This is a genomic window from Bacillus sp. LR--39 (genome assembly GCF_053613335.1).
The window spans coordinates 568,647-626,317 of the sequence record NZ_JBSIOT010000001.1 but is presented as its reverse complement, the minus strand read 5'-3'; the positions used below and the strand labels follow the sequence as shown (position 1 = coordinate 626,317).

Below are 57,671 nucleotides of genomic sequence, written 5' to 3'. Positions count from 1 at the left end.
CGGGCCGGATATAACCGATATTGCATCTTGATCCGTCAGTGCGGCTAAGCCGTGCGGAGCAGCTTTGATGAATGCCGCTTGACTGAACGGTTCTGATAGTAAGACTTCCAGCGCCTCCATTGCTTCATCGGGTTCAATAGAACCGATCCCTGACGCCTCCATCCGTTTTCTGTAAGACGGGTCTGATACAACGCCCAGACTGCCCCAATATCCCCAATTCATGACTTTCACTTCACAATCAAGCAAGGAAGCGATATGGCGGGCAAAGGCGTCTTGAAATGTACACCCTGCCGCATAGTTGCTTTGCCCGGCATTTTTTGTGAAAGAATTAACGGATGAGAAAAACAGCACAAAATCAAGCGGTTCTCCCTTAAAAGCTTCGATCATTCGGACGCTCGTATTTGCCTTAGCTGAAAAAGCGTTTCTGAAAGAAGCTTCATCCATATTCGCCATACTTTTGTCGGCAAGCGTTATCGCGGAATGGATGACTCCCGTTATATTGCCGTATTGCTCTCTTACGGAACGGACGGCAGCCTTAAGCGCTGCGGCATCTTGAGCATCAGCCTGTATATAATGCGGCGCGGGGCCTGATAGCGCCAGCCTGTCTATTTTGCTCTGAATCTCCTGATCCTTCGGCCGCCTGCCGATCCATATTATCCGTGCCTTGTAACGGGTGATCATGTATTTGCTCCATGCTTCTCCGATGCCGCCCGCTCCGCCGATGACAGCATAAACGCCGCCTTCTCTGTACGACATACGCGGAGCGGAACTTGTCAGCACCCGGACTGTTTTTTGCTTGTGCCAAGCTCCGTTACGGTACGCGGCAGCATTTCCGTCCGGATCTGGAGGGAGGCGCCAGATGTCTTTCATTTCAGACGAATCACTGTCTTCTTCTGCATCAATCAGCCTGATATCCCAGTTCGGATATTCTTTTGCCAATGAACCGATCAAACCGTGTACACCTGCATGCTCAGGCTGCGGCAGATCACCCGGATACACGGACTGTGTCTGCCGGGTGACCGCCGTAAAGCTGATGTTTCGATTTCCATACCCGAGTGACAGCAGCGCTTTGATGAAACGGAAACATTGAATCACCCCATTCTCCTGCTCATCAAGCATTTCCTGACTGACGGATGCGGGTGCGAAACGATCCGGCGCAATCCATAAGAAATGGCGGATATCTTGATACCCGGCTGTCAATTTACGTAATGTTTGCTCGCTTGAATGATCCGGCGTCTCCGCCAGATGGGCGCGGGGCCACATTTTTGCCGCAGCCTTTATGGTATTTCCCGGCTTTCCGATGATCAGCAATTGTTCCTGATCAACCGCTCGATTTTCTTCCAGAGAAAAGAAAGTTTTGTCCCAAACAGGGGCAAGCAGCGCCGTCTGAACTTCCTGCCGTTTGCTTTCGGTTTGGTTTGTCTGCCGGACCGCCCGACAGACAAATCCTGTCAATCTCATACAAACAGCGCCGTTTTCATCACATAAATCAATATCCAGCGTCAGCGCTCCGTTATCTGACCGATCGCTCTGTTTGCGGACAAGCGCCCACATCGTTTTCTGAGTCGGCTGAAATATTTCTGCCTGCCTCAGGGAAAACGGCAGCATCGGAGTGTCTCCGGCAGTATCTGAACCGGCACCCAGTGACGCCTGAAACGCGGCATCTAGAAGACTCGGGTGGATGACAAACTGATCGGCGGTACTGTCTGCCGATTCCGGCAGCGACAGCCGGGCTGCAGCGCCCCTCTCTCCGATCATCAGCTGATCAATTCCTTGATGGCTCGGCCCGTATATCATACCCGCATGCCGGAAAGCCTGATAAACCTCATCAGACGTCATAACCGATTGGCCGCAGCCGGACAGCCAGCCCTCTAAGTGAACTGACGGAACCTCTGCTATCTCTCCTGATACCGCGGTGCCTTTACTGTATAAAATCCGTTCTCCCCCGGGTTCTTCCGATAGGCTGTAAATCGTAAATTCAATGTCTTCATTTTCCTTAAGGATAAGGCTGATATGGACTTCTACATCCGTCCCCTTATGAACGACAGGCCTCATCCATATGAGATCTTTCAAATACAGTCCTTTACGTCCGTCCGGCACAGCGCATGCGGCACGCTCAACGGCCGCCCTGGCCATTTCGATCACGGCGGCTCCCGGGAGCACCTTCTCCCCATTGACTGTGTGATCAGTGAAAAAGAATTCCCGTCCGGTAAAAACGGATGTGAATTTCAGCTCCCACAGATCGGATGTGTTTTCATGAAGCAGCGGATGGATCACCGTTTTGCCGTCATCCCTTTTTGAAACCGCCTCGGCTTCATCTTGAATCCAGCATCTGACCTTTGCAAACGGATAGGCGGGAAGGCTGATTCTCCGGGGTTTTCGTCCCGAATATAACAAGTTCCAGTCCACATCGACTCCCTGCACCCACATGTTCAGCAAATGACCGTACTTTCTCTTTTTCAGCCATTTGACCATGGCTTCCTGCAAATCTTCATCAGATTCAAACACAGCCACTGTCTCATGATTTCGCTTCGCCCGCCCCCTGTAAAGATGCGGTGCATTTTCATTTTCCAAGTACGATCTGAGCTTGTCCTCCAGCTCCTTAAGGGAGTCCGCAATGAGAGCCAGCCGCTCATCCATCGCTTCCCGCCCCGCTTGTAAAGTATATGCGACATCAAATAAGTCCGGCTGATCCGTATGCTTCTTTTGAAGAAAAGCAAGAAGGCGCTCCGCATATTCTGTCAGACGCTCCCCGTTTTTCGCAGACAGCAGAATGACAGCCGGCTCTTGGCTGCTGATTGCTTGTTTGACAGGAGCCTCATATTCTTCAATAATGATATGCGCGTTAGAACCGCCCGCACCAAAGCTGCTGATCCCCGCCCTGAGCGGCTGTTCTTCTCCGTCTGCGGCAATCCGTTTCCAATCTGTTAATTCCCGGCAGACGGAAAACGGCCCTTCGTCAAATTGGATATTCGGATTTAAAACATCCGCATGCAAAGATGGGGCGATTTGTTTGTGCTTCATCTGCAGCAGCACTTTTGTGACAGCGGCGATGCCTGCTGCCGATTCCCCATGTCCGATATTTGATTTGACAGACCCGATGAGACATGTTTCAGGAACATCACCGAATGCATCGGTTAAAGCCCGGATTTCAATCGGATCGCCTAATTTTGTCCCTGTCCCGTGCGCTTCCACATAGCTGATCTGGCCCGGAGATACCCCCGCCTCCTGTAAAGCTTGAGAAATAACTTCGCTCTGCGCCTTGGGGTTCGGTACGGTGTAACCGCTCGCTCTTCCGCCGTGATTAATGGCAGCTCCCTTAATGACGCCGTAAATCCGATCTCCGTCTTGTACGGCGTCTTCTAAACGTTTAAGAAGCAGCACCCCGACCCCTTCTGCCGGAATATAGCCGTCACCCCCGGCGCCGAAACTCCCGCAGTGTCCTTTAGATGAGATGAACTGCCCCTGGCTCAGCATGAAGTACTTGTTAGGATGAACGGTGAGATTCACTCCGCCGGCAAGCGCCGCGCGAATCCGATGATCCCGCAGATCCCGGCACGCCATGTACAATGAAGTCAGAGAACCCGAACACATCGTATCGACCGAAATGCTCGGCCCTTGAAAATCACAAAAATAGGAGACACGGTTAGCAATGGATGAAATCCCGCCGGGGAGCCCGATATGCCGTCCTTTCACTCCCGCTTCAGCCGCGAATAGCGGGTATTCCTGATACATGACACCGGCATACACACCTACCTGACGGCCCAATTCAGGTGATGTCCTCGTATATCCCGCATCCTCCATCGCCATCCACGCATGCATTAAAAACAGCCGTTCCTGAGGATCAAGGTGTTCCGCTTCACGGGGGGAAATCTTAAAGAACTCAGGATCAAAATCGGCGATCCCGTCAATGAATCCGCCCCATTTGCTGTAGATCGCTCCCGGCGCCGTACGGTCCTCGGAAAAGTAATGTTCCCATTTCCAGCGGTCTTTCGGAATTTCGGTAATACAATCCTTTCCTTGTTTGAGATTTTCCCAAAACGCATTGATATCATCGGCCTGCGGATACTTGCCGGAAATTCCGACAATGGCAATATCCAGCGGGTTTCCTTTCGTTTTCTGACGGCTTTGATTCCCGGATGGGGCAAAAGACGCATTTTCAAGCCGATTTGGCTGAAGCACTTCTTTCACAGACGCGTTTTTCAATTCCGCCAGCTGTTCTCCGGTATGGCTGAGGACTGCGGCGTCAAATGAGAGGAACCCGTCTTTTTTATGTTTGATTGTATTCACCACATAGACGGTATCAGACATGACAGGTCCGTAAAGCGTCAGCCTCTCAATCATGAGCGGGACGTGAATCCGCTTTTTCAGCTGCAATTCTTCTTCACCGAGCGACATATAACAAGAATTCAATATAAGCGGGTCAAATGCAAAGTGATGCAGATCGCCTTTTTCTTTTTTTCCTGATAAGTCCAGCTGCAATAAAAAGGAGCTCTCACTCATTTTGTATCCCGCCGTTACCGTTTTCAGCATCGGGCCTATCGTGAAGCCGGCAACCGAATCGTACAGACGGGAAATGACATCCGGCGCCACCTTTTGTGCATGCGACTTCATTTGTTCAACGTCATATGATTTTTTTACGGATGCCTCTGTATATCTGATTATTTCTCCTTCGGCACACGTCTTCCGGCTTTCTTTACCGGAGACAGAGCAGCTTGCGGTAAAGCGTTCGGCACTCTTTTCTGCCGCAAATGAAATGTCAACATGTGCGGCCTCTCCCGGCTCCAGCGTGACGGGCCCGCCCGTAAAACGGATATCTTTCAGCTCGGCGGGATACGTGTCGGAATGAGACGTTCCGGATGCATCAAGCACCAGACACGGATACACTACACCCATCAGTGCCGGTTTGCCGAAAACCAGATGATCCTGAAGGAATGCTTCATGTTCATAGAAAGTAAATGTCTGACTGCCTGATTGCGTTTCAGAGACCGGTGCTGCATTCGCAACAAGGCCGGAAGATTCATCTGTCCCTTTTGTTTTTATGTCTTCAAGCAGCTCGGATATGCTGCTGCATTCAAATAAAAGAGTCGGATTCAGACGCAGATCAAACGCCTCTTCGATGTCTTTAATAATGGCCAGAAGCTGTGACGATTCAAGACCTAATTCAAAAAACACGGTGTGCGCATCATTTCTTGTGACAGGACGGCCTACGTATGTTGAGAAAATGCGGTATAAGGTTTCCTCCATCTGCTGAACGCCTGGTATCAGCTGCCGGTCTGTCCGCACCTTTTTGGCTGTCAGGCCGAGCAGTGAAGCAATATGCGCACCGCTGGGGTTGTAAAAGTCAATATCCATTTTCACCATTTCAGACGGCGTGCCGGACTTTTTCGAAATCACCGCGTAACAGCGCTCCGTAACCGTCTCAGCGGCAATAAACGAATCATAATAAATCGGTAAAAACAAACCGGCGCCTGCAGCTGTCTGCAATACGCCGGAGGCCATGGCGGCACCGTCCATCAGCGCGGGATGAAAGAGAGTGCCGGGGAGATTTTCCTGGCATGAATCAGACTGCCGAATATCAAGGAAACATTCCTCTTCATTTGCATAGATCTCTCCCTCCGGCTTCATCAGCCCGTCATGCGTCAGTCCGCGGCTTCTCGCGTCTTCGTAAACCGTATGCAAAGAGACTGATGGAAGTGCGGCTTGTTGTTTTTTCTCCTCTGCGTCAAGGCGCCTATCTGATGAGAAGACTCCTTCATGCACCTCCGCTGATAAGAAAACCGTCCCGGAATCCGCCCCGCAAATCGAGGCAGTCCAGAACTCCTTTTCTTTACTGAATATGACACTCACATCAAGCCGCTCTGACCGCTTCACTGATAAAGGATGATAAATGGTCACCCGTTTCAGACAGATGGAACGGAATGAAAGATCAAGGCTTTGCTTTGCCAGCTGATACAGCATATCAATATAGGCCAGACCGGGCATGACAGATTCGCCGTGAACAAGATGGTTTTTCATAATGGGATGTTCTGCCGTCAGGCGCAGATTCACTGTTTTTTTCATGGTTAGTCCCCTTTTAAAAACGTCACGTTGTCACCTGCCAAAACGAGTCTGCAGGTGCAGTGCTTGTCTCTGCTTTTTTCTCATATTTCTTTAAAAGATCCGCAATGTCTGTTTTTTCATTACTTGTTTTTTCTGCTTCATTCTCCGTGCTGTTCCAGCCGCCCAAAAGGGGGTAGTGTTTTTTTCTGAATTCCGGCGGCTGAGGCGCCCGGTGATGTTCCCGCTGCCTTTCACCTCTGTATTCTTCAACGAGGATATGAGCATTTGTCCCGCCGTCAGGAAATGAACTCTGAGCTGCGACGCGGGGTTTCTTCTCTGAATGCCAATCAACGGGTTCACGATTAAAATGAATACGCGACGCTTCAAAGTCATAATGTTCAAATGGCTCACGCGCTGATAAGAAAGGCGGAATCCGCTTATGATAGACGCTCAGCACACATCGGATGAAGCCCGCAAGACCTGAAGACAGAAGCAAATGCCCTACATTCGGTTTCACCGATCCGATCCGGCAGGGCAGAAGCGTTTTCCGGTTCAGCTGATAGACATCTGAGAGCGCCTTGATTTCCACCGAATCAACGATTGGGGAACCGCCTCCGTTCACTTCTATATATCCAATGTCTTCGGGCGACTTTTCCGCCATGTCAAGCGCAGTTTGAATGGCGTCTCTCTGCGCTCTTATATTCGGTGAACCGGGACCGAGCGTCCGGCCGTCATTGTTTACCGAGACGGCTTTTATGACGCCGTAAATACGGTCTCCGTCCCGCACCGCATCGCTCAATCGTTTGATAAAAACCGCCCCCGCTCCTTCTCCGAGCACTTCTCCCGCTGATTCACGGTCAAATATATGAAACACGCCGTTCTCATTTAAAATATGGCGTGCTCCGAATAACCGGTGCGCGGACGGAGATAAGAGCAGACTCACCGAACCGACTAAGGCCGCGTCAATCCTTCCGGCCAAAAGGGCGTCTTTTGCAAAGGACAGCCCGATCAGCCCTGAGGAACATGCTGTATCCACGACAAGGCTCGGCCCTGTGACATTCAAAAATCGTGAAATGTTGGCCGCCAAATAGTTTTGCCCCGCCCCCAAAATCGGGTTAGGCGCCTGCAGGATATGTTCCATACCGGCTGAAGGCTGCGCCCTGCCGCCGATGTACACGCCGACTTTCCGGCCCGATAAATCCTTTTGGCCGTACCCGGCATCATAAACGGAATGAACCGCTTCTTCTAATATGATCCGCGCCTGCGGGTCCATAACTGCCGCGTCTTTTTCAGAGATGCCGAAAAAGCCCGCATCAAACATGTCGATATCATCAATCCACCCCGCATAATCCTTTGCATTTGCTGTTGCATGCCAGCGCGATGCGGGGACAGGCCGAATGGCGGTGTTTCCTTTCATCAGCAGCTCCCAAAAAGCATCCGTTCCGCCCGCCCCCGGAAAACGGCAGGACATGCCGACAACGGCAATATCGTCTTCGGTATCCGCTTTCGGCTTCATGAATGTTCTCTCTTCAGAGGCGGCGGTTACATCAGGCTGGACGTCCCCGTCTTGAACGAAACCATTTTCTTTTGTCACAAAATCGGCTTCATGATGCGCTGCGAAATAGTCAACCATTTCTGTAATCGTTTGATATTGAAGCATTAAGGACGGTGTTAACTTTATGCTGATCCGTTTTTGCAATGATTGAACCAATTCCGCAAAGAGTATTGAGTCAATTCCGTATTCATCAAACGGCATATCATCTTTTATCTGCTCATCCGTCATTTTCAGTTCTTCGCTGAAAACGGTGCGCACCCATTGACGAATCATATCCTTCACCTTTTGGTCACCGGCAGTGCTTTTTTTCATGTGAGCTTCAGTTTTCTTCACCTTCAGAAGATCACCAAAATCAGCCTTACTGTCTTCGGGAACACAAGGAATTCCGCAGCTTTGTCCGTTTAAAATGATGTAATCTAAAAACTTCAGTCCGTCTTCGGCAGACAGCCTGGAAAGTCCTGATTTTTGATAAGCAGGTGTTTCCGGCAGGCCTTCAGCCATGCCGGTTTCTTTCCAGACGGGCCATTGAACGGCTTTAACAAACACGTTTCCTTTACCTGCCTGATGATTTGCAAAAGAGTCCATAAATGAATTAGCCATCGCGTAGTCACTTTGCCCCGCAGCAAGCGAAGGGATCAGACCCGAAACGGATGAGAACAAAATAAAAAACGACAGCGGCTCATTCCGAACGGCTTCATAGAGATCGCAAAGCCCAGTTACTTTCGGTGTGCAAACGCTTTCGATCTCAGTTTCGGTTTTGTTATAAAAAGCGGGGTGTTCTCCCATTGCACCCGCGCAATGAAAAACACCGGTAATCGGTCCCATCGTGCCGCGGATGCTGTCCGTCATGTTCCGGAGCCCCTTTTGATCCGTAAGAGAAACGCTGTAATAACGGATCTCCGCACCCCGCTCGGCTAACCTCTGCATCCGCTCGGCTTTTTCCGGGAGAATGCCGTCCTTTTTCATGTCTGCCCACTCCGAGGAATCGGGAAGCGGCTCCCGCCCCATGATGACCAGTTTTCTGCACCCGCGTGAAACGGCATGCTCCGCCGCAATTGCGCCGATCCCGCGCGATCCGCCCGTTATTAACAGCACATCATCAGACGAATAGGAAAGCTCAGGCGCCACAGACACATTCGTACCCGGCTTCAGAAACGGCACATAACGGCGATTCAGCCTGTAGCAGCATTCACTGCCGCTTTTGGCCCGCGGCTGTAAAAATTCAGTCTCAATCTGTCTGCTTAATTCTTCTGTATGCTCAATCTCACAATCGCTATCTATCGTAAAAGAATGAATGTTGGCATACTCAGCGCCCATCATCCGGTACAGCCCCGCCGTTTTCGCCCCTTGCATCAGAGGTTTACTTTCCTTGAAAGGCTGGAGGCGGTGTGTCACTTGGCTGAACACAGCGCCCCTATGACGGAATGATTCAAGAGCCTGCTGTAAAAAGGCAAGCTTTCCGTGTTCTATCTCTTCCCGCCGTTCATATTCCGCGTCATATGCGGTTATGTCGACGACCCCGAGTATCTGTTTGTTTTGAAGAGACTCCCGCACTCTGCCGTAAAGGTTTCGCCCCGATGCGGCGGCGTAATAATCGGCGCCGTCTTTTGCCTGATGGATGAAGCAAATCGTTTCAATATGGCTGTTTCCTTTAAAAAGAGCATCGGCCAATCGGCTTGTCTTATCAGTTGCAAGTATCATTACTGTTCCTGATAATGCTTCAGATTCCGCCGGATCTTGCTGCTTCCAGTCTTTTTGAAGAATAATCTTTTGGTTTTCCGCCGGTTCGTCTGTCTGTTTCCGGATATCCGCGGGCACAGGCACCCAATACCGCTCCTTCGCGAACGGATATACAGGAAGGCTGACCCGTTTCGGCTTCTCTCCTTCGTATAACAGGCTCCAGTCAACGGCGGCTCCTTTTGCCCACTCAGTGAGCAATCTGGAATATTGCTTGTTTTTCAGCAGCCCGGCCATTCCTGCTGATGAAATATCATCTTGAGCACGTCCGCGGAAACATCCTTCAATTTCTGTTTTCCGTTCAAGCACATCCTTCAGTTTCGCTTGCAGGCCGCAAACGGATGTAACGATCAATGCCAGCCGTTCAGGCATCGCTTCTCTGCCTGTTTGAAGCGTGTAGGCCAGGTCTTTAAGGTTGACTTCTTTTTCCCGTAAAAAGCGGTCATACCGTTTGACATATTCTAATAGGCGTTCTTCATTTTTTGCCGAAAGCAGAAACAGAACCGGCTCGTCTTCCCGTATATTTACCGATTTCTTTTCAGCCTGCGGCGGCAGATATTCTTCTATGACAAAATGGGCATTGCTCCCGCTGGCGCCAAAAGAACTTAAACCCGCTCTTCTCGGCAGGTCAGAATGTGACGGCCGTTTCCATTCTTCCAGCCGGTCCGCCACATAAAACGGCGTGTCCGGAAACGGAATATGGGGATTCAGCGTGTCCGTGTGCAATGACGGAAAGATTTCTCCATGCTTCAGCTGCAAAAGCACCTTTGTTAATCCGGCGATTCCGGCCGCTCCTTCTAAATGGCCGATATTTGATTTAGCAGAGCCAATGGCGCAAAACCGCTTCTTGTTTGTCCATTTGCGGAATGCGCGGCTCAGCCCTTCAATTTCAATCGGATCACCCAGAGAGGTGCCTGTTCCGTGGGCTTCAATATAGCTCAGTGTCTCCGGATCAATGCCGGCACTCTGAAAAGAATCTGTAATGACTTCCGCCTGTGATGCCGGATCAGGCACGGTCAAACCGGATGTTTTTCCGACATGGTTTAAAGCGGAGCCTTTTATGACGCCATATATCGGACAGCCCATTCTTTCCGCTTCTTGAACGGTTGTCAGTAACACCGCGCCGACGCCTTCTCCCGGCACATAACCGTCACCGCCGTCGGCGAAGCTTTTGCAGACGCCTTCTGAAGACAGAAATCCGGCATTCGCCAAAAACGCATATTTATGCGGGTGTGTGACCGCATTCACACCCCCGGCAAGGGCGAATTCGCACTCCCCCCTTTTAATGCTTTCACATGCCAAATGTATGGATGTGAGCGAAGAAGAGCACATCGTATCAACAGCCATTGACGGCCCTGTAAAGTTCAGGCAGTGAGACACGATATTCGGAACAGAGGCAGGCGTCACGCCCATAGACAGCGGTGTGCCCCGCTGTGTGATTTCAGCGCCGAACAGCTCATAATGGCTCCAAAACACACCTGCGAATACTCCGACGCGTTTTCTCTTTTGTGAAGATGGCCCGCGCGCCGTTCTGTCCTGATAAAAACCGGCATCTTCACAAGCTTCCCAAGCCGTCTCTAAAAACAGCCGCGCCTGCGGGTCCATCATTTCAGCCTGGCGCGGAGTCAGATTGAAAAACAGCGGATCAAAGCTGTCTATGCGATCTAAAAATCCTCCGTAACGGTAGAACTGATCTGCTTCATATGAGAAAGGATAACCTTTCCATCTGTCCTTCGGCATTGTTGTGATGCAGTCTTTTCCTGAGCGCAGATTTTGGTAAAATTCATCGATGCTTCCCGCCTGCGGGTATCTTCCAGCCAATCCGATTACCGCAATATCGTGCTCTTCTGTGTGTCTCTCTTGTTTTCGGCTCCTTCTCTTGACAGCTGCATGGGATAATGAAGAGCGGTTCTTGTCTGCCACCTGATCCAATCGGCCCATGCTTTCAGTTACAGCCGGCTCCTTCCCGTATAAAATAACAGATTGCAGCTTGCCGAGTCGCAGCATATATTCAAGTGAAGCCATCCCTTCCCCAGTCGGAAGCGGGCTGGTGCCGGTTGCATCATTCATGATCTCTTTCATCAAGCTGTCAACCTGCATGCCGCCATCTTCCCAAAGCGGCCAGTTGATCGTCATAGAAGCCCCGGTCCGTTCGCCTTTTTCCGCTTTGCAATCGCGATATTTCATATATTCATCCATAAAAGCGTTCGCTGCGGCATAATCTGTCTGGCCCGCATTTCCGGCCAACGCCGAGAATGAGGAAAATACGGCGAAAAATTCAAGCGGTTCATGCCGTGAAGCTTCGTCCGCATGAATCAGGCCGCTGATTTTCGGCAGAAACACCTGCTTCAAGTCAGAACTGTCTTTTTGGATGATAAATTGATCTTTTAAAACACCGGCGCAATGAAAAATGCCCGTCAGCCGGCCGAAGGTTTCTGTAATCTGAGCAAATGCCCGCTCTGTTTCGGCTTTATTGCCGATGTCCGCTTGAACGTAAAGAACTTCTGCGCCCAATGCTTTCAGTCTGCTGATCTTCTCAGACTGTTCCGGCGAACGGCCGATGAGTGCGAGCTTCACCTTTTCTTTTTCTGCAAGGTGACGGGCAAGCAGAAATCCAAGACCGCCGAGACCTCCTGTAATGACATATACGCCGTTTTGTTTCCAAGGAGACTGTGTCTGCCCGTCCAGTTTCTCAATACGTTCGAACAATCTGATCTGCCGCATATTGTCTTTATACCGAATGTCTGTGCAGCCTGCATAAGAGCAGTCTGCTTCTGTTCTAATGATTGCGGCCGTCTCACTTGGCAATCTCTCATTCTTGTCACAGAAGGTGATCACCTGAGTGCGAAGAGCCGGATTTTCCAGATGTGCCGTTTTCAGCATAGCCCCGAGAGCGGAAGACAATGCCGCTCCATTCTCAACGGCGCATACAAGCTGAATCAATGTATGTTCTTTCGGATGGTCTGTCAGTTCCCGTTTGAGCATACGAAATATGCGCTCGGCATCTGCTTCAAACTGCTCATCTGCAGCCTCATGCTCCCTTTTCAGTTCTATCACTTCCGCTTCCGGGCAATGTGCGCCGAGTTCACCGGTGAGACGGGGTCCTGCATCGGCAGCGATAATGAGATGACGGGTGTGTTTTTGCCCGTTCTGCACCGCCGTTTCCAGCGGATGATCTTTCCAGGCGGGTTCAAAAAACAGAACCTCATCAGCGATGTCAGCATCTGATGTATGCTGTTCTTCGGCCGAATCTTTCAGCACACAGCCCGCTTCATTGATAAGGTAATCCGCAAGGCGGCGGACTGATGAATATTCAAAAAGCAGTGTCGGATAAAACTGCTGCTGAAAAGTCTGCTCTAATATCTTTACAAGCTTCAGCAAATGCGCCGAGTCAAGCCCCATATCATAAAAGCCTTTCCTCACATCAATATCCTGTGCCGGACGATTGATCAGCCTGGCGATTTCCGACTTTATGTAAGTCACCATGTTTTGTTCCGGCGTTTGCTGTTCAGACACGTCTTCTGCGGCCACAGGACTTTCGGGCTCACCACGGCCGCTTCTATTCTGCTGAGGCGGCTTCTCTTTGTCTATCAGATGGGTAATCATATTCGCTTGTCTGACCCTTTTTACTGTCAGTTTCTCACATTCGGCCAATACGTTCCCTGCCCTGTCGTAAATCGTGAAGTCGGCCGAATAAACATCAGGTTCGCTGTCTGATGCGCCGCTTTCAGTGCGGCTGTTTTTCGCAGAATAAGTGTAAATCGTTTTCGGAAACGGCTGATACATGCAAAAACGATTGATCATAAAAGGAATATAAGGTGTGTCATTTTGCTTTTGGGCCGACAATGCAAAGGAAGAGCCGGCAAGGGTGGACGCATCTAAAAAAGCCGGATGCGCCTTAAATTTCTCCCGGAATCCTTCAGCCAAATCACTCAGAGTGAGCTCCATTAATTCTTCTTTATCCTGAAGCTGATAAACGGCCCCTTCATTTTTCATAAACTCGCCATGTTCAATATGGCTTCTTCTTGCAATTCCGTAAATGTCATGCATGTCCCATTTTCGGCTTGCGTTTTTCATGAATGCTTCAATATTCAGTTCTTTTGCCCGGGGCGTGTCTTTTTGCAAATAAAGCTGGCATTCCATATTCTCATCCCGGTTTCCGCCAAGCGGTGTGCCATTTTTTGCTTTTTCGCTAGTGATCTCAACTTTCCAGCTGTCACGCGCCGGCGTAAAGGTCACATACAGGTGTTTATCAAACTCTTCAGATGTTACAACAGGCTGCTTAAAAATAATCTGTCTTAATTCTATAGGCCGTTCACCGAGATACCCGGCGGCGAGCCGATACAGCATATCTATTAAAGTCACGCCCGGGAGGACGCGGATTTGATGAACGCGATGATCCCGGACGATATAATTCGTATGGCTGATTTTCTGCAGGAACGTTTTGACTTGATCGGTGGCAACTGCCAATCTATCACACCTCGCTTATTTCAAACATTGCTTCTGTGCCCGCCTCATTTTCTTCTGCTTCGGGCAACTGTGCTTTTTCAGGCCAATACCGCTGTTTTCGGTATACTGTCTGGCCGGCTTTCGGTTCCATGGTCGCTTTTCGCTCTTTCGGAATTCCTTCGTTGCTGACAATGATATGGGCGTTATTCCCGCCCAAACCGAACGCGCTGACCCCGGCCCTGAGTATCTCTTTTTTTCCGTCCCACCGCTTCAGCTCAAGCACAGGATAAAGCGGTGAATCATTAAATTGAAAGCGGGGGTTCGGTTTATGGCAATGCAAAGTCGGCGGCAGTTCTTCATTGGCAATCGCCAGCAAAACTTTGATGATTCCCGCCGCGCCCGCCGCACTCAGCAAGTGGCCGATATTGCTTTTGACGCTTCCTACACCGCAAAATTGTTTTTCATCGGAATAAGCAGACAAGACATTGGTTAATCCCTTTAATTCAATCGGGTCGCCGATCAATGTACCGGTTCCGTGCGTCTCTACGTATGTCATGGTGTCCGGCTCGATTTCCGCTGATTGAACCGCCTGCTCAATCAAGTCCTGCTGCGCCCGGGGATTCGGCGTCGTCACGCCCATTGTGCTGCCGTCATTATTAATCGCAGAGCCGTCAATAACGCCGTATATTTTATCTTCGTCTTCTATCGCTTTTTCGAGCGGCTTCAGCATCAGCACACCGCAGCCCTCTCCTATTCCTGTTCCGTCCGCATCGGCATCGAAAGATTTTGAACGGCCGTTTGGCGATAAGATTCTCGCCGCGCTCATTGTGAGAAAAGGTTTTTCATCAAGCAAAATGTCAACCCCGCCCGCAAAGGCCGCTTCCGCTTCTCCATTTTGAATAGCCTGCACGGCCAAATGAATTGCCGTTAGCGAACTGGAGCAGGCCGTATCTACGACCAGGTTGGGCCCTGTAAAGTTATAAATGTGCGCCATATGTGCGGTAATAAAATTTTGCCCCGCGCCAATAATCGCGTCTTTTTGCAGATATTGAAATTTCTGATGAAACGCACCTGCCCTTGCACCGGCAAAAACGCCGATACGGCGGCCCCAGAGATCCTCTTTTTGATAACCGGCATCGGCCAAAGCTTCCGCGCTCACTTCGAGCCACTGCCTTTGCAGCGGGTCTATCATCGGTGCCAGCGTTTCTGAAATATTAAAATACTCCGGGTCAAATTGATCAATATCGTGAATAAAACCGCCCCATTTACTGATGCTTTTTCCTTCTTGATATTCACCCGGCTGATAGTGTTCCCCGGTGTCCCATCTGTCCGGCGGAACTTCAGTGACGGCATCCGTTCCGCTGCGGAGATTCTTCCAAAATTCTTTTATATCCCCCGCTTTCGGAAAATGACAGGCCATGCCGATGATCGCAACCTTTCCCCGTTTCTCAGGCTTATCTGCCGTTTTTTTGCTCCGTTTCGGCGTCTTCTGCAAAGGAACCTTCTCCGCGGAAACTGCTGCATCTGCCGAAAAAGCTTCCGGACAATGTGCGGCTAAATAATCCGCGAGCTGTTCTATGGTAGGGTGTTCCAGAAGGACAGTCGGATCAATTGAAACGGACGGCAGTTTTTGATCAATCTTTGTCAGTACTTGCGCCAGAAAGATTGAATCCATTCCGTATTCCTGAAAAGGCACATCGATATCCATATGCGTTTCATCGATACTCAGCTCTTTTGCCAAAAGCGACTTCAGCCAAGATTGAATATCAATCCGGTTATGTTCCCGTTTTTTTGTTTCAGGAGGTTTGGAAGCTGCTTTCATTCCTTTATGGGCGGCTGGCTTGGCGTTTTCCAGCGCTTTGATGTCCCAATCATGTTTCACTTGTGCCGGCAGCACGACAGCTCCGGGTCTTTCTCTTAAAATGTAATCAAGCATCTTGAGACCTTCCGCGTCAGAGTGCCGCAGCAATCCCGTTTGCTCATAAATCCCGCTTTTTATATCCTTGCTCATGCCCGTCTCATCCCATGCCGGCCATTGTATGCTGATGATGTCGCTCTCATTGTTTTCTGCAAAATAGTCCATGTAAGAATTAGCCATCGCATAATCACTCTGTCCCGCCGCAAGAATCGGGACGGCTGCCGAGACAGATGAAAACAGGACGAAAAATGCCGGCGCATCATCCTTTACACTCTCATACAGACTGTGAAGGCCGTCTGCTTTCGGGGCGAGCACCCGCGCAATACTGTCTTTGGATTTGCGGAGAAAAGCAGGGTTTTCACGGTCCGCAATTCCCGCGCAATGCAGAATGCCTCCGACAGGTCCGAGCGTTGAGGTTACCTCTTTTATAAGCCGTCCGACTGCCTGCTTATCCGTCAGATCAACTGCTGAGACGCACACTTCTACGCCTTGTGATTCCAGCTGCCGGATAAGCTGTATTTTTTCCGAAACGACAGGGTCTGTCTGCTCAATATCCCACTCGGTTTTCGGCGGCAGCTCCTTTCTGCCTGTCAAAAGCAGCTTCTTCACACCGTATGCGGAAACGAAATGCTTGGCGCATAAAGCGCCGAGTCCGCGCGTTCCTCCGGTTATCATCAGGACGGCGTCTTTTGGAAACGCAGTCCGGTCTGTTTGCACGGCTTCTGGTTCAATCTGATCAGTCTGCCGAAGAACATAGCTGAAGCGCATGCCGTCCCTGCAGCAAACAGCAGATTCCGTTAAGTCTGATTCAATTTCTTGTTTAATAAAAGCGGCTGTCTGCTCCAGCGGCTCTTCAGGATCAATATCGGCGTGACAGGTGAGAATATGGCTGTATTCATGCCGCAGCATGCGATAAAGCCCCGCTTTTTCAATACCATGCATAGCGGCCGCCTTATTTTTGAAGGATTCAAGCCCTTTTGTAAGATAAAGCATTTTTATGTTTTCTTGTCCGCGGCCGTATTCAATCAGCTGCTGCAGCGATGCCACCCAGCTGATGTCCTGCCGCTTTTGTCGGGAGCCGCAGCCGGTGAAGTCAATAAACCCCGAATAGATGGCCGCATTCGGATCCTGTAAGAAAGAGATGAGCTGATTTTCCTGCACAATGTCAGCATCATTCAGCTGTTTTTTCACCTCGGCGGCAAGGTCTTTTGTATCCTCGGAGACGATGAGCGCTATTTTGCTGTTGAACGGCTCGGATGAAGACACTGCCTCGCACGGTTCCCATGTTTTTTGCAATACTACTGTTTTTTGATTCGAAAGCGGCAGCTGCTCCCGTTTCGGCACCCAATAGCGGTCGGCTCTGAACGGATAGGAGGGCAGGCTGATGCGGCGCGGCTTACTGTCCGTATACAGCTGCTCCCAATCTGTGTCAAATCCGTTTGCCCAGAGCCGCAGCACTTTCCTGTATTTCTTTTTCTCAAGCCAGGCGCTGACGAGGTCAGCAGCGTCTTCATCGTCTGAGAACATGGAGATCGTGTTATTCTCGCGTTTTTTACGGCCGCTGATGATATCTTCGCTGTTTTTTCCCAATAGAAACGCGTTCAGTTTTTCAGTCAGTTCCTCTGCGGAGCCTGCAATGATTCCCAGCCTCGCTTCCATCGCATCCCGTCCGGTCTGCAGTGTGTATGCGGCATCTGCAAGATCGATATGGCGGGATGATCCGTTTTGGATAAAATCGCGAAGGAGACGCGCTCTTTCTTTCAGCCGCTCTTCATTTTTAGCCGACAAAACAAAAAGAGATGACGCTTTCTCACGGGTTTCCTGCTGTTCCGTCTCACTTCTGCCCATGTATTCTTCAATAACGATATGCGCATTGACGCCTCCGAAACCGAATGAGCTTACACCCGCCCGGCGGGGCAGGACCCGGCCGTTTTCATCACGCAGCGCTTCCCACTCCTTTGTTTCTGTCACAATGTAAAACGGGCTGTCCTTCAATTTGATATGGGGATTGATGTTCTCGCAATGCAGACTTTTGGCGAGCGTCCGATGTTTCAGCTGCATCAATACTTTGATAACGCCCGCAATACCTGCCGCGAGCTCCAAATGTCCGATATTTGTCTTCACTGAGCCTATCCCGCAATATCCGCCCGGAGCCCCGTCTGTTTGGAAAGCTTTTTTCAATGCATTGATCTCAATCGGATCTCCGAGTGCCGTTCCTGTTCCGTGCGCTTCTATATAAGTGATCGTTGACGGGTGAATACCGGCTTTTTGATAAGCGCTTTTCAGCACATCCGTCTGAGCCTGCGGATTCGGCGCGGTAAGCGACGCTGAGCGTCCGCCGTGATTTTCCGCTGTACCGCGGATGAGGCCGTAGATGTGATCCCTGTCATGCTCTGCCTCTGAAAGCTTTTTCAAGACAATCATGCCGGCACCTTCTCCTCTGACATAACCGTCAGCCTGATCGGAAAATGTTTTGCAGCGCCCGTCTTCACTGAGCATGCCTGCTTTTTGAAAACCGATATGCCCTTCAGGCGTGACGATCGTGTTGACGCCCCCTGCGACCGCCATATCACAATCTCCCGTTTCAATGGCTTTTACCGCGCGGTGAATGGCGACTAAAGAGCTTGAACAAGCGGTTTCTACCGGCTCGCTCGGCCCGTGAATATCAAGAAAATAACTCATCCGGTTCGGCCCGACGGACGGCACGATTCCGGTCATCGTATACCCCTCGACAGGAAGACCCGCCTTATTGATTAAGGTTTGATATCCGCTTCCCAATGTGCCGGTGAAAATACCGGTTTTTGTTCCGGCAATCCGTTTTGCTGAGTACCCCGCGTCTTCAATGGCTTTCCACACATACATCATTAATAGACGCTGCTGAGGATCCATCATTTCAGCTTCTTTCGGAGATATCCCGAAAAACAGCGGGTCAAACCCGGCGATTCCATCTATAAAACCGCCCCATTTAATTGACGTTTTATTTGCATCCGCTGCCGGATCGCCGTAATATTCGCGCCAATCCCAGCGATCTCGGGGAATTTCTGTGATGCAATGCTCCCCTTTTTGTAAACGTGTCCAGAATTCATCTATGTCTTTCGCCTGCGGAAAAATACCGCTGATTCCGATAATGGCTATCGGTTCGGTTTTTTCTTCTGATTTTCCTTTTACGGATACGGGCGTTTCCCGCTTGACATGAACGGCCGCCGGAGCTTCAGCTTTTCTTATTCCGGCTTTTGGAGCGGTTTTTAAACTCTCTCTTTCTAAGCCGCTGAACGCTTCTTTCCATTCAGATATCAAATGACCGCTCAGTTTGCGCAATGTCGGAAATTCAAAGAAGATAGTCGGGCTGAGCTCAAGCTGATAAGTCCGATTTAATAGATTTGTAAATTCAGTGAAGATGATCGAATCAAATCCGTATTCCGTCAGTTCGCTGTCAGCCTCAATATCTTTCATGCTTACCTTTAAAAGATCTGATACATGCCGCTTTAGTTTCTCTTGAACCTGATCTTTCAGATCTCTTGCATCTGCCACTGCCGGAGCTTGTCCGGCGGCGCTTTGTTCTTCCCCCAGATCGAAAATATGGCTGCGGATCCGTTTTTCGTCGCCCTCTGCCACCATGACCTGGTGTTCTCCGGAGGCAAAAGCCGCGTAAAGCGCCTGGATGCCTGAGGCTGATCGCATAGCTTTCATTCCGGTCTGTTCGTACATCAGCCGTTCGGTCTCTTTGTCCACGCGCATACCTCCTTCTTCCCAAAGCGGCCAGTTGACAGACAGGGTCTGCCCGCTCCGCTCGTTGTCCCGCACGAGACGGTTCCGGCGGGCTGCATAAACATCCATAAATGCGTTGGCTGCCGCATAACCGGCCTGCCCCGGATTTCCCATGCCTCCCGCCAAGGAAGAAAACAGAATAAAAAAGTCCAGCCGCACATCTTTCGCTGCTTCATCAAGATTGATAAGCCCTTTCACTTTCGGCGCCATGACGGTCTTCCGTTCGTTTTCTGTCTGGTTCAGAATGTAGTTGTCAGCAATTACGCCTGCGCCGTGAATGATCCCGTCGAGTGTTCCGTGCTCCTCCTGTATGCCGCGGACGAGGGCGATGACCGCCGCTCTGTCTGTCACGTCAACCGGTTGATACAATACGCGGGCGCCCGACGCTTCCAAGCGCCGTAAGCGGGCGGAGCGCTCTTCATCAAGCGCTTCTGCCCTTCCCGTTAATACGAGGACAGCGTTTTTGACGCGGGAGGCTATTTCTTCAGCGAAAATCAGTCCGATGCCGCCCGCTCCCCCGGTGAGGAGGTAGACCCCTTCGTCTTTCCACGGAACGGCGCCGCTTTGAGAGGCCGGCAGATGACGCCAGTCTCTGACGAGACGTTTGCCGTCTTCATAACGGATTTCCGCTTGTTCAGGATGCGCCCGGTTTTCTTTCAGCTTGGCAAGAAGCGCTGATGCTGACTCGTCCGGATCGGCTTGGATGACTTGGCCGTACAGCTTCGGATGTTCAAGGTGAGCCGTTTTCAGGAAAGCGGCCAGCCCCGCCAATACATTGTCTTCCCCCCTGTCGGGGACAAGAAGCTGGATCAGCGTTTTTTTCTTCTGTTTTTCTTTGATAAGACGCTTGACGATCGCTGACAGCTCCGCCGCGCAGGCGTCATAACGGTCTTCAATCGGACCTTCGCCGTCAGCCGCACATACGGCGCCGCTTATGTCCTCAGCGTTCATTCCGCCATACAGCGTCACGTATCTGAAAGACTCTTCTTGTCCGCCGCCTTCACCCGGCGGTGATTCCTGCCACTTTGGCTGAAGCAAGAGCGGTTTTTCCTCCGTTTCCTCTTCCAGAAAACGGGCGGTGAGCCCCGTCAATCGGACACATACCGCACCGTTTTCGTCACACAGCTCAATATGATAGGCGCCGTCCTTTGAGGAAAGCACCGCCCACATCGTCTCCCGGCACGCAGAAAACACCTGCATATCCTGCAGGGCAAACGGCAGAAACGGCCGTCCGGACGCGGAACCGTCTGAGAGCACGAGACCGATAGAAGCCTGAAGGGCGGCGTCCAGCATGCTCGGATGCAGGGTGAACGGCTCCTTTTCCTCGCGGGCGGACGGCGGAAGAGTGAGCTTCGCGAGCACTTCTCCGCTTCCGGCATAGACGGCGTCAAGCGCCTGATGCGACGGTCCGTAGGTGATGCCGAGGCTGTCGAACGCTTCATAGCACTCAGCCTTTGACAAGTGACTGCCGCCGCAGCGCGCCTGAACCGCTTCCACATCGAGTACAGGAGCACGCTCCGTCTCTTCGAGCACGGCCTTTCCCTGGAAAAAGACAAGCGGCTCTTCCCCTTCGGCATACGCCTCAAAAGCGATGTCTCCGTTTTCTTCCGGCTGAAGTCTTACATGAAGCGTCACTCCCTCAGAAAGCGCCGTCACCGGCCGGAGCCAAACGATCTGTTTGAGCCGGACACCCGCTTTCCCGCCCGGCAAGTCTTCAGCGGCAAGTGTAACGGCGGCCCGGGCCATTTCTAAAGCAGCCGCGCCCGGAAGCACCGGTTTTCCATTGACGATATGATCGGCAAAAAACGGTTCATGCCCAGAAAAAACAGAAGTAAAGCGCTGGGCGGTAAAGGTCGATGTATTCGTATGGAGCAACGGGTGAAGCTTTTCACGTTCAGCTGAATTCCGGCTTTCAAGCTCTCTCTGAAGACGATCGGACGCCCAATACGTCTGCCTGGCAAACGGGTAGCCCGGCAGATTGCCGATTCGCGGCAAAGGTCCGCCATAAAGCAAGTCCCCTTCGATTTCATAACCTTGACAATAAAAATCTGCCAGCACGCATAACAGCTCCTGATATTTTCTATGGTCAGAATATGAGGCGCTGCACTTGCCGAGCACTTCTATTATGTGCTCCTGAATATGCTGACGGCCTGCAAAGTGCTGCGGTACTTTTCCCGAAAACACATAAGGATGATGTTCATTAAGCTTTGCCTGCTTCCATACATACACTGCGTCATCAGCATCTTGCACTACGATGGCGGCGCGATGGTTAAAGTGATGCCGTCCTTTTAACAACGTATAGCTGAGCTGGGCCAGATCATTTTCTTTCAGTCCGCCATTTTCCGCCCAAGTGATCATATCTTCGATTTTTTCGTGAAGAGCCTCCTCTGTTTTTGCAGACAAAGTAAGTAAATATGCAGGGGCATCACGATGAGGTGAAGCGCTGCGCTTATAGCTTTCCATAACGACATGGGCGTTTGTTCCGCTCATCCCGAATGCGCTGACTGCCCCCATTCGGTTTTTACCCGGCAGAGAAGGCCACGGTTTACCCGTTTTATTCACATAAAAAGGACTCTTCTCCCAGTTGATATAGCGGTTTTCCCCGCTGCAATGCAGACTGGCGGGAATCATTTCACGGGAGAACGCCTGTAAAAGACTGATCAAACTGACAATGCCTGATGCGGCAAACGTGTGGCCGATATTGGTTTTAATTGATGTGAGCGCGCAAAATGCTTCTTCGTTTGTATAGGCAGAAAATGCGTCATAAAGCGCGTTAATTTCCACCGGATCACCGAGTTTTGTACCTGTGCCGTGTGTGACGATATATTCGATATCTTCAGGATTGATACGGCCCCGGTCATAAACGGAAGTAAGCAGCCGGGTCTGCGCGACGCCGCTCGGAGCGGTAATTCCGTTTGTTTTCCCATCATAATTGATGCCGCTCGCCCGAATCACCCCGTAAATCGGATCACCATCCGCTTCCGCCTCTCTCAGCGGCTTCAGAACAACCGCCGCGGCCGCTTCCCCCGGAACCATGCCGTCAGCCCTTTTATCAAACGCGAAGCATTTCCCGTTTTCCGACAGCATTCCGGCTTTATCTATCGTTTCAAAAAAGTCCGGGGTATTCATGATATTCACCCCGGCCGCAACAGCTGTGGTGCACTCTTTATTCTGCAGGCTTAATACCGCCTGATGGACAGAAACGAGTCCCGAAGAACATGCTGTATTTATCGCCATCACAGGACCTGATAAATTCAAGTGATAAGCCAGCCGCGCCGCCAAAATACCGTTATGATGAGACGTGACATTGCCTTTGTCCCGTGTTAAAAGGTGATAATCTCCTTCTTCCGCCCCTACAAACATACCGATCGTCTGCTGCCTGATGTGACTGGCGCCGTAGCCGGCGTCCTCAAGGGCCCTCCACGCTTCCTGAAGAAGCAGCCGCTGTTTCGGATCCATCGTTTCAGCTTCCCTCGGCGATATTTCAAAAAATAAAGGGTCGAATTCGTCCGCCCCCGGTACAGCGCCGAGTTTCCATTTTGAACTCGTGAAGCCTTTTTTTGCGACCGGTGCGACAACGTCCTTTTCCTGAAACAGAATGTCCCACAGCTCGTCCGCTGTGCGCGCCTGAGGAAATCGGCCGCTCATGCCGATAATGGCAATGGAATCAGCTGCCTGACTGCCCTCGGTTCCGGCGTTCAGCTTATTTCTTCCCCTCTGCTTCTTTCGCTTTTCCGTTCCTGCCTTTTCAAAGACAGATTGCTCTGCGGATTCAGGTTTCTTTTCTTCATAGACATGCTCCATGACGGACTTGTGTTCCGTCAGAAAATAGCGGACGACCTTCTCCAGTGTGGAATGTCCGAAAAACAGGGCCGGTGTCACTTCAATTCCGTAATGAGCGGACAAAGAAGAGGCGAATTCCGCCAAACTGATAGAATCAAACCCGAAATCAGCCAGATTGTCAGCGTCCGTCAGTCTGTTCTTGTCTATTTTCAAAAGCCTCGCCGCCAATTCTTTCACATCCCAGCTTACGCATTCTTCCAGTGTAAAGCCTTTCATTTCACTCCGCCTTCCTGAAAACGGGACGTTCCTGTTTACAGAACCCGAAATCGGCCGTTCGCCTTGATCTATCTGCAGGAAGCGTTTGGCCCTCGACGGAAAACCGGCCAGGACGAGATACTGGCTGGACGGCTGGACTAACAATGTTTCAAAAGCGTCGAGTCCTTCCTCTGTGTATAAATAACGCTGTCCGCTTGATTTTAAATACATATCGGTGCTTTCCGCCGTGCCGACATGCATCCCCCCTTCTTTCCAAAGCGGCCAATTGATTGCAAGTGACTTGCCGCTTCTGAGTCCGAGGCTCACAAGTTTTTCCCGATGACGGACAAAAGCCATTTGGAAGCGGTTCCCCATCGCGTAGTCACAAGAACCGAAGTCTCCTAAAATCGCTGAAGAAGAAGAGAAACAACAGAAGAAGTCAAGCGGCTCCCGTGACAGAACCTGATCTAACACCGCGGTGCCGTCCGCTTTTGGCGATAAGACTTGCTGAAAGGTTTGCAGATCTTTCTCCAGAATGCTTTCAGTGCCTTGAAGACCTGCAGCGTGAATGACACCGTGAATCGGCCCGCATCCTTTCTCTTTCGCTTCTTGCAAACCTTTCTCCATCTGAGCCTGATCTGCGGCATCCGCCTGCACGTAAAACACCTTGGCGCCTGATTCTTCCAATCTCTTTATCTTGTTCAGCACCGGGCCGCCTGCCGCTGATCTCCCCGTCAAAATGAGCGTAACCGGTCCTTTTTCAGCGAAATATCCGGCAAATAACAAGCCTAATCCCCCGCATCCGCCGGTAATCAAGTACGTTTTCCCGCTTTTTATCACACGCTTCTCAACAGAGGCAATATCCGTCTGCTTCATTTCCATGACGTGACGGATTTCCCCACTGTACATGACACTGCGGAACGACTCGCTGTGAAGTTCTTCACATACGTTATGGATCAGTTTTTCTAACGGTCCTTTTTGTCCAAAATAAACCGCGGCCGTATCCGTCTCCGGCAAGATCAGTTTCAGCGACCGTTCCAGCCCGATCCATGACTCGGCGTAACTGATATCGGTATCGGTCCCGCACTGAGCGGAAAGAAGGATTCGCCTCGGTTTAAAACGCAAAGAAGCAGCTGCGCGGATCACATAATACAGAATGGAATAGTCTTTCACGGCCTTTTCATCTTCAAGCGGCCATCCATACAAAATGGCATCCGCTTTGCCTGCAGCCGTTTCAATATGCCGAAACGTTTCTTGATATGCTTGTCCGTCAGTGATTTTAATTTGATAATGCGTGTTTGAAAGCTTTTGAGTTTCCTCACCCTGTGAAATAAAAAACACGCCGGCTCCCGGATAAAGGGATCGTAAAGACTGATAAGCATGCTTTCTGGCAGCTTCTCCCGTAAGAAAACAGATGACCGTTTTCAGCTCTTCATGAATGGATTTCTTCAAAGGCTGCCGAGTCCACATTTCTTCAAATATCATCATCTCGGATTGTTCCTCTTGCCCGTGATCCTGCTGAGACGGGTGTCTCATTCTTATCCCTTTGATTTCTGCGCAGACAGTGCCGGTTTCGTCACAAAATTGAATGTCACAGCCGGTTTGATTCTTTTTATTAATATACATCCACATGCCGGATGAGCACGGACGCATGACGCGCAGTTCTTCAACCGCTTCAGGCACGATATGGACTGACGGCTCCGTTTTTGCCAGGACATGAAAAGCTGCGTCAACAAATTCCGGCGGCAGATGATATCCCGGATTACGGCCGCTTTCATCTGTAAGAGCAAGCTTCGCCCAAACCGCATTTTCTCCCGCATAAAGCTTTTCAACGGTGCGGAACTCCTTACTGATCGTTACACCTGATGTGCCTGGTGTTTCATAATCGAATGACAGCGGGCGGCAGTCTTTTTGTAAGGAGGCAATATCCAGCACGCGGGATGGCTGTATGTTCCCTTGTCCGATGATTCCATAATGATGCAGCTTCTCTTCGTCACTGTATATTTCATAATAAATGCCTTCCTCGTCTTCAGACAGAAGGGAGAGATTGACGCCCGCACCGTGATGTCCGCCGGTAATCGGGTCAGTCCATGCCGCCGTTCGGATCCATATCTCTTTTTCTTCAGAGCTGTCTGCCGCATGATGATAAGCCGCAAGCGCCATTTCTAAATAAACGGCTGCCGACAGAACCCGCTCCCCTCTCACATTCTGGAAAACGTGTTCCCGGCCTGTAAAAGAAGTATGATAGCTTTGCTCCGCCAAGGTTGACGTATTTTCATGCAGGAAAGGATGCACATATTCAGTTGTTCCTGTTTTTGGTTCTTCCCGCTTCATCCAGTAGCTTTCTTTTGCAAATGGATAAGACGGCAGACTGATACGATGCGGCAGCACGCCTTTATATAAAGATAGCCAATCGACGGGCGTCCCGTGAACCCAGGCATTCAAAAGACTGTTAAATTGACGTTTTTCCGTCCAATCACTGACTGTGCCTTCCGTCTCCGTGACAGCACTATCACCCCGTCCTGTAAACACCCCGCTTACAGAACCAACATTATTCAGAAAAGCAGTCAGCTTCTGTTCCAATTCAGAAACAGAGTCCGCTGCCATCGCCAGCCGTTCTTCCATCGGGACCCTGCCGACTTGAAGGGTAAATGCCGCGTCAAGCAGGTTCGCATCTGTAATTGTTCCGTTTCCGGCGGTATCCGCCAGCAACAGAGCCCGCTCGCGCAAGCGGTCTTTATCTTTTGCCGATAAAACAAAAAGCGCCGGACGGCCGGTGTCTGCCGAACTCATTTCAGCCGGTTCATACTCTTCTATCAGCAGGTGGGCATTTGCACCGCCCGCTCCGAAAGAAGATGTACCCGCGATTCTCGGATATTCCCGTGTTACTCCTTCAGATTCTATGACCGGCCGTCTCCATTCCGCCGTTTTCTGCTGCACGATAAAAGGAGAAGTTTCAAAATCAATTTCCGGGTTCAGCTGCTTTGAATGCAGCGACGGCACCAGATATCCGTGTTTCATCTGAAGAAGAATTTTGGTGACCGCAGCAATGCCCGCCGCACTTTCCAGGTGTCCGATATTGGATTTAACAGAACCGATGGAACAAAATTGCTTTGCATCCGTATAGCGTCGGAAAGCCTTGGTTAACCCTGCGATTTCAATCGGATCTCCCAAGGAAGTGCCGGTGCCGTGGGCTTCCAGATAGCTGATTGCTCTCGGATCAATCCCTGCCCGCTCCATCGCCTCTGCGATCACTTCCCCTTGTGCATTCGGATTCGGAACGGTGAACCCGTTCGTTTTGCCGCCGGCGTTCAGAGCGCTCCCTTTAATGACACCGTATATATGATCATGATCTTCAACAGCCTTATTCAACGGCTTTAACACGATACAGCCGACGCCCTCTCCGTCAACAAACCCGTCAGCCTTATCACCGAACGCTTTGCACGCGTTTGACGGTGACAGCATTCTCATAGAAGAAAGCCCGATATAATGAACCGGATCTGTAATCAGGTTTACGCCGCCGGCAATCGCGCATTCAGATGCACCTGTTCTGATGCTTTCTGCGGCGAGATGAATGGCGGTTAAGGATGAGGAGCATGCGGTATCGACCGCGATGCTCGGACCGTGAAAATCAAACACATAGGATACGCGGTTCGGGATAAAGTGGTAGTGGGCCCCTGTCGGATAGTTGCCGTTCATGACACCCGCAAAGACACCAACCTTTTTACCGGCGCATAGTGAATCAGGGGTATATCCGGCATCCTCAAGGGCCGCATAAGCGGTTTCCAGAAACAGTCTCTCCTGCGGGTCCATGCGCTCCGCTTCTTTCGGGGAGATTTTAAAAAACAGCGGATCAAATTTATCAATATCTGATAAAAAGCCGCCCCACTTCGTATACATCCGGCCTTCCTTACCTTTTGTCTCATCATAGTAGTCCCGCCAATCCCAGCGGTCTTTCGGAATTTCGGTGATTCCGTGTTCACCGGTCTTTAACCGTTCCCAGAACTCATTAACATTTTCAGCTCCGGGATACCGTCCGGCAAGACCGACAATTGCCACTTCAAGGTGTTTTGACGGCGGTTCGGAAGCGGGCGGTGCTTTTTCAGACAAAGATGCCGCTTGGCGCTTCGTCAATCCGGCGCTTTTTTTGCGGCTTTGCTTTTTCTGTAATGTGTGCGGCGCCTTTTCGGCTTCTTTATTTGTCTTGAAAATCCCGGCCATATCATCCTGTCTTGAGCTGACGAGATATTCCGCTAATCCGCCGATTGTCGGATACTCGAAGAACAAAGTGCTGCTGAGATCAGGTATGTCTTCCCGCACGCGGTTGGTCAGCTGTACGATTAAGATGGAATCGATTCCGTATTCTTCAAGGGGCGTATGGGCTTGAACGTCCTCAATCGGCATCTTTAAGATGGCGCTGACGATCTGTTTCAGGTAGTCTGTGCTTTTTTCAAGCAAAGAGCCGGATGATGCCGCTTCAGTATGACGGACTTCTTCAGAAAATCGCGCATGCAGTTCGCGCTCCTTCGTTTCAGCCAAGTATGCGGCAAGCTCTTCTATCGTCCGGTATTCAAAAAACAGCGTGCTGCTGATATCAGGGACAAGATCCCGCAGCTCATTCGTCAGCTGAACGATCAGAATAGAGTCAATGCCGTATTCATCCAGAGGAGCCAGCGGATTTATCTCTTCTGCCGGCATTTTTAATACTTTTGCCGCAGCCCTTATCAGAAAAGCCGCTGTCTTTTCCGAAAGCCCCTCTCCCGCTTGTTTGATGGGGAGCTGACGATCAGAGGATGTTTGCGGTACGTTTGATTGGCGCTTTTGCGCGGTGTAAGCTTTCCTGCTCTGCCTGATGACTCCGTTGCTTTTCGCCGTGATAATCTGCTGGGTGTGCAGACGTTCGTTTTCAGCCGGAAATTGAATGGAATGAAAGCCTTCAGCCATTAAAACGGATTTCCATGTTTCCGGATAAAGACCGGGGCACCCCGGAATCCGCAGCGCCTCGTCTTCGTACAGCCACCAGCCCTCTAATAAGCCGAATGTAACATGTGTAAACGGCGTATGCCCGCCCAGTTCATTAACGAGCAGCAAACCGTCCTTTTTCAATACGGCTTTTGCCGTCCGTAAGGTTTTCCGGATGTTTTTGGTGGCATGCAGCACGTTTGCGGCAATAGCGATATCGTAGGTTCTCAGATGTAATCCCTGGCCCGCCGCAGGCTGCTCCACATTAAACAGCTGATACGTCAAATACGGATTGTCCGCGCCGTATTCCTTTTCGGCATGCATTAAAAAAGCTTTTGACAAGTCGGTATAACAGTATTCCTGAATATGGTTTTGATAGGGGCGGAGCTTTTTAAACAGTGTGCTGCTCGTTCCGCCGGTGCCCGCTCCGATCTCCAGCAGACGGATGTTTGCCTCAGGATTGTTTTTAATTACATTTTCCACATAAATACACGCTTCATTTGCCAGCACATCGTTGTAATAATCAGCGAGAATGTTATGCTTATAGATTCCTTCAACAAGCTCCATTGAGGAATCGGGAAACATCACGTCAGTGGCTTTTATTTTGCCTGTTAAAATGTCAGGCAAAGCTTGAATGACGGTATCCGCCAGCAGAGCCTGCGCTTTCATATCCGGATCTTTCAGCCATTCGTTTTTCTTCTTATGCCACTCTTCCCAAACCGCGGCCGTTTCATCGCTTTTAAAATCGCTGTCTAAAAGACGGATGCTTTCTTCCAGCCAGCGCTCATATAAAGGCAGACAGGAAGCCGCCGGCGCTTCGCCGGTCAGACCCATTGAACGCAGCGTCACCCGCAGCACTTGCAGCAAAAGCCGATTCAATTCTTTCATTTGATTGCTTATTTCTGTTCTTAAGGATAACTGTGTACGGTCTTTTTGTTTGTCTCCCTTACCCAAAACCTTATCCTCCTAAGAAAATTAAATTTGCTCCGTCATTTTGACAGGCAATCAGATAGTCACAAATTCATGAGGGTTCATTCCCTCGATCGGAATCGGCTTGGTCAGCTTCATCAGCCCCATACGGGAGATCGGCTGCGTCAGCAGAGTTTCCAGCGCCTGCATCCCTTCCGCACGGCTGATCAGCCCGAGACCGATTGCACTCAGTCTGTCAAACTCTTCAGAAATGTGATTGTCAGCCCGCTCCCAATAACCCCAGTTCATCACTTTGACCCGGCATGACAGCCGTCCGGAAAGCTCATGGGCAAATGCGTCTTTAAATGCGCACCCCGCCGCATAATGACTTTGGTTCGGATTCTTAATATATGAAATAACCGAAGAGAAAAAGAGAATAAAGTCCAAAGACTCTTTCGCAAATACTTCGGCAATGTTGACGGAAATATCCACTTTCGCCGCAAGGCCGGCGTGAAACTGTGATTCTTCCATATCTTTTACGCTTTCATTCGCAAATACCATCGCTGAATGAACGACGCCGCTGATGGTGCCGTATGTGTTTTTAATCTGTTCATAGGCGCGCTGAAGCGATGGAAGATCAGAAGCATCTGCGGCTATATATTCGGGAGCCGGGCCTGATGACCGGTACCGGTCTATTTTTTGGTGTATCCGGCTGTCCAGCGGCCTCCTCCCGATCCAGACGACTCGGGCTTTATACGTCGTCACCATATAATCTGTCCAAACCTCGCCGATGCCTCCCGCACCGCCGATGATGACATATACGCCTCCATAGCGGTAAGGAACACTTTCAGACGGCCCGCTTTGGACCGGAAGCAATTGAGGCCGGTACCATTCCTGATGTCTGCGCACCCACGCTTTACCCGTACGGTCGCGGGGCAGGCTGAATATGTCTTCTGCGGGGAAATCCCCCCCGTCTTCAAGATCGGCCAGACGGATGTGCCAGCTCGGATGTTCTTTAGCGAGAGACCCGACGAAACCGTGCACACTGGAATGAGCGGGACGCACCTCATCATATTGGGTGATAGGCTGTGCTTGGTGCGTAATCACCGTCATCCCTAGCTGCTCTTTTCCATACCCGAGACCGATAAGAGCTTTGGCCGCTCTGAAAATTTGCAGCACCCCGCTTTTTTGATCATGGCTGTCAGAATCAGCCGGCTGAGGGGCAAACCAGATCATATGCTGAATCTCACCGAGACGGCGGAGCCGATCAGATATCACTTCAACGGAAGCACTTTGGCCGATATCAAATCGCACAGCTTTAGGAAACAATCGTAAAACCGCGTCCGCCTGCCCGTCTGTACCGCCTATGATGACAGCTTTTGCTTCAGAAATGTGGAAGCCGGTTTGGTTGTCTATCGGTTCCGCGTCCCATACCTGCATTAGTTTGACGGCTCCGGTAAGGTTACCCGTCAGATCGTATTGCTTATTATCGGTTACGGCCGGCGCACTTTCGGCCATCCGGGCAGAAAATCCTTTTATCCTTACACACACATTGCCGCGTTCATCACATATATCAATGTCCATTCTTCGTACGGCCGGTGTTTCATGCGTCACAAATACGGCCGCCCACATGTTTGGACCGCACGTATAAAAAACGGTCAGTTCATGCAATTCAAAAGGCATTAACGGCTGCTCAGGATAACCCGCTTGATCTTCATTCATAACGCCGATGGCCGCCTGAAAAGCAGAATCAATCAGACTCGGATGGAGCACAAACTGTTCAGCCTCATCAGAAACGGAAGCAGGGAGCACCAATTTAGCCAAGGCTTCTTTCTCCCCGCAATAAATGTGATCAATTCCTTGATGTGAAGGTCCGTATACAATTTCCGCCTTTGCAAACGCCGCATAGCAGTCTTCTTTTGACAGCACTTTTTTGCGGCATCGCGCTTTCAGCTGTTCAATATGCAAAACCGGCGCCTCAGACAGCGGCTCAATCACAGCACTGCCTTCACAATAAATGTCTGGATCATTTTCATTGCTGTACACTCGAAATGAAACATTGCCGTTATCCTCCAAAGAAAGCCCTGTCGTCATACGCAGCGGCTCTTTTTTATGAACGGCCTGGCGTATCCAGCTGATATACCGCAGCGAAATGCCGGTTTTAGCCGTGTATTCAGCGGCTAACGGCGCGGCAGCCAGTTCAGCCGCGGCTCTCGCCATTTCAAGATAAGCCGCCCCGGGGAGAACACACTTGTTTCGGACGATATGATCGGCTAAGAAGAATTCATCTCCGTTCAGTATCGTACTGAATTTTTGTTCTAGCAAATCTGATGTATTGCGGTGAAGCAGCGGGTGAAGCCTGCTTTCTGTATTTACGGAAGTGACGGGATGATCGGGCTCCGGTATCCAATATCGTTCCTTTGCAAACGGATACGTCGGCAGACTCATCCTGCGCGGTTTCTCCTCCTGATACAGCCGCGTCCAGTCTATGTCAAATCCTTTTGACCACAGCTCCGCAAGTTTTTTGTAAGTGCCGCTGTCCATCCATTTTCGGATCAGCTCCTCCGTATCCTGATCATCATTCAGGAAACCCCTGATTTCCGTTCCGCTATCAGACCGCCCTTGAAAGCAGCCGTCAATCTGCCGTTTTTGTTCTGTAAATTCAGTTAATTTCCTGATCAGGTCCGCTTGATCGTTCACTAAAAAAACAAGCCGTTCTTCCATTGCCAGCCGTCCCGTTTGCAGCGTATACGCCAGTGACCGCAGGGAAAAAGGTTCATCAGGCTGCTTATCTAAGCCGGACTGACCGAAAAGACCGGAAAGAATATTCTTATATTTCTCATCGTTTGTCAGACATTCTGCTAAAGTCCGGACGGAAGTATGCTGTATGAGATCAGTCATGTCTATTGCCAGCCCGTATTGATCCGTCATCAGCTCAGCAAACTGTGTCAGCTGCATGACATCCAAGCCGAATTCCTTCCAATCCTGTTCACCATCTACCGAGCCGGACTCTACATGCAGAACTTCCGCCAGAACACTGCGCAGCGCATTTTCCAGCTGATTTTGCATTGTATCTATTTTGTCATGAAGCGGCCCGCTTCCTTCAGGCGCTTCATCTTTGAGAAACATCAGCAGGCGGGCAGCGTATTCTTTCAGCCGCTCCGGATTTTTCGCTGACAGAGGCACGATATACGGTCTCTCTTGATTCTCCGTAATGCCGGGGCTTTTGGGCCTGTACTCTTCTAAAATGAGATGAACGTTTGACCCCGTCGCCCCGAATGAACTGATGCCTGCGCGTCTCGGACAGGCATGTTCAATGCCGTTCTCTGTATACGCCGGCTTTTTCCATGACTCGGTTTTTTGCTGCACGTAAAATGGCGAGTCCTCTAAACGGAGATACGGATTCATCGTCTTTGAGTGCAAAGAAGGGACAAGCGTTTTGTGAAACAGCTGCAAAACCGTTTTATGAAGCCCGCTGATCCCGGCGGCTGATTCCGCATGTCCGATATTCGATTTAACGGAACCGATCGCACAAAATTGCCGATCCTCCGTAAACGTGCGGTAAGCTTTAACAAGACCTTGTATTTCAATCGGATCTCCTAAAGAAGTTCCGGTTCCGTGCGCTTCCACATAAGAAATCGTCCGGGGATCGATCCCCGTCTTTTCAAGACATTCAGCTATCATATCCCCCTGCGCCACGGGGCTCGGCACGGTAATCCCGCTGACGGTCCCCACGTGATTGACGGCGCTGCCTTTTATCACCGCATAAATATGATCTTTATCTTCTTCGGCCTTGTGAAGCGGCTTCAGCAGCACGGCACCGATGCCGTCAGCTGAGACATAGCCTGTGCCTCCTTCGCCGAACGTGCGGCACAGCCCGTCACTCGAATGCATATCCATCAAGCCGTATGTGATATATTTTGTCGGGTGCAATGATAAATTGACGCCTCCGGCAAGAGCTGCTTCACATTCACCGCGTCTCAGACTTTCCGCCGCCATATGGACGGCCGTCAGAGATGACGAACACACCGTGTCAACCGCCATGCTCGGCCCGTGAAAATTGCAAAAATATGAAACCCGGTTTGCGATCGGCGCATAGTTCAAGGGATAAGGAAAGACCAGCCCTTTGGCCGCAGCTTCAGCGCCGGCGAGAGAATAATCCATATGCATCACCCCGGCAAACACACCGACGTTCATTCTCTTATTCGGCCCTATCGGCTGAACGATTGTTTCCGGGGTGTAGCCCGCATCCTCAATCGTTTCCCAGCATGTTTCTAAAAACAATCGTTCTTGCGGATCTTTAGCTTCTGCCTCCCGCGGAGAAATCCGGAAAAATTTCGCGTCAAAACAATCCGGATCGTCTATAAAACCGCCCCATTTGGAAATCGGCTTGCCGGACGGCGATCGCAAATGCTCATATGTCCTCGTATCCCAGCGGGAACGAGGCACTTCCGTTACGCTGTTTTCTCCATTTTTTAAATTTGTCCAAAATTCACGAAGATTTTTGGCGCCGGGGTACCGTCCCGCCATCCCGACAATCGCAATATCTCCATTCTGCGTTCCGGCTGACGCCGATTTTTTCACGAGGTTTTGGGTCGTCCTCTTTTTTTCCCGGTGCAAAGGCTCAGCACTTGAATGCCCGCTTTGAGCATGGCCGAAACCGGCTCCGTAATGTTCGCACAAATATCCCGCCAATTCCGCGATTGTCGTGTATTCAAATAACAGTGTCGGCAGAAGCTGCGTTCCGATTTTTTGTTCAATTTCCTTTACCATGTCCAACAGCCCCGGAGAATCCAGGCCCATTTCATAGTAGCCGATATCCGGGTCAATCTCTTTCACAGGTTTGTTCAATCGGGCGGCAAGCAATTCTTTTAAATAAAGGATGCACTGTTCAATAAGGCCGGCGGAAGCCTCCGCATGGCGGGGCTCAGAAGGCGCCGGTTCCGCTTGCGGAGCCGGGACGGCATTCCGCCCGTCAGGTTCTTTCTTTTGCCGTTTCTGATTGATCAGTTCCGGGTCCCTCACCAGTTTATTGGCGAAGTTTTTCAGTTCGCCGACTTTTCTGCCTTCCTCATTGAAAAACTCCATTGTCACGTAAACGAGATCTTTCTTACGGGTGACGGATTCTTTTTTTATCTTAGTGATACATGTTGTCTGCAGCAATTCGGCGCAATAAAACGATTCATAAAACAGCGGCAGAAATAATTGCCCCTCCTCCCTCGTCAAAGGAGCGAGATATACATTGGAGCCGATGCTGCTCGCATCTATCAATGCGGGATGAAACATCGCCTCTTCTGCATGTTCCAGCTGATCCTTTTGCACCGACAGATCAATATAAATCTCTTTTTCAGTTTGGTAGACGCTTCCGCAGCCTTTCATCATTCCTGAATGAACCAGTTCTTGATCCCTGCATTCCGCGTAAATGTCCTCAAGCGGTATTTCTGCCGCCGTTTGTTTTACGGCATCCATCCGGACGCTCTCTTGGAAGCCGGCGGGCTTGACGGAATGCATTTGCGCCGCGGCATATACCTTTGTCTCTGCTGCTTCGTCACCTTGTTTTTGCCCTTTCACCTCCACCTTCCACTGCCCTTCGCCGTTCTCTGTACAATCAACGGAAAGCAGGATTGATTCTCCCTGTTCAGGAGCTAAAGGGTGAAAAATCGATAAGTGCCTGAGTTCAAGGCCGGCATAAAAAAAACCGTTTTCTCTGAAAGTCTGATAGATCAGGTCAATATAAGCCAGACCCGGCAGCAGTTCCTTTCCATAGGCTTTATGATGTTTCAGAACGGGATGCTGATTGTTAATAAGAAGCTGCTCTTGCATATGAACTTCCTCCATATCGACGTTCAATTTTCAGCGCAATCAGTAAGTCTTCATTTGTTTCCAAAACGTATTCGGACGGGATTTATGTGCGTTTTCATGCAGGCTTTCGGCTTTGTCCGGACGAATGGGCCGGCGCTTTAATTCCTGTCTCGGCAAAGGCTTTCTGACCGGGGTATACGCCTCTTGCTCCCAGGCTTCCACTATGACATGGGCATTCGTCCCTCCGTCAGCGAAACTGCTGACGGCGGCAATCCGCGGTGAATCCGTCCATTCACGCAGAGCGTGCGAAAAATAAAACGGCGAGGCGGACAAATCGTAATGTGTCATCGGCTCTTTGCCGGAAAGGAAAGGCACACGCATTCGGCGCGAGAGCATAAGCACTGTTTTAATGAATCCGGCAATCCCTTCAGCGCATAACGGGTGTCCGATATTCGGCTTCATCGACCCCAATTCGCAAGGCGAGCTGTTTTGCATACGGTACACCGCTTCAATCGCCCTCAGTTCCAAAAGATCCGTTACTTCAGAGCCTGAACCGTTTGCTTCAATGTAGCTGATATCCTCCGCTTTTCTGCCGCTTTTGGCAAGCGCATTGGCCATCACTTCTTTCTGCGCCTGTATATTCGGTGTGGCAGGCCCCGCGGTTCTGCCGTCATTGTTTACGGAAATGCCTTTAATGACCGCATGAATCCGGTCCCCGTCTTTTACAGCCTGGGCCGCTGTTTTTAAATACACCATTCCGACGCCTTCTCCCAATACGATGCCGCCCGTGCGGCGGTCAAAAATATGAAACGCAGGCTCTTCGCTTAACAGATTGCGAAGTTCGAACATCCGGTGGGTTTGACCGGATTCCAGCAGACTGACTCCCCCGACCACCGCTGAGTCGATTTCACCGCAAGAAAGCGCCTGTATCGCCATATTCATACCGACAAGCGCTGAAGAACAGGCCGTATCCAAAACGAGACTCGGCCCCTTCAAATCAAAGAACTGAGAAAGATTGGCCGCTAAGTAATTCGGGCCCGCGGCGACTATCGGATTTTTTGCATGTTTCAGATGGTTTGCGTCAGGCATACTGCCGCCGCGTCCTCCTAAATAGACACCGGCTGACCTGCCTTTCATTTCTTGTAAAGAGTAACCGCTGTCTCTGAACAGATGAAGCGCCTCTTCTAATATAAGAAAGGACTGGATATCCATTGCCCTGATGTCTTCTTCGGGAATAAGGAAAAACTCCGGGTCAAAATGCGTTACATTTTTTAAAAGGCCCGCATAATCCGCCTTCTCCGTTTTCCAGCGTTCTTTCGGCACCCTTTGAATGGCCGACGTTCCTTCAGACAGCAGCTTCCAATAAGCTTCAATTGATTCAGCTCCCGGAAAACGGCAGGACATTCCGACAACAGCGATGTCTTGAGCCGCTCTAGCGCCAGAAGGCTGAAAGACAGCGGCTGCAGTTTGTTTAGGAACGTCCGGGATTTTAGGCTGAACCGGTTTTGAAACGGCAGCTTTGATTTCCGGATATGCTGTTTCAAGCCATCCGGCCAGCGCAGCAACCGTAGGGTATTCATACAGCACCGCCGGGTCAAGGTCAGCTTTGATCCTCTTTCCGATCGCTCTGGACACTTGGGCAAGCATGATGGAATCGGCTCCGTAATCTTGAAACGGTGTATCAGATTCGAATCTTGACGGCTCCAGTCTTAATTCCCGGCAGCAAATGCCCGTCAGCCACTCCTCAACGCTTTCTGTATCGGCCTGTTCCTGCTGCTTTGTTTCAGTAAGGCCGGATGAAAGCAGCAGACGGTCAGGCTCCCATTTTTCCGGGTGAATGACGGCCGGCATAATAACAGATCCGCAATCGCCTGCCATGATGGCATCAAACAGGCTCAGCCCTTCTCTGTCAGTGATGCTCTTTAAACCGCTTTTCAGATAGGCCCGGCTTTTTGATTCGCCCATACCCGTTTCTTTCCAGCTCGGCCATTGAATGCTCAGCACCGGGAAACCTTTTGCGGCCGCAAAATAATCCATATAGGCGTTAGCCATGGCATAATCGCTTTGTCCCGCTCCTAATTCCGGCATCACGCCGGACACTGAAGAAAACAGCGCAAAAAACCGGAGAGGCTCCTTGTGCAGCGCTTGATACAACAGGTCCAGTCCGTCTGTTTTAGGCTCAACCACGGGCATCATCTGTTCTCTTGTTTTACGGATAAAGGCCGGATGATCGAGATCTACGGCTCCCGCTGCGTGTATCACGCCTCCTATCGGCCCCATTTGATCTTTCACCCGGCTGACGGCCTGCTCATATTCAGGGCCGGAAGATACAGACAGCACTTCCGTTCGGACACCTTTTTGTTCGAACTCTCTGATTCTTCTCACTTTTTCAGAAAACGGGGAATTCCGTTTGATATGATCATCCCACTCCGCTTTCGGCGGCATGGTTTCTTTTCCTGTAAGCACGAGTTTCGTGACTCCGTATCGTTCGGCAAAATGCCGGGCGAATAAATATCCGAGTCCCCGGGTCCCTCCGGTGATCCAGAGCACATGGTCTTTCGGAAATGAAAATTCTTTTTCTGCTAAGCTGTTTGTTTCTTTTAACCGCGCGTGATAGCGCACACCGTTTCTGTAACACACTTCGATGTCTTCAGAATCGCGAAAAAACTCCTCTGCGATCTGGTTTGCCAGCTCAGGATCTTCGGCAGTCCGTTCTGCATCCATATGCCGCGAGCGGATATCCTTATACTCACTTTGGAGCATCCGGTACAATCCGGCCTTTTTTGCACCTGAGAAATTTATCGTTTCATTTGCAAAAAGTTCAAGCCCCTTTGTCACACAAAGCAGCTGAAGCTTTCGGCCGCGGTTTCTGTTGTCAATGAGAGACTGCAGATGATGAATCCAGCCGTCATCATGATTGATTTCCGTTCCGCATCCGGTCACATCAATCAGACCGCCAAACCGGGACGCGTCCCCAGATATTTCCGATGACGCAGCGTCAATGATTTCAGACTCGGGGAAATAACGGCACAGCTCAACGGCCAAATTTCCTGTCTGGTGATCGGCGGCTATTCCGATGACGCCCCGCACTTCCTTAACCGAAACACTGCTGCTTTCTGCCCAGCTTTTCTGTAAAAAGCGGGTTTCACGCAATGTTTCAGAATGTGTTTCAGCATCACGAACATTGTCCGGCGCTGCATCGACCGGCCAATACCGGTCCTTTATAAATGGATAACCGGGAAGGCTGATGCGGTGCGGCAGGCTGCCATTATAAAGCTCTGACCAATCAATCTTCAGCCCTTTTACCCAAAGTTCCAGAAGCTTCGCGAATTTTTTTCGTTTCATCCATTTACGGACGGCGTCCTGCATATCTTCATCCTTAAAAACGGCTAGAATGTCTTTATACTGTTTGCTTTTTCCGAGAAAACAGCCGTCTGTCCCGCCATCAATAAAACGCTGCAGTTTTTCCGCTAACTGCTCTGTCGACGTCACGATAAACGCCGCACGTTCTTCCATCGCTTCTCTTCCGGTTTGAAGGGTGTAAGCCGCATCCCGGAGACTGCGGTCTGTGACGTCTTTTTTTCTGATCGCTTGAAGAAGCTGCTGCGCCCGCTGCTTCAGGCTGGCCTCCTGTTTGGCGGATAATAAAATGACTGCGGGATCTTCATCTGTGAATGGCTCAGAAATCTCTCTATCAGGTTCAATATATTCTTCTATCAATATGTGGGCATTTGCCCCGCCCGCACCAAAAGAAGAGATGCCCGCGATTCTCGGAATCTCTTTCTGCGCTCCGTTTTCCTCAATGACCGGCCGTTTCCAGTCTGCCAATTCACGCTGCACCAAAAACGGCGTCCGGTCGAATACAATATTCGGATTCAATTTCCGGCAATGTAAAGAGGGGGCCAGCTTGCGTTTTTGAAACTGGAGCAGCAGTTTCGTTACACCGGCAATGCCTGCCGCGGCTTCCAAATGCCCGATATTGGATTTAACTGAGCTGATGGCGCAAAAACCTTTATCTGACGTTTTCGTTTGAAATGCGCGGGTCAAACCGTCAATCTCGATCGGATCTCCGAGTTCAGTGCCCGTGCCGTGGGCTTCGATACAGCTGATCATCCGCGGATGTATTCCTGATTTTTCAAGCGCGCCGGAAATCACGTCAGCCTGGGCGCTCGGACTCGGCACTGTATACCCGTTTGTTCTGCCTCCGTGATTGATATGAGTGCCGCGAATCACACCGTAAATATGGTCCTTATCAGCCATCGCTTTTGACAGCGGCTTTAACAGCACGGCCCCGACGCCTTCCCCGGGAACAAATCCGTCCCCGCCTTCACCGAAACTTTTGCACGTTCCGTCTTTTGAAAGCATTCGATAGGCGCTGAGCTCCGCATAAGCCGAAGAATGCGTATACACATTCACACCGCCGGCAATCGCCATGTCGCATTCGCCGCGAAGGATGTTTTCACACGCTTCATGGATTGCAGTCAGCGAAGACGAGCACATCGTGTCGACCGGCATGCTCGGCCCTTTCAGATTAAGAAAATAGGAAACTCTGTTGGCCGCTGAACTGAACGACGTTTTCGGCTGCAGGGTCCCGCCGTTTTTCCAGTACATTCCGTACCCGTTTTTCGTAATGCCCGCAAAAACGCCGACCCGGCCGTTATACAGATTCTCAAGCTGTTCCTTCGTATAACCGGCATCCTCCAGCACCTGCCAGCACATTTCAATAAAGAGACGCTCCTGCGGGTCCATATTCAAAGCATCACGGGGTGAAATTTGAAAAAACAGCGGATCAAAGAAAGCGGCATCTTTCAGAAACCCGCCCCGCTTACTGTAACTTTTCCCTTCTTTCACGGCCTCTTCGGGATCAGGGTTGTAGTACTTGTCCTTTTCCCAGCGCTCTTCGGGAATTTCCGTCACACAGTCTTTTCCGGCTGCTAAGTTATCCCAGTACGCTTCAAGTGTTTCAGCTTGCGGATAACGTCCGCTGACTCCGATAATCGCAATCCCTTCTTTTGTCTGGTTCTCATTGGAAAAAGAAGGCCGTTTCTTTCGCTTGATAAACGACGGAAGCACCGGAAAATCTTCATTTGCCAAAACCTGTTCTGATATGCCTGAACGGTGCTCATCATCATTTGTCCACTTTCGGCATTCTTTTGGATAATCCGTGACAAAGTGAGCAGCCAGGGAGCCCAGTGTCTTATATTCGTAAAAAACCGTTTTGGAAAGGTCACCGAAAAGCAGAGACAATTCGCGGTTCAATTTCGTCACAGTGACTGAGTCGATTCCGTAAGTTTCCAGCGGCTCTTCAGTATCTATGTTGGAAACAGCAATTTTTGTAGTCAGGGCAAAAAGCGTTTTGAGCTGAAGAAGCGTTTGTTCATACAAACGTTCACTGCGGTGTTCGGCATTGGTTTTTCCGGGAGCGCCCGTCTTGATGACAGGCTGCAGCTTCAACCCCGACAGGGAAGCCCATATTTTTCCTTCTTCGTCACATAAATCAATATAAAAGCTCCCCGCCTTCTCTTGTATCTCGGCCCATACCTTGTCAGGACAAGGTTCATAAAACAAAAGCTCGTCCAATGAAACCGGGGCGAGCGTTTTATATTCTTTGCCGCCAAGCAACGCGCATGCCTCTGTCACACTTTGCATCACACAGGGAGGGAAGCCGAATCGGGCGGATTCTTTTTGGTCTGTCAATGGAATTGATATGTCTGCCAGCATCCGCCCTGCTGAGGCGTAAATACGCTCAATTCCTTTCATGTGCTCACTGTATTGAACGGTATCGTTCTGAGTGATGGCTTCAATTTGCTGCTGATCCATCAGGGAACCGCTGTTTTCCTTCAAGCGGCTGATATCCAGCATGCCAGGCGCAGCATCAACTGGCTGAATCGTCCCTTGGCTGTACACATCATAATGACTTAAATCGGCAGAAAATGGATTATAAACCTCAAACCTTTTGGCTTCACCCTCTGCGGGTATCAGCCTGATTTCGATATGGAACGGCTCAGCCTCAGTCAGAATGGGCTTTGACCACACGATATGCGTCAGCCGGACAGCCTCAGTCTCCTTTACTGTCAAAGCAGCCGCAGCTCTCGCCATTTCCAAAAGAAGTTCTCCGGGCATAAGCTTTTTACGCTGTAAAGAAACATCAGCGAGAAAAAATTCCCGGCCGCTGAAAGCTGCCGAGAATCCCAGTCCCGTTTCATCGGAAATATGCTGCTGAGCAAGCGGATGAAGGGAATCCGCTTGGCGAAGTCCCATCCGCATATCATAATCGCGCAAAATGCCGATCGCATCCTGTTTTGTCATTTTTTTATTTTTGACGTCAGAAAAAACCCGGTGCAGAAACTCTTTCATATGGTTTCCTCCATTACGCTAATCCCTGTAAAAACCGATCGTTCTTTTTACAGCGGCTTCTATGCTTATTTCGTTTCTCTCCAATTCATCAAGCAGGTGTTCATAAGTCTTAAGCGGGGACATATCAGTCTCATAAGTCTCCCGGTGCCTTATATGCTGCGCACTGTGCGGTATCCAGCAATGTGTTTTCGTAAAAGGATAGACGGGCAGGCTGACTTTTTTTGGCCTTTCGTCCGGATATAATTTATTCCAGTCGACATGCAAGCCTTGCACCCATAATTTTGCAAGCATTGCATACTTTCCTGCTTCAATCCATTGATCTATGGTCCCGCTCATTTCTGCATTGTCCGTCATCTCTGTAAACAGCTGTTTCATCGCTTTGTTCCGGCCTGTAAAGAAATTCTGCCCCGCCTCCTTGCCGCTGAGGAAATCATTCAGCGCGTTCGTAAGCTCTTCTTTTGTTTCAGCAATGACGGCAAGGCGCTCTTCCATTTCATCCCGGCCAAGCTGAAGCGTATAAGCGATATCCGCAAGAGCTCCGTCAGCTGAATGTGTCTTTTCCAAATATCTGCGCAGCTGTTCCGCACGTTCCTTCAGCTGTTCCGCCGTCTTTGCCGAGAGAATGAATAAGGACGGCTGAAGTTCACCGGCAGTCCATTGTTTCTCTTCAACAGGAGAAACATATTCTTCGAGCACGACATGAGCGTTGACACCGCCAAATCCGAACGAGCTGACACCCGCTCTCCGCGGCAGTTCATTTCCGCTATCATCAGTCGCCGCTTTCCACGGCTGAGTGTCGCGGACGAAATAAAACGGGCTGCCGTCGAGGCTGATATACGGATTAACGGTTTCACAATGCAGACTTTTAACAAGCGTTTTGTGCTGCATCTGCAAAATAATTTTTAAAAGCCCGGCCATGCCGGCGGCAAGCTCTGTGTGGCCGATATTCGTTTTGACGGAACCGAGGCCGCAATGAGGCTGATCGGGTGCCGTTACTCCGGCTTTCTGATAAAGCGCTGCAAAAGCCGCTTTGAGTCCGTTGATTTCTATCGGATCTCCGAGCGCCGTTCCCGTGCCGTGGGCTTCAATATAACTCACTGTACGGGGGTCGATGTTCGCTTGCTGATACGCTTTTATCATGACTTCTGTCTGTGCTTTCGGATTCGGCGATGTAAGGGAAGCCGCCCGTCCGCCATGATTTTCCGCCGTTCCGCGAATAACGGCATAAATACGGTCGCCGTCACGTTCCGCATCGGATAATGTTTTCAAAACAATCATACCGGCACCTTCAGCTCTGACATACCCGTCCGCTTGATCGGAAAATGTTTTGCAGCGCCCGTCTTCACTGAGCATTCCCGCTTTATTAAAGCTGATATGCATATCCGGCGACACAATAGCATTGACGCCTCCTGCAATCGCGATGCCGCAGTCTCCGGCCTGAATTGCCCTGACCGCACGGTGAACAGCGACCAATGAGCTTGAACAGGCGGTTTCAATCGGTTCGCTCGGCCCATGTATATTCAGAAAATAGCTCATGCGGTTCGGACCGATTGACGGAACCGTTCCGGCGGCGGAAGAACCCTCAATCTCTATATGGAACTTTGAAGCTTCCTGAGCGTAACCGCTGTTTGTCGTGCCTGCAAAAATGCCTGTATTTGTACCTGACAGGCTTTTGGCAGAGCAGCCGGCATCTTCAATCGCTTTCCATACATGCATCATTAAAAGTCTTTGCTGAGGATCCATCATTTCGGCTTCATGCGGAGAAATACCGAAAAATAACGGATCAAATTGAGCGGTTTCATCAATGAAGCCGCCCCACTTTACATTGCTCGCATTTTTATCTTTCTGCGGATCTCCGTAATACTGTCTCCAGTCCCAGCGCTCCGGCGGTATTTCAGAAATGCAGTCCTTTTCTCCGGCTAAATTCTCCCAAAACATTTCCGGATTTTCAGCCATTGGAAATGCACAGCTGATTCCGATTATCGCCACGGGCTCAGGTGCAGCTGCGGTTTTTGTTTTAGGAAGGCGGGACTGAATCGAGAATGGCTCCGTCTTCATTTTTTTACGCACAACCGGTTTCTCCGTTTCTGTTTCTGCCTGTGAGCCGAATGTATCCGGATGTTCCGTCAGCAAGTATTGGGCAAAACTAAAGACTGTCGGGTATTCAAAAAACACGGCCGGTGTCAGTTCAAGCCCATACGTTTTATTTAGTTCATTTGCAAACTGCGTGAATGAAACCGAATCAAAGCCATAATCTCTCATCTCTGATTCAGCATCTATCTCGTCTTCTTTCACCTTCAGAATGCCTGATATCATATGTTTGAGTTCCGCTTGTACTTTATTCGGCATATGGACGGGCGTCTTCCTTGACACATGAATGCTACGGGACGGTTCCGGCGTTTCAGGCATCAGGTTTTTTCGAATCCGTTTTTCGTCGCCCTCTGCCACCATGACCTGGTGTTCTCCGGAGGCAAAAGCGGCGTAAAGCGCCTGGATGCCTGAGGCTGATCGCATGGCTTTCATTCCGGTCTGTTCATACATCAGCCGTTCGGTCTCTTTGTCCACACGCATACCGCCCTCTTCCCAAAGCGGCCAGTTGACAGACAGGGTCTGCCCGCTCCGCTCGTTGTCCCGCACGAGACGGTTCCGGCGGGCTGCATAAACATCCATAAATGCGTTGGCTGCCGCATAACCGGACTGCCCCGGATTTCCCATGCCTCCCGCCAAGGAAGAAAACAGAATGAAAAAGTCCAGCCGCACATCTTTCGCTGCTTCATCAAGATTGATAAGCCCTTTCACTTTCGGCGCCATGACGGCCTTCCGTTCGTTTTCTGTCTGGTTCAGAATGTAGTTGTCAGCGATCACGCCTGCGCCGTGAATGATCCCGTCGAGTGTTCCGTGCTCCTCCTGTATGCCGCGGACGAGGGCGATGACCGCCGCTCTGTCTGTCACGTCAACCGGTTGATAAAATACGCGGGCGCCCGACGCTTCCAAGTGCCGTAAGCGGGCGGAGCGCTCTTCATCAAGCACTTCTGCCCTCCCCGTTAATACGAGGACGGCATTTTTGACGCGGGAGGCTATTTCTTCAGCGAAAATCAGTCCGATGCCGCCCGCTCCCCCGGTGAGGAGGTAGACCCCTTCGTCTTTCCACGGAACGGCGCCGCTTTGAGAGGCCGGCAGATGACGCCAGTTTCTGACGAGACGTTTGCCGTCTTCATAACGGATTTCCGCTTGTTCAGGATGCGCCCGGTTTTCTTTCAGCTTGGCAAGAAGCGATGATGCTGACTCGTCCGGATCGGCTTGGATGACTTGGCCGTACAGCTTCGGATGTTCAAGGTGAGCCGTTTTCAGGAAAGCGGCCAGCCCCGCCAATACATTGTCTTCCCCCCTGTCGGGGACAAGAAGCTGGATCAGCGTTTTTTCCTTCTGTTTTTCTTTGATAAGACGCGTGACGATCGCTGACAGCTCCGCCGCGCAGGCGTCATAACGGTCTTCAATCGGACCTTCGCCGTCAGCCGCACATACGGCGCCGCTTATGTCCTCAGCATTCATTCCGCCATACAGCGTCACGTATCTGAAAGACTCTTCTTGTCCGCCGCCTTCACCCGGCGGTGATTCCTGCCACTTTGGCTGAAGCAAGAGCGGTTTTTCCTCCGTTTCCTCTTCCAGAAAACGGGCGGTGAGCCCCGTCAATCGGACACATACCGCGCCGTTTTCGTCACACAGCTCAATATGGTAGGCGCCGTCCGCTGAGGAAAGCGCCGCCCACATCGTCTCCCGGCACGCAGAAAACACCTGCATATCCTGGAGGGCAAACGGCAGAAACGGCCGTCCGGACGCGGAACCGTCTGAAAGCACGAGACCGATAGAAGCCTGAAGAGCGGCGTCCAGCATGCTTGGATGCAGGATGAACGGCTCCTTTTCCTCGCGGGCGGACGGCGGGAGAATGAGCTTTGCGAGCACTTCTCCGCTTCCGGCATAGACGGCGTCAAGCGCCTGATGAGACGGTCCGTAGGTGATGCCGAGGCTGTCGAACGCTTCATAGCACTCAGCCTTTGACAAGTGACGGCCGCCGCAGCGCGCCTGAACCGCTTCCACATCGAGAACAGGAGCACGCTCCGTCTCTTCGAGCACGGCCTTTCCCTGGAAAAAGACAAGCGGCTCTTCTCCTTCGGCATACGCTTCAAAAGCGATGTCTCCGTTTTCTTCCGGCTGAAGTCTTACATGAAGCGTCACTCCTTCAGAAAGCGCCGTCACCGGCCGGAGCCAAACGATCTGTTTGATCCGGACACCCGTTTTCCCGCCCGGCAGGTCTTCAGCGGCAAGTGTAACGGCGGCCCGGGCCATTTCTAAAGCAGCTGCGCCCGGAAGCACCAGTTTTCCATTGACGATATGATCGGCAAAAAACGGTTCATGCCCAGAAAAAACAGAAGTAAAGCGCTGGGCGGTAAAAGTCGATGTATTCGCGTGAAGCAGCGGGTGAAGTCTGGCTGCTTTCTCACTTTCCGCTGAGCCTGTTTTGTCAAGTGACACATCAGCTTTTGTCACCCAATATCGGTCTTTGGCAAAAGGGTAGGCCGGGAGACTGATGTGGCCCGGGTTGCGCTGATAAAGAGCTGACCAATCGACGTCAAGTCCTTTAACCCAAAGGTCAAGCAGCTTTCCGTATTTCCCTTTTTTCAGCCAGGCATTTATGGTAAGCGCCATATCTTCATCAGAAGTGAGCGAAGCCGCCAATGAATGATGTTTGGCTGTCCTGCCCCGCCAGATATGAGCATGTTCGATATTATGATCGTTTGAGAAACTCATAAGCTTCATTTTCAGTTCTTCTATCGACTCGGCCGTAAATGCAAGCCGCTCAGCCATCGGTTCTCTTCCCGCCTGAAGCGTGTAAGCGATCTTGGCCAAATCCCCGTCAGAACGTTTTTTTCTTATGACATCATCCAGAAGCTGGCGGGCGCGCTCTGTCAATTGCTGCTCATTTCGCGCTGATAAAATGATAACAGCCGGTTTTTGCGGAGAAACGAGCACGTTTTCCATTGGTTTCAGGCTCTCAGACGGCACATATTCCTGAATGATGACATGTGCGTTTGAACCTCCTGCTCCAAACGAGGAAATGCCGGCAATTCTCGGATATTCCTTCATTTCACCCGTGATATTCAAGACAGGTCGTTTCCATTCCGTTTCTGTTTGCTGTACGAAAAACGGAGTGTGCTCAAACTCAATATTCGGATTCAATTCCGCCGCATGCAATGAAGGGGCAATCCTCTTATGTTTCAATTGCAGAAGCAGTTTGGTGATTCCCGCAATCCCGGCAGCGCTTTCTAAATGTCCGATATTTGATTTAATGGAACCGATGGAACAAAACTGCCTGTCTTCTGTTGTCAGGCGAAAAGCTTTCGTTAACCCGTCGATTTCAATCGGATCACCGAGCGCAGTGCCCGTTCCGTGAGCTTCCAAGTAACTGACCGTTCTCGGGTGAATGTCTGTTCGTTTCAACGTCTCTGCGATCAGATCAAACTGCGCTTTCGGATTCGGCACCATATAAGCGTTTGTCCTGCCTGCTGCGTTCAGCATGCTTCCTTTAATAACGCCGTAAATATGATCGCCGTCTTTCTCCGCTTGAGCAAGCGGCTTTAACACAATCGCCCCTACTCCTTCACCGTCAACAAAACCGTCCGCACTGTCTCCGAAAGATTTGCATTTATCACCGGGAGACAGCATTGAAAAAGCGGACAGCCGCTCATAGTGGGCCGGATCAACGATAAGATTGACTCCGCCGGCAATCGCTGTTTCACTCATTCCGCTCCGCAGGCTTTCTGCGGCGAGATGGACAGCTGTTAAAGAAGAAGAGCATGCTGTATCCACAGCCATACTCGGCCCTTGGAAATTGAACAAAAACGATACTCTGTTTGCGATAGACCAGTCGCTGGGAACTGTCGGGTAATTGCTGTTCATCACACCGACAAAGACTCCGATTTTCCGGCTGTCACAAAGCGTAGCCGGGGTGTACCCCGCATCTTCAATGCTTGAATAAGCAGTCTGCAGAAACAACCTTTCCTGCGGATCCATCCTTTCAGCTTCCGCGGGAGATATACGGAAAAACAGCGGATCAAATTTATCAATGTCATCGAGAAAACCGCCCCATTTTGAATAAATGGACCCCCATTTTCCGCGTTCCTCGTTATAAAACGTTTTCCAGTCCCAGCGATCTTTCGGCACTTCAGTAATAGAATGCCTGCCGGCTTTTACATTTTCCCACAGCTCATCAACGTGATCGGCGCCCGGATACCGGCCTGACAGACCGATGACAGCGATATCCTGGATATAGGGATCTCCGTTCGTCCTGCTGTCTTCCTCGTTTTGAGGAATTTTGTTTTGTTTTACATTCAGGTTATCTGTGTGATCAGACAGCTGCTCCTCACGCACACCCATCGCTTTCATAAATGCTCCCCGCTGAGAAAGAAGCAGGTAATCCGCAATTTCTTCTATCGTCTGATATTCAAAAAAGAGGGTGCTGGTCATTTGGTCAAACACGTTACGAAAAGCATTCGTGAGCCTGACGACCAGAATAGAATCCAAACCGTATGCGGTTAAGGAAACCGACGGATCCATTCTCCCGCTCGGAATCTTCAGCGTTTTTCCTATTAATTCCGTCAGATATGCGATGCCCCGTTCTCTTACGTTTGGAATCGGCGCGGCGCTTTCTGCGGGAGCCTGCACCCGTCCGGCGTTTTCGGGATGAGCCCGTCCATTCCCGAATTGCCGCTCGAGCGCTTCTTTACGGGAAGACAGAAAGTAATCAGCAAGCTCATCAATGGTTTGATATTCAAAAAACAAAGTGCTGCTGACAGAACCGAAGACGTCTTTTAACGCGTTGGTCAGTCTGACGACCAGTATGGAATCCAATCCGTATGCGGTTAAAGGTTCATGGGATAAAAGACGATGCGCCGGCACTTTAAGCGCTTCACCGATGACCTTCTTCATCAGTTCAACGCTTTTTTCTCTCAGGCTGAAATGCAAAGTATCATCCGAAAGACCATCTGCGTCATACGGACGGCGCTCCGGCTTCTCTTCTGACGCCTGCGGGAGGGCAAGCCTGACCGTTCCGTCACTTTCAGCCGCTATAATCTGCTGGCCTAAGTCGTGTGCGGCTTCAGCCGGAAACAGAGGATGGACGAACCCTTCAAGCGAAAGCGCTTCCGCCCAGCCGGCCGGCTCAACCCCCGGACAGCCCGGAATCCGTAAATCATGATCCTCATACAGCCACCAGCCTTCAAGAAGGCCGAACGTCACATGGTTGAATATGGTGCGGCTGTTGATCTCATTTAAAAACAGCTGGCCGTTTTTTTGCAGCATTGCTTTCGCATGGCGCAGCGCAGAGCGGATATTTTTTGTCGCATGAAGCACATTGGTCGCGATCACTGCGTCATACGTGCCGATGTCCTGCGCTTCTGTTGATACCGGCTGCTCAGCGTTGAATATTTTATAAGTGACATAAGGATATTCCGGACCGAATATGTCTTCTGCATGTAAAAGAAATGCTTTAGAAATATCCGTGAAACAATATTCGGCAATATGCGCTTCATACGGTTTCAATTTTCTCATGACCGCGGCGCTCGTCCCGCCCGTTCCGGCTCCGATTTCTAAAATGCGGATTTTCGCCTGCGGGTCTTTTTCCAGACGTTCCCGCAAAACTGCAATCAATGTGTCAGCAAGCTTGTCATTGAAAAAATCAGAAATGATATTATTGCGGTAAATGCCTTCCACAAGACGGAAGGAGGAGTCAGGGAACATCACTTCCGTTGCCGGAAGCTTACCGGTTAAAATGTCTGGAAGCACACGCAATGTCTCTTCTGCCAATCTGACATGCGCCCTCATGTCTTTCTGGCGCAGCCAAGTCTCTTTTTTCCGCTCCCATTCCTCCCACACCTGCCCTAGATCCGTTTTTTCCGGAGCAAGCGCTAATTCAGTCAGGAGGACAAAGCTCTCTTTCAGCCATCTGCTGTATTGTTCCGTTATGCCGGCAGCCGATTGAAATAACGGCAAAGCCTGATCAAGACCGGCTCCCATCTCATAAAGGGTTGATACTAGCATTTTTTCAATAAGGGATTCCAACTCTCTCATGCAGCTCATGACACTTGATGCTTTTAACCGCTCAGCTTCGTCATTGTGCGTGATGTTAACCGCTAATTGTCCGAGTGCGGAAGGAATCTTTTCCGGATAAACCGTTACTTGTTCTTTCAGATCGTCTTTCATAAAAACCGGATCTGTCGTTTTGATCAGCGCCAGCTGGTCATGAGGTCCGGAAAGCAGGGTTTCCAGCGTTTTCATCGCTTCGGGCGCCTCAATAGAAGCGATTCCGTCCCGCTCCATCCGTTTCCGGTATTGTTCTGAGGCCACGACGCCGACACTTCCCCAAAAGCCCCAATTGACAACTTTTACAGCATACGGCGCTTTCTGTGAGATCCGCTTAGCAAAAGCGTCTTTAAACGTGCACCCGGCGGCATAATTGCTCTGTCCCGGCGCTTTTTGAAACGACATCATCGAAGAGAAAAACAGCAAGAAATCCAGGGGTTCCCCTTCAGCTACCCGGGCAATCTGCAAGCTGACATCGGTTTTTGCAGAAAGTGAAGCGCGGAATTGATCCTCTTCCATATTGGCAAAACTTCGGTCTGATAACACGATGGCGGAATGAATGATTCCGCGGACCTTTCCATTTTCCTTCACAATGGTGTCATACGCCCGTTTGAGAGAGTCATAATCCGCAGCATCCGCGCTGAAATATTGCGGTGCGGGACCTAAAGCCGCAAGTCTTTTCAGCCTTCTTTCAATCTGTGTATCTTTTTTCCTTCTCCCGATCCAGACAATTTTCGCCTGATAGGTCTGAATCATATATTCAGTCCATACTTCTCCTATTCCGCCTGCCCCGCCGATAATCACATAAACCCCGCCGTGCCGGTATAATGAAGGCTCATCTGCCTGAGGCCGGCAGACGGCCAATTGCTGGCGGTGCCACTGACCTGCACGAAAGACCCACGGGTTTCCCTCGGAGTCCGCCGGTAAAGAGAAGACATCGGGAAGATGCCGGTATCCCCTTTGAGATTCCAAATCAAGAAGCCGGATGCTCCAATTGCTGTATTCTTTTGCGAGCGACCCCGCTAATCCGTGTATGCTTGCATGACTGGGATTGACCTCATCATGTTCATGAATCGGCTGTGCTTGAAACGTGCAGATTGTCAATGATAGTTGTGCCGTATCAAAATTCAGAAGCAGAAGCGCTTTTATCAGCCGGAAAAGCTGCATGACCCCGTGCTCCTGTCCGTCGGCCGTATCCGCATCATAAACGGATGGAACGGGATGATCCGGCGCCGCCCATATCATGTGTTGAAAAGAGCCTTGCGTTTTCAGTGTTTCAGCCATTTGTTCCGCGCTGTCCAAAGAAGTGATGTCCGGAAAACGGACATCGGAATACATCTCTTTCAAAGCCTGCTGAAAATCCGGCCCGGCCCCGATGACGATTATTTTTTCTTCACGCATGAAAGGCATGCCGGTTTCCGGAATGGTGACGGTGTTCCAAACCGGTGTCATAAGCAATTCCGTTTCACGGCTTTTCTTCGGCGTGACGCCGGCTTTTTGGTTAAACCCGGCGCTTTCCTGCACCTCTTTTATGATAAAATCTTTCACTGCCGCCAACAGCACGCCGCGCTCATCACAAATATGCAGATCAAATTGGTGAACGGAGGCCGCTTTTACCTCCGCATGCACAAATACGGTTTTCGCTAACGGTTCAAGCAGCAGTATTTCTCCGAAGGAAAACGGTACGATAAGCGCAGGCTCTTTTTGAAATTGCAGCACATGCGCCATTGCGGTTTGAACAGCGCCATCCATTAAGGACGGATGTAGGATGTACTGTTTAAAATCGGCTTCCAAGTATGACGGGAGCGTTAATTTGGCCAGTGCTTTCCTTTCTGTATAAGAGAATTCGCGGATGACCTGAAAACTGTCCTTTTGCACGATTCCCGCCTCAGAGAAAGAGTGATAGATGTCTTTCGGCTCCGTTCTCTGCGCAAATGGCGCCGGGAGCTGAAAGGCCGGGGCCTCAAAAGACGCTCCTTTTTCTTTACAAATCACTTCTCCTTGCGAAAAGAGGGTGCCGTCCGCTCCTTTTTCTTTAATGACATAGCTTATACGCTCTTTTTCTGCTTCAAACTCTATCATGACGGATCTTGGGTCTGTCCCTGTCACAATCGGCTCCATGTACCACACACTTTGAAGAGAGACGGCCGGGCGTTCTCCCCACAATGCCGCGCCGTATGCCGCCATTTCCAGATGACAGACTCCGGGAAGCACATATTTTTCGTTCACTAAATGATCTTTAAAGAAATATTCATCCTTGGAAAATATCTTTTGAAACGTTCCTTTCCGGACGGATGAAACATTCTCATCAAGCAGAGGATGAAGCGCTTCACGCCTTTTGATATTTTGGGGCTTTTTTGTATACCGCTTTTTTTGATCGGTCAGCCAGGACGTTTCCTTTAAAAACGGATACGTAGGAAGCGGAACTTTCTGATACGGCGTTTCCGGCTTTTTGCAACCTTGAAGGCCTTTCACCCACAGCGCGGCAAATTTCTCAGGATCTGAAACGGACTGGCCTGAAACGTCCGGCCGCCCGGGTGAGGCTTTTCCGAAGTACATATGCCTGCCGTCGCTGTGACCGCTCACAAATCCGTCCAATCGCTGTTTCAGCTCAGAAAGGGATGATGCAATGACAGCAAGCCGGAAGGAGAAGGGCTCTCTGCCTGACAATAAGGTGGCAGCGATATTTTCCAGACTGTATCCGCCGGCAGAAGGCGAGTTTTCCAATCGGGCAAGAAAGATGCTCAATTTCCCGGCATATTCTTTCAGCTGTTGTTCGGAATGTGCGCTTAATACGACGGCATGAGGTTTTTGCTCAGTATTCCCGTCCGCTTGCCGTTTTGGCTGATAAGCACCTACAATCAGATGGGCATTAGAGCCTCCTGCTCCGAATGAACTGATTGCGGCGATTCTCGGTTTATCTCCTTCAGCCGGCCACGGCCGGTTGTTTCGGACGACATAAAATGGCGAATCAGAAAAAGAAATCTTGCGGTTCAGTTCCTCGGAGTGCAGACTGGCGGGAAGCGTTTCATGTTTCATGCTTAAAAGCACCTTGATTAAACCGGCGATCCCTGCAGCCGCTTCCAAATGTCCGATATTGGATTTCACCGAGCCGATTCCGCAGTCATTTTTCTCATCGGTCTGTTTATCAAATGCCATAGACAGGCCGCGTATCTCAATCGGATCGCCGAGCGCCGTGCCGGTTCCGTGAGCTTCAATGTAGCTGATATCCGCCGGACTTACCGCGGCTCTGTTTAGAGCGGATAAAATCAGGTCCCGGTGCGCTTCCGGATTCGGCACCGTATACCCGGTCGTTTTGCCGCCGTGATTAGTGGCGGACCCCTTAATGACACCGTAGATGTGGTCTTTGTCCGCAATCGCTTTTTTCAATGGTTTTAACAAAACGGCTCCCGCGCCTTCGCCGGGCACGTAACCGTCTCCGCCTTCACCGAAACTGCGGCATTTTCCTTCAGAAGACAGAAAATGCGATTGGCTTAAAAACATGTATTTTTGCGGATGTAAGCTGAGGTTGACGCCTCCGGCCAGCGCCATTTCACAGTCGCCCGACATAATGGCCTGACAAGCTTGATGGACGGCGACAAGCGATGAAGAACACGCCGTATCAACAGCAATGCTCGGGCCATGGAGATCAAGGAAATAAGAAACCCTGTTCGGAATGCCCCAATATAAGGAGCCGGGGCCTTTGTACTGATCTTTGAGGAAACCTTCTTCGTGTGCAATTAATGAATATTCATTCCAGGTCACTCCGGCGAATACCCCGATTTGATCCGTCGGCCTCGCCGCCGGGTTCCCGTAACCGGCATCCTCCATCGCTTCCCAGCAGCACGTGACATACAATTTTTGCTGAGGGTCCATTAAATCAGCTTCCCACGGGGAAACAGAAAAAAACAGCGGGTCAAATTGATCCGGATGATCAATAAAACCTCCCCATTTACTGTATGACGCGTATTCTGCCGTTTTCTCTTCCGAGTAATAAGAGCTGTCCCATCTGTCCTCTGGGATTTCGGAGACACAATCTTTATTTTCCATTAAATTGTCCCAAAAATCATGCTGGTTTTCCGCTTTCGGAAACATCCCGCTCATTCCGATAACCGCAATATCAGAGCTCCCGTCCGTTGCCGGTTCAGGCACCTTTTCAGCCGCCTGTACAGGAAGCAATTCTTCTTCCTGCCGGCTTCCCGTATCAGGCTCCGTTTCTGTGAATTCAAGAACGCTTTCGGGATTTCGTTTCTGCGCACTTAAAAACTCACTCAATTTCTCAATGTTCGGATATTCAAAAAGCAGCGTTTCAGAAAGGCCGGTAAATTCTTTATGCAATATGGTCATGATTTCTTCACTGATGAGAGACGTCACGCCAAGAGTGAAAAAAGCGGTTTTATCTTCCGCTTCGGTCACCTCGGCACCCAGCTTTTGCGCTATTACCGTTCTTAAAAATTCGTTAATACATTTCATGAGGATACCATCCCTTGTACAAAAGAATTTTTCTGTGCTTTAACAAGTTAATCCGCCGTCTATGGCCATTGTCTGTCCGGTCATAAAGGACGATTCAGGAGAAAGCAGGAAACGAACGAGTCCGGTCATATCGTCTGTTTCGCCTAAACGTCCCATCGGCGTCCTTCTGATAATCTGCGATTTTTGTTTTTCCGGCATATTTTTCGTCATATCGGTGTCCACAAAACCGGGCGCAAGTGAATTGACACGGATTCCTTTCGACCCGAGCTCCCTGGCCAGGCTTCGCGTCAAGCCGTCAAGAGCCGCTTTGGATGCGCTGTAGACTGAAGTGCCTTTAAATCCTCTTGAGCCGATAATGGAGCTTATGTTAACGATTGATCCGGAATTTTGTTTCAGCATGACACGGGAAACGTTTCGGGTCAGCTTGATGACTGAACCGATATTCAGATTGAGTATGCGGTCAATGTCTTCATCATTGGTCAGGGGCAGCAGCTGATCAAGGTTCAAACCGGCGTTATTGACCAAGCCGTCTATTCTGGAAAACTTGCGGTATACTTGAAGAACAAACTGTTTCATGGCGGCATCATCCGCCGCATCCGCCGCTTCCCAATAAAAGCGGCCGCGGTACTTTTCACTGTCTCTCAATGTGTTAATAAAATCAGATTCACTGCGGCTGAAAGCGGCTACTTTGTAATCCTCATCCAAAAGCGTCTGTACAATCGCTTTTCCCAGCCCCCGGCTTCCTCCGCTGACGACCGCTACTTTTCCGTTATTCATATTTGCCTCCTGTTTTACACGTTTCTTATTTTTTTAAATCGATCATTAGACAGTTTTCGATCTGTAACAGAGATGATCTGCGGTATCTGATATGGCTGCAGCTTCTGTTTGCAATGAGCTACGGCCCGCTTTCTGAAAGATTTGATATCTTCTTCTTTTTCGAGCACGGCCTCTGCCGCAACAATCTCGCCTGTAATCGGATTTTTTCTGCCCGTTATGAGAACATCCCGGACATTCGGTATCTCCAGAAAGACGCTTTCCACCTCTGCCGGAAACACTTTCTCTCCGCCCACATTAATGATTTCACTCTTTCTTCCGAGAATTCTTATATATTCGCCGTCTGTTTCCACCTGGTCACCGGTGTCATACCAGCCGTCTTCATCGAAAGGTGACGGTGCGTTTAAATAGCCGAGCATCGCCGACTCAGAACGGACCCAAAGCGTGCCTCCGGTAATTTTGGTCTCTGTTCCGGCGCCGCCTACTTTCATCCAAGTGGATTGGCTGTCTTTTGATTTCGTTGAGAATATCCCCAGTTCAGTTAATCCGTATGTTTGTTTCAGCCGTACATCCGGAAACATCCGGTGGATGCCGCGCAGCGTTGATTGCGGCATCGGCTCTGTGCCGTAAGTGATCAGCCGGAGTGAAGAGAGGTTATAGCCGGCATCCGCCTTGGACATCAGCAGCATGTTTAAAAAGGTCGGGGTGGCGGGGAGCACTTGGACAGCATGTTTGTCGACCGCCTGATAAACGGACTCCGGCGTTCTGCTGACTGATGTGACGATCGTTCCCCCGTTAAACAGAATCGCAAACAGCGTATTAATGCCGCCGATATGATCTAATTTCAGAAAAATGAGCGTACGCAGCGGTTTTCTCTTCGCCGTTTTATATTTTTCAAGCAGCCGGCCGGCGCTTAACACGGATGCTTTGCTTTTGCCGGAGGTTCCCGATGTGAAAATAATAATGCCTGATTCCCCTCTCTCGCGCAGGTCATCAAGCAGAGGGTGAGAGGCGCTTTCAGAACCTTCACGAAGCGTCCAGCTGTCATTTTCATTTATTTCAATGATTTGATTCACTTTCGCGTCTTCAAACATATCGAGGTGCTTTTCCCTTGATTCATTGCTGAGAGGGACAACGATATTTCGGTTTAACAAAAGCGCCATCAGCAAAAAAATGGCGTTCGGGGAATAATCCCCGATAAGCGCCACACATTCTCCTTCACGTATTCCGTTTTGTTTAAGTTCTTTCTGAAAAAAGCTGATTCGTGTCAGCAAATCATCATACGTAAAAGTCTGCCCTTTAAAAATGAGAAACTCACTGTCTTGCGTTTCCCTAAGCTTATCAGTCACCCAGCTGATATCTCCCCTGCTTTCTGTTTTCATGATTGAGCACTGTCCATATATTTTTGATAAATATCACAAATGCTGCCGACGGTTGTAATGCTGGAAATCGTTTCTCCTTGGGAAAAAGGATCTACTCCGGTTTCCATCTCCATCTGTGCGACTAATTGAGCGATATCCAGTGATGAGAAGCCCAGATCCTCTATGACTCTCACATCATCTCCCGCTTCGACGGCCCGATATGACTGCTGTTCTTGAATGTCCTGAATGATTTGAGCGATGATCTGCTTCATTTCCTTGGTTTGTTCCATTTGCTTTCAGCTCCATTCTTCATTTTATAAACTTCTGATGACCCGTTTATAATCCGGAATATGATCTTGTGAAGAGGTCGGCACCGCCAGCAGCTTATCCACCTTGGAAATGGCCAGCAATGTATGATTTCTTTTCATATAGACTTCAATCTGATAGCTGATTTTCGCCACTGAGATCATACTGAGGGACTCACCGTGAAAGTCGGGATCGCATTCTTCAATGTGTCCCGTCATATAAATATCAAGCTCTTCATCTGCAAAACAATTTCCGTAATAATACGTCTCTCTTTCAAGCAAAAATAAATGCCGCGCGATTGAAACCGGAAAACCCGGCTTCGACCGGCGCGTCATCCATTCAAATTCCGCCGCATCCATTATCTTGCTGAATTTCGCAAACACCATGGCATGCCCAGGCGCAGCATCCTGATCAACAGGAACCCGATATAAAACGGGGTCTGCTGTTTTGAGATTGCCCGGCTTCATACCGAAGGCGTCCGTTCTGATTTTCTTTGACCGCATCAGCGCGTAAGGCGGCTTGGCTAGCTTAGAAAGTTCCGCAATGCACTCAGCCTTAGGCGCTGAGACTTTGCGGGTCGAACCTTCTGTTTGTGTGACGTCGACGACAATTAAACTATTGGCTTTCATTGAAGGAAACCGTCCCCGGTCCCACTCGCTTTTATCAGAGCTGACCGCTCCTTTCGGCCCGAACAAATAATCAGATTCTAATATGGTTTCTCCAAAGCGGGAGATATCGACTCCGACGGAAACCTCGTCCCATAATCGGTACTGATCAAGAGGCTGATCTGAAGGAACTTTGAGATGTGTCATAAAATAAGCCGGATACAAAATCAGCCCTTGGTGATCGGCCATCTGATCAGGCCGGAATCCCGTTCCGGCCGTTAAATGGTGACTGTGTGCGTTGCCGAATAACAGCAGCAGCGCGTACTCATTCAAATTCCCTAACCCGACATGGCTCATCGTTAATTCATGATTTTCAATCAGCATGGTCTGTCCTCCGCAGAAAAAATGTAATGGCTGGTCATACTCAGCCTGTAATCGATACCAGCCTTTGCGCAAGAAGGCCGGCTGTTTCTTCC

Annotated in this window: 11 protein-coding genes (2 of these 11 cut by a window edge); all 11 read right to left on the bottom strand. The window is 50.3% G+C overall.

What is annotated here, in order from left to right:
* Tightly spaced (at most 51 nt apart), the 11 genes in view from ACWHAR_RS03200 to fabD form a layout consistent with a single transcriptional unit that may run on beyond the window.
* Positions 1-6,063, bottom strand: the 5' portion of a protein-coding gene (locus ACWHAR_RS03200; protein ID WP_032873177.1) for a type I polyketide synthase. 93 nt of this gene lie to the left of the window's left edge; 6,063 of the gene's 6,156 nt are visible here — the first part of the coding sequence; it begins with the start codon at positions 6,061-6,063; its stop codon lies beyond the left edge, outside the window.
* A gap of 22 nt (positions 6,064-6,085) precedes the next feature.
* Complete coding sequence (locus ACWHAR_RS03195; protein WP_032873175.1) at positions 6,086-13,804, bottom strand: type I polyketide synthase; 7,719 nt, start codon at positions 13,802-13,804, stop codon at positions 6,086-6,088.
* A gap of 4 nt (positions 13,805-13,808) precedes the next feature.
* Positions 13,809-29,423 (bottom strand): SDR family NAD(P)-dependent oxidoreductase, encoded by a 15,615-nt coding sequence (locus ACWHAR_RS03190; protein ID WP_057766246.1) that lies wholly within the window; start codon positions 29,421-29,423, stop codon positions 13,809-13,811.
* Between the two features lie 51 nt (positions 29,424-29,474).
* On the bottom strand, positions 29,475-35,201 hold the full coding sequence (locus ACWHAR_RS03185) for a type I polyketide synthase (protein WP_032872222.1): 5,727 nt from the start codon (positions 35,199-35,201) through the stop codon (positions 29,475-29,477).
* A 39-nt stretch (positions 35,202-35,240) separates the two neighbouring features.
* The gene (locus ACWHAR_RS03180; RefSeq protein WP_032872224.1) at positions 35,241-41,537 is read right to left on the bottom strand and encodes a type I polyketide synthase; all 6,297 of its coding nucleotides are present in this window, start codon (positions 41,535-41,537) and stop codon (positions 35,241-35,243) included.
* An 18-nt stretch (positions 41,538-41,555) separates the two neighbouring features.
* The gene (locus ACWHAR_RS03175) at positions 41,556-54,149 is read right to left on the bottom strand and encodes a type I polyketide synthase (protein WP_057766243.1); all 12,594 of its coding nucleotides are present in this window, start codon (positions 54,147-54,149) and stop codon (positions 41,556-41,558) included.
* Positions 54,150-54,188: 39 nt separating this feature from the next.
* Positions 54,189-54,926 (bottom strand): SDR family oxidoreductase, encoded by a 738-nt coding sequence (locus ACWHAR_RS03170; protein WP_032874129.1) that lies wholly within the window; start codon positions 54,924-54,926, stop codon positions 54,189-54,191.
* A gap of 14 nt (positions 54,927-54,940) precedes the next feature.
* Complete coding sequence (locus tag ACWHAR_RS03165) at positions 54,941-56,305, bottom strand: long-chain fatty acid--CoA ligase (RefSeq protein ID WP_032874127.1); 1,365 nt, start codon at positions 56,303-56,305, stop codon at positions 54,941-54,943.
* A complete protein-coding gene (locus ACWHAR_RS03160; protein WP_003153264.1) occupies positions 56,302-56,574 on the bottom strand; it encodes an acyl carrier protein in 273 nt (90 codons plus the stop codon). Before ACWHAR_RS03160 ends, ACWHAR_RS03165 begins: the two co-directional genes overlap by 4 nt.
* A 24-nt stretch (positions 56,575-56,598) precedes the next feature.
* Positions 56,599-57,579: an LnmK family bifunctional acyltransferase/decarboxylase gene (locus ACWHAR_RS03155; RefSeq protein ID WP_032874125.1), complete on the bottom strand. Its 981-nt coding sequence runs from the start codon at positions 57,577-57,579 to the stop codon at positions 56,599-56,601.
* 40 nt (positions 57,580-57,619) lie between these two features.
* Positions 57,620-57,671: the final stretch of an ACP S-malonyltransferase gene (fabD, locus tag ACWHAR_RS03150; RefSeq protein WP_032874123.1), read on the bottom strand. Its footprint extends 2,207 nt past the window's final position; only the last 52 of its 2,259 coding nucleotides appear in the window; the start codon falls outside the window, past its right edge; it ends in the stop codon at positions 57,620-57,622.

What these genes read in the sequence shown, in the direction of transcription:
- ACWHAR_RS03185 (WP_032872222.1), bottom strand. Translation starts at nt 35,201, where the DNA reads ATGCAAGAGCAGCTTCTTATTAACAATCAGCATCCCGTTCTGAAACAT.
- ACWHAR_RS03165 (WP_032874127.1), bottom strand. Translation starts at nt 56,305, where the DNA reads ATGAAAACAGAAAGCAGGGGAGATATCAGCTGGGTGACTGATAAGCTT.
- ACWHAR_RS03175 (WP_057766243.1), bottom strand. Translation starts at nt 54,149, where the DNA reads ATGAAATGTATTAACGAATTTTTAAGAACGGTAATAGCGCAAAAGCTG.
- ACWHAR_RS03155 (WP_032874125.1), bottom strand. Translation starts at nt 57,579, where the DNA reads ATGCTGATTGAAAATCATGAATTAACGATGAGCCATGTCGGGTTAGGG.
- ACWHAR_RS03160 (WP_003153264.1), bottom strand. Translation starts at nt 56,574, where the DNA reads ATGGAACAAACCAAGGAAATGAAGCAGATCATCGCTCAAATCATTCAG.
- ACWHAR_RS03180 (WP_032872224.1), bottom strand. Translation starts at nt 41,537, where the DNA reads ATGAAAGAGTTTCTGCACCGGGTTTTTTCTGACGTCAAAAATAAAAAA.
- ACWHAR_RS03170 (WP_032874129.1), bottom strand. Translation starts at nt 54,926, where the DNA reads ATGAATAACGGAAAAGTAGCGGTCGTCAGCGGAGGAAGCCGGGGGCTG.